Annotated in this window: 54 protein-coding genes (2 of these 54 running past the window's edge); 35 read left to right on the forward strand and 19 right to left on the reverse strand. The window is 66.3% G+C overall.

Going from position 1 to position 56132, the window contains the following annotated elements:
- Positions 1-204: the start of a TIR domain-containing protein gene (locus ACQR1H_RS21540; protein ID WP_434908161.1), read on the reverse strand. It extends 1083 nt beyond the left edge of the window; the window shows 204 of its 1287 coding nt (coding positions 1-204); it begins with the start codon at positions 202-204; its stop codon lies beyond the left edge, outside the window.
- A gap of 1125 nt (positions 205-1329) precedes the next feature.
- On the opposite strand from ACQR1H_RS21540, the gene aqpZ reads away from it, so the two are divergent.
- Entirely contained in the window at positions 1330-2082 is a 753-nt protein-coding gene (gene aqpZ, locus ACQR1H_RS21545; RefSeq protein ID WP_434838063.1) for an aquaporin Z, read from the forward strand.
- 24 nt (positions 2083-2106) lie between these two features.
- Here aqpZ and ACQR1H_RS21550 read toward each other — a convergent pair whose 3' ends face one another.
- Positions 2107-2517, reverse strand: coding sequence for a flagellar basal body rod protein FlgC (locus ACQR1H_RS21550; RefSeq protein ID WP_316181053.1), 411 nt, complete (start codon positions 2515-2517; stop codon positions 2107-2109).
- A gap of 116 nt (positions 2518-2633) precedes the next feature.
- Complete coding sequence (locus ACQR1H_RS21555) at positions 2634-2957, reverse strand: hypothetical protein (protein ID WP_316181055.1); 324 nt, start codon at positions 2955-2957, stop codon at positions 2634-2636.
- A 286-nt stretch (positions 2958-3243) separates the two neighbouring features.
- Between ACQR1H_RS21555 and ACQR1H_RS21560 the strand changes: the two genes are divergently transcribed.
- The 10 genes from ACQR1H_RS21560 to glgA all read left to right on the forward strand — a co-directional run bounded on the left by ACQR1H_RS21560 (position 3244) and on the right by glgA (position 15080).
- Positions 3244-4191, forward strand: a complete 948-nt coding sequence (locus ACQR1H_RS21560) for a sugar-binding transcriptional regulator (protein WP_434838061.1) — start codon at positions 3244-3246, stop codon at positions 4189-4191.
- 200 nt (positions 4192-4391) lie between these two features.
- Positions 4392-5681, forward strand: coding sequence for an ABC transporter substrate-binding protein (locus ACQR1H_RS21565; RefSeq protein WP_434895817.1), 1290 nt, complete (start codon positions 4392-4394; stop codon positions 5679-5681).
- A 352-nt stretch (positions 5682-6033) separates the two neighbouring features.
- On the forward strand, positions 6034-6906 hold the full coding sequence (locus ACQR1H_RS21570) for a carbohydrate ABC transporter permease (RefSeq protein WP_316218066.1): 873 nt from the start codon (positions 6034-6036) through the stop codon (positions 6904-6906).
- Positions 6907-6910: 4 nt separating this feature from the next.
- A complete protein-coding gene (locus ACQR1H_RS21575; RefSeq protein WP_315804651.1) occupies positions 6911-7741 on the forward strand; it encodes a carbohydrate ABC transporter permease in 831 nt (276 codons plus the stop codon).
- A 15-nt stretch (positions 7742-7756) separates the two neighbouring features.
- A complete protein-coding gene (locus tag ACQR1H_RS21580; protein ID WP_315804650.1) occupies positions 7757-8764 on the forward strand; it encodes an ABC transporter ATP-binding protein in 1008 nt (335 codons plus the stop codon).
- A gap of 47 nt (positions 8765-8811) precedes the next feature.
- A complete protein-coding gene (locus ACQR1H_RS21585) occupies positions 8812-9585 on the forward strand; it encodes an SDR family NAD(P)-dependent oxidoreductase (protein WP_434838060.1) in 774 nt (257 codons plus the stop codon).
- 28 nt (positions 9586-9613) lie between these two features.
- Entirely contained in the window at positions 9614-11257 is a 1644-nt protein-coding gene (locus tag ACQR1H_RS21590) for an FGGY-family carbohydrate kinase (protein WP_434908162.1), read from the forward strand.
- Between the two features lie 2 nt (positions 11258-11259).
- The gene (locus tag ACQR1H_RS21595) at positions 11260-12207 is read left to right on the forward strand and encodes a carbohydrate kinase family protein (protein WP_434908163.1); all 948 of its coding nucleotides are present in this window, start codon (positions 11260-11262) and stop codon (positions 12205-12207) included.
- Between the two features lie 144 nt (positions 12208-12351).
- Positions 12352-13617: a glucose-1-phosphate adenylyltransferase gene (gene glgC / locus ACQR1H_RS21600; protein WP_315804646.1), complete on the forward strand. Its 1266-nt coding sequence runs from the start codon at positions 12352-12354 to the stop codon at positions 13615-13617.
- Positions 13614-15080 carry a glycogen synthase GlgA gene (gene glgA / locus ACQR1H_RS21605; RefSeq protein WP_315804645.1) on the forward strand — a complete coding sequence of 489 codons (1467 nt, stop codon included), beginning with the start codon at positions 13614-13616 and terminating at the stop codon, positions 15078-15080. Before glgC ends, glgA begins: the two co-directional genes overlap by 4 nt.
- A 26-nt stretch (positions 15081-15106) precedes the next feature.
- On the opposite strand, the gene ACQR1H_RS21610 is transcribed toward glgA, so the two are convergent.
- On the reverse strand, positions 15107-16144 hold the full coding sequence (locus tag ACQR1H_RS21610; protein ID WP_434908164.1) for a zinc-dependent alcohol dehydrogenase family protein: 1038 nt from the start codon (positions 16142-16144) through the stop codon (positions 15107-15109).
- A gap of 256 nt (positions 16145-16400) precedes the next feature.
- Here ACQR1H_RS21610 and ACQR1H_RS21615 point away from each other — a divergent pair, with 256 nt between their 5' ends.
- Positions 16401-17873, forward strand: coding sequence for an N-acyl-D-amino-acid deacylase family protein (locus ACQR1H_RS21615; RefSeq protein ID WP_434908165.1), 1473 nt, complete (start codon positions 16401-16403; stop codon positions 17871-17873).
- A 1-nt stretch (position 17874) separates the two neighbouring features.
- On the opposite strand, the gene ACQR1H_RS21620 is transcribed toward ACQR1H_RS21615, so the two are convergent.
- Genes ACQR1H_RS21620 through ACQR1H_RS21630 form a run of 3 tightly spaced genes read right to left on the reverse strand, consistent with a single transcriptional unit; the run spans position 17875 to position 20552 of the window.
- A complete protein-coding gene (locus ACQR1H_RS21620; RefSeq protein WP_434908166.1) occupies positions 17875-18618 on the reverse strand; it encodes a CoA-transferase in 744 nt (247 codons plus the stop codon).
- Complete coding sequence (locus ACQR1H_RS21625; protein WP_434908167.1) at positions 18615-19433, reverse strand: CoA transferase subunit A; 819 nt, start codon at positions 19431-19433, stop codon at positions 18615-18617. The genes ACQR1H_RS21620 and ACQR1H_RS21625 overlap by 4 nt, the downstream gene beginning before the upstream one ends.
- A gap of 57 nt (positions 19434-19490) precedes the next feature.
- The gene (locus ACQR1H_RS21630; RefSeq protein ID WP_316181076.1) at positions 19491-20552 is read right to left on the reverse strand and encodes a LacI family DNA-binding transcriptional regulator; all 1062 of its coding nucleotides are present in this window, start codon (positions 20550-20552) and stop codon (positions 19491-19493) included.
- A 122-nt stretch (positions 20553-20674) separates the two neighbouring features.
- Between ACQR1H_RS21630 and ACQR1H_RS21635 the strand changes: the two genes are divergently transcribed.
- Together ACQR1H_RS21635 and ACQR1H_RS21640 are read left to right on the forward strand one after the other, a co-directional pair.
- The gene (locus ACQR1H_RS21635; protein ID WP_434908168.1) at positions 20675-21976 is read left to right on the forward strand and encodes a M24 family metallopeptidase; all 1302 of its coding nucleotides are present in this window, start codon (positions 20675-20677) and stop codon (positions 21974-21976) included.
- Positions 21977-22199: 223 nt separating this feature from the next.
- Positions 22200-23165 (forward strand): NAD(P)-dependent oxidoreductase, encoded by a 966-nt coding sequence (locus ACQR1H_RS21640; protein WP_434908169.1) that lies wholly within the window; start codon positions 22200-22202, stop codon positions 23163-23165.
- Here the strand turns inward: ACQR1H_RS21640 and ACQR1H_RS21645 are convergent.
- The 3 genes from ACQR1H_RS21645 to ACQR1H_RS21655 all read right to left on the reverse strand — a co-directional run bounded on the left by ACQR1H_RS21645 (position 23162) and on the right by ACQR1H_RS21655 (position 26151).
- The gene (locus ACQR1H_RS21645; protein ID WP_316237191.1) at positions 23162-24484 is read right to left on the reverse strand and encodes a tetratricopeptide repeat protein; all 1323 of its coding nucleotides are present in this window, start codon (positions 24482-24484) and stop codon (positions 23162-23164) included. The genes ACQR1H_RS21640 and ACQR1H_RS21645 overlap by 4 nt on opposite strands.
- A gap of 1 nt (position 24485) precedes the next feature.
- The gene (locus ACQR1H_RS21650) at positions 24486-25496 is read right to left on the reverse strand and encodes an aldo/keto reductase (protein ID WP_316181083.1); all 1011 of its coding nucleotides are present in this window, start codon (positions 25494-25496) and stop codon (positions 24486-24488) included.
- 232 nt (positions 25497-25728) lie between these two features.
- Positions 25729-26151 (reverse strand): PaaI family thioesterase, encoded by a 423-nt coding sequence (locus ACQR1H_RS21655; protein ID WP_315804635.1) that lies wholly within the window; start codon positions 26149-26151, stop codon positions 25729-25731.
- Between the two features lie 82 nt (positions 26152-26233).
- Here ACQR1H_RS21655 and ACQR1H_RS21660 point away from each other — a divergent pair, with 82 nt between their 5' ends.
- Together ACQR1H_RS21660 and ACQR1H_RS21665 are read left to right on the forward strand one after the other, a co-directional pair.
- Positions 26234-26860, forward strand: a complete 627-nt coding sequence (locus tag ACQR1H_RS21660) for an NUDIX hydrolase (protein ID WP_434887517.1) — start codon at positions 26234-26236, stop codon at positions 26858-26860.
- A 25-nt stretch (positions 26861-26885) separates the two neighbouring features.
- The gene (locus ACQR1H_RS21665) at positions 26886-28067 is read left to right on the forward strand and encodes a hypothetical protein (RefSeq protein ID WP_316218053.1); all 1182 of its coding nucleotides are present in this window, start codon (positions 26886-26888) and stop codon (positions 28065-28067) included.
- A gap of 18 nt (positions 28068-28085) precedes the next feature.
- Here ACQR1H_RS21665 and ACQR1H_RS21670 read toward each other — a convergent pair whose 3' ends face one another.
- A complete protein-coding gene (locus ACQR1H_RS21670; protein WP_315804632.1) occupies positions 28086-28388 on the reverse strand; it encodes a hypothetical protein in 303 nt (100 codons plus the stop codon).
- Between the two features lie 169 nt (positions 28389-28557).
- On the opposite strand from ACQR1H_RS21670, the gene ACQR1H_RS21675 reads away from it, so the two are divergent.
- From ACQR1H_RS21675 to ACQR1H_RS21695, 5 genes are all read left to right on the forward strand, one after another.
- Positions 28558-29034 (forward strand): hypothetical protein, encoded by a 477-nt coding sequence (locus ACQR1H_RS21675; RefSeq protein ID WP_315804631.1) that lies wholly within the window; start codon positions 28558-28560, stop codon positions 29032-29034.
- 209 nt (positions 29035-29243) lie between these two features.
- Positions 29244-30206 (forward strand): TAXI family TRAP transporter solute-binding subunit, encoded by a 963-nt coding sequence (locus ACQR1H_RS21680; RefSeq protein ID WP_315804630.1) that lies wholly within the window; start codon positions 29244-29246, stop codon positions 30204-30206.
- Positions 30207-30362: 156 nt separating this feature from the next.
- On the forward strand, positions 30363-32456 hold the full coding sequence (locus tag ACQR1H_RS21685; protein ID WP_434908227.1) for a TRAP transporter permease: 2094 nt from the start codon (positions 30363-30365) through the stop codon (positions 32454-32456).
- Positions 32453-32827 (forward strand): DUF1850 domain-containing protein, encoded by a 375-nt coding sequence (locus ACQR1H_RS21690; protein WP_315804629.1) that lies wholly within the window; start codon positions 32453-32455, stop codon positions 32825-32827. The genes ACQR1H_RS21685 and ACQR1H_RS21690 overlap by 4 nt, the downstream gene beginning before the upstream one ends.
- 23 nt (positions 32828-32850) lie before the next feature.
- Positions 32851-33651 carry an SDR family NAD(P)-dependent oxidoreductase gene (locus tag ACQR1H_RS21695; protein WP_315804628.1) on the forward strand — a complete coding sequence of 267 codons (801 nt, stop codon included), beginning with the start codon at positions 32851-32853 and terminating at the stop codon, positions 33649-33651.
- Positions 33652-33763: 112 nt separating this feature from the next.
- Here ACQR1H_RS21695 and ACQR1H_RS21700 read toward each other — a convergent pair whose 3' ends face one another.
- Positions 33764-34534 carry a hypothetical protein gene (locus ACQR1H_RS21700; protein WP_315804627.1) on the reverse strand — a complete coding sequence of 257 codons (771 nt, stop codon included), beginning with the start codon at positions 34532-34534 and terminating at the stop codon, positions 33764-33766.
- Positions 34535-34568: 34 nt separating this feature from the next.
- Between ACQR1H_RS21700 and ACQR1H_RS21705 the strand changes: the two genes are divergently transcribed.
- From ACQR1H_RS21705 to ACQR1H_RS21730, 6 genes are all read left to right on the forward strand, one after another.
- A complete protein-coding gene (locus ACQR1H_RS21705; protein ID WP_315804626.1) occupies positions 34569-34739 on the forward strand; it encodes a hypothetical protein in 171 nt (56 codons plus the stop codon).
- Positions 34740-34857: 118 nt separating this feature from the next.
- Positions 34858-35607, forward strand: a complete 750-nt coding sequence (locus ACQR1H_RS21710) for a tetratricopeptide repeat protein (protein ID WP_315804685.1) — start codon at positions 34858-34860, stop codon at positions 35605-35607.
- 98 nt (positions 35608-35705) lie between these two features.
- On the forward strand, positions 35706-37088 hold the full coding sequence (locus ACQR1H_RS21715; protein ID WP_434874314.1) for a tetratricopeptide repeat protein: 1383 nt from the start codon (positions 35706-35708) through the stop codon (positions 37086-37088).
- Positions 37089-37210: 122 nt separating this feature from the next.
- Positions 37211-39115, forward strand: a complete 1905-nt coding sequence (locus ACQR1H_RS21720) for a propionyl-CoA synthetase (RefSeq protein WP_316218049.1) — start codon at positions 37211-37213, stop codon at positions 39113-39115.
- Positions 39116-39465: 350 nt separating this feature from the next.
- Entirely contained in the window at positions 39466-39738 is a 273-nt protein-coding gene (locus ACQR1H_RS21725) for a hypothetical protein (RefSeq protein ID WP_315804623.1), read from the forward strand.
- 183 nt (positions 39739-39921) lie between these two features.
- Complete coding sequence (locus tag ACQR1H_RS21730) at positions 39922-40653, forward strand: OmpW/AlkL family protein (protein ID WP_315804622.1); 732 nt, start codon at positions 39922-39924, stop codon at positions 40651-40653.
- A gap of 299 nt (positions 40654-40952) precedes the next feature.
- On the opposite strand, the gene ACQR1H_RS21735 is transcribed toward ACQR1H_RS21730, so the two are convergent.
- Entirely contained in the window at positions 40953-41648 is a 696-nt protein-coding gene (locus ACQR1H_RS21735) for a DUF1013 domain-containing protein (protein ID WP_315804621.1), read from the reverse strand.
- Between the two features lie 268 nt (positions 41649-41916).
- Between ACQR1H_RS21735 and ispH the strand changes: the two genes are divergently transcribed.
- The 3 genes from ispH (at position 41917) to rnhA (ending at position 44468) form a co-directional block, all read left to right on the forward strand.
- Positions 41917-42885 (forward strand): 4-hydroxy-3-methylbut-2-enyl diphosphate reductase, encoded by a 969-nt coding sequence (gene ispH, locus ACQR1H_RS21740; protein WP_315804620.1) that lies wholly within the window; start codon positions 41917-41919, stop codon positions 42883-42885.
- A 147-nt stretch (positions 42886-43032) separates the two neighbouring features.
- Entirely contained in the window at positions 43033-44007 is a 975-nt protein-coding gene (locus ACQR1H_RS21745; protein WP_434908170.1) for a homoserine kinase, read from the forward strand.
- Positions 44004-44468: a ribonuclease HI gene (gene rnhA / locus ACQR1H_RS21750; protein WP_315736125.1), complete on the forward strand. Its 465-nt coding sequence runs from the start codon at positions 44004-44006 to the stop codon at positions 44466-44468. Before ACQR1H_RS21745 ends, rnhA begins: the two co-directional genes overlap by 4 nt.
- A gap of 13 nt (positions 44469-44481) precedes the next feature.
- On the opposite strand, the gene ACQR1H_RS21755 is transcribed toward rnhA, so the two are convergent.
- From ACQR1H_RS21755 to ACQR1H_RS21780, 6 genes are all read right to left on the reverse strand, one after another.
- A complete protein-coding gene (locus tag ACQR1H_RS21755) occupies positions 44482-45639 on the reverse strand; it encodes an NAD(P)/FAD-dependent oxidoreductase (protein WP_316237183.1) in 1158 nt (385 codons plus the stop codon).
- 267 nt (positions 45640-45906) lie between these two features.
- Positions 45907-46392 carry a peroxiredoxin gene (locus ACQR1H_RS21760; protein WP_315804617.1) on the reverse strand — a complete coding sequence of 162 codons (486 nt, stop codon included), beginning with the start codon at positions 46390-46392 and terminating at the stop codon, positions 45907-45909.
- Between the two features lie 139 nt (positions 46393-46531).
- Positions 46532-48223 carry a long-chain fatty acid--CoA ligase gene (locus ACQR1H_RS21765; RefSeq protein ID WP_434874317.1) on the reverse strand — a complete coding sequence of 564 codons (1692 nt, stop codon included), beginning with the start codon at positions 48221-48223 and terminating at the stop codon, positions 46532-46534.
- A 187-nt stretch (positions 48224-48410) separates the two neighbouring features.
- Entirely contained in the window at positions 48411-49829 is a 1419-nt protein-coding gene (locus ACQR1H_RS21770; RefSeq protein WP_316218044.1) for a serine hydrolase, read from the reverse strand.
- A gap of 173 nt (positions 49830-50002) precedes the next feature.
- Entirely contained in the window at positions 50003-51793 is a 1791-nt protein-coding gene (locus ACQR1H_RS21775; RefSeq protein ID WP_315804614.1) for a glucan ABC transporter ATP-binding protein/ permease, read from the reverse strand.
- 86 nt (positions 51794-51879) lie between these two features.
- Entirely contained in the window at positions 51880-52935 is a 1056-nt protein-coding gene (locus tag ACQR1H_RS21780) for an ABC transporter substrate-binding protein (protein WP_434887593.1), read from the reverse strand.
- A gap of 290 nt (positions 52936-53225) precedes the next feature.
- On the opposite strand from ACQR1H_RS21780, the gene ACQR1H_RS21785 reads away from it, so the two are divergent.
- The 5 genes from ACQR1H_RS21785 to ACQR1H_RS21805 form a co-directional block, all read left to right on the forward strand.
- Entirely contained in the window at positions 53226-53627 is a 402-nt protein-coding gene (locus ACQR1H_RS21785; protein ID WP_316181108.1) for a hypothetical protein, read from the forward strand.
- A 104-nt stretch (positions 53628-53731) separates the two neighbouring features.
- Positions 53732-54130 carry a phosphoribosyl-ATP diphosphatase gene (hisE, locus tag ACQR1H_RS21790; protein ID WP_316181109.1) on the forward strand — a complete coding sequence of 133 codons (399 nt, stop codon included), beginning with the start codon at positions 53732-53734 and terminating at the stop codon, positions 54128-54130.
- A 69-nt stretch (positions 54131-54199) separates the two neighbouring features.
- On the forward strand, positions 54200-54781 hold the full coding sequence (locus ACQR1H_RS21795; protein ID WP_316181277.1) for a YqaA family protein: 582 nt from the start codon (positions 54200-54202) through the stop codon (positions 54779-54781).
- The gene (locus ACQR1H_RS21800) at positions 54781-55419 is read left to right on the forward strand and encodes a hypothetical protein (RefSeq protein WP_316181111.1); all 639 of its coding nucleotides are present in this window, start codon (positions 54781-54783) and stop codon (positions 55417-55419) included. The genes ACQR1H_RS21795 and ACQR1H_RS21800 overlap by 1 nt, the downstream gene beginning before the upstream one ends.
- Before the next feature lie 141 nt (positions 55420-55560).
- On the forward strand, positions 55561-56132 hold the 5' portion of the coding sequence (locus ACQR1H_RS21805; RefSeq protein ID WP_434881753.1) for an NAD(P)H-dependent flavin oxidoreductase. 397 nt of this gene lie beyond the right edge of the window; only the first 572 of its 969 coding nucleotides appear in the window; its start codon is at positions 55561-55563; its stop codon lies off the right edge, out of view.

The following is a 56132-nucleotide window of genomic DNA, read 5'->3' on the forward strand; positions in this document are numbered from 1 at the left end:
GCCGGAGGCGATCGAGGCCTTGGACCAGATGACGACGACACAGCGCGCCTCGCTGAGTTCTCGGCCGATCGTTTCCCGCCATGTCTTGCCGATCGGAATAGTCCGATCCCAAAAGATCGACCAGCCGCGGCCTTCAAGTGCGCGCGCAAGCATTTCAGCCCACGCCCGGTCTTCGTTCGCATAGCTGACGAAAACATCGCTCATAGCGGCTTCCGGTAGATTGGCATCAGCGTCGAGGTCGAGATAAATGGCGCAAAGCAACAAGGCCGCTGATGACCAAGGCCTCGAATAGGAAAACCAAAAATTTCTGACGGATTGCAGAATGCCGCTTGAGTATGGTCCATACGGACGCTCTCTGCAGTTCCAAACGAACAATAGACTAGCCGCTCGGTACAACCATTGCGCTAGATCAACATCAGCTGGTTATACACCTTGAGATTGTTTGAGGGCAGATCCCGAGCTTTGGAGGTTTGGGATGCCGGCCGGTTGAGGAGCCGCGTCGGTCGTGCGGCGGCCAATGTTCGAAATCCTCCGGAGCACTGCAGAAGCGGGGATACGGTGACAGTCCAGCACTGTCACCGTAATTTTGGGCCTGCACTGCATTCCTCTCCCGGTGCTTGCGGCGTCAGGGATGAGTGCATCCGGCGAGATGTCGATGTGACCTCTCTCACAGCCCGCGACGGGATTGTGCGTCAATGTCGTCCCATGTGGTCCTGGCACGTCGACAAGGGAGGTGATGACATGCGCTGGAGTGACTCAGCCAAGGGATTTGCGGTCGTCGTGGCGGTGACCGTCGCCGGAATTCTGTCCACGACCTATGTCGACCACCGATTTGCCGCGCTTGAAGCATCGCCCGACGCGACAACGAGGCCGTCCCCGGCATCCGCCGCTTGCGTCGGCGACGATGGCCGCTGGCACAATTGGCCGTGGGCGAACGTGCCGATGCTCTCGCCGGCGTGCCGGCAAGATCGATAGCGTGTCGGGCGGATGAGGGGAGCGCCATCCGCCATGCGGGGATCATCGATGTCGGCTTTGGGCTGTCGGCCGCGAGCTCGATGAGCAGCCACTTGCCAATCAAGCTTGATCACGGGGGAAGTGCGCGTCCTCCGGAATTCGGGCCGGCGACTGTTGGCAAGTAAGACGGCGGATTACGCTGCGCTCATCCGCCCTACGAACTACGAATTACGCCGACGATTGCCGACTCGAAGTTTCAGGCATCCCACGGCGGCCGCGAATCCGGCTTTGACTCCAGGTTGCCGAAGTGATCATCTTCTCTGCTGACGGGAGAAGCAGGGCTCCAGCCAATCACACGCACCCAGGGAGGCGATGATGAACGGCAACAACAACAAGCTCGTGGCGGAGGCGATCGGGACGTTCTGGCTCACCTTCGGCGGTTGCGGCAGTGCGGTGATCGCGGCCGGGGTGCCTGATGTCGGGATCGGGATGCTCGGCGTGGCGCTGGCGTTCGGGCTCACCGTGGTGACGATGGCGTATGCGATCGGGCACATCTCGGGCTGTCATCTCAATCCGGCCGTGACGGTGGGGCTGGCGTGCGGCGGGCGGTTCCCGAGCAGCCTGATCGTGCCCTACGTCATCGCGCAGGTGGTCGGCGCGATCGTCGGTGCGGCCGTGCTGTATGCGATCGCCAGCGGCGCGCCGGACTTCAGCATGGCCGGCGGCTTTGCCGCCAACGGCTATGCGGAGCATTCGCCCGGCAGATATGGGCTCGGGGCCTGCCTGCTCAGCGAGTTCGTGCTGACGATGATGTTCCTGTTCGTGATCATGGGCGCGACCCATGGCAAGGCGCCGGCCGGATTTGCGCCGCTGGCGATCGGGCTGGCGCTGACGCTCATTCATCTCATCAGCATCCACGTCACCAACACCTCGGTGAACCCGGCGCGCAGCACCGGGCCGGCGCTGTTCGTCGGCGGCTGGGCGCTGGCGCAGCTCTGGCTGTTCTGGGTGGCGCCGCTGCTCGGCGGCGCGGCCGGCGGCTTCATCTATCGCTGGCTGAGCCCGGAGCCGGCCGGCGAGGTGACCGGCGAGCGCGCCGGGCAGGGCGTGGTCGCGAAGAGCGCCTAGCGAGATTTTCCCACGCGGTCGCGCTCACACCTTCATGTCGATCACGGTGCGGCTCATCTCGTCGCTCGCCTTCAGCACTTTCGCGTTCGCGGCAAAGCTGTATTTGGCGACGAGCTGGCTGATCATCTCCTGCGCGAGATCGACGTTGGGCGCGGCGACCAGGCCGTCCTTGTTGGCGAATGGCGCGGAGGGATCGTAGCTCGCGGACGTGCCCGAGCTCGACCGGGTGATGGTCGTCTGCGTGCCGCCGCCGGCGACGTCGCTCTGCACCAGCGCGAGCGGGTCGTAGGCCTTCGGCGCGCCGGCCGGCAGCGTGCCGTCGGCATTGGGCAGCGCGCCCGTGCTCCGGGCATTGGCGATGTTCGAGGCGGACACCTCGAGCCGGCGCGAGGCGGCCTGCATGCCGGAGACTGCGATGGTGGCGGTGGGGCTCATGGCGGCGCTTGCTGGTGACGTGATGCGTCAGCTAAGCCCGCGGCGCACCAAGCAAGCGTCAAGACCGCCGATGAGACTCGAGCGTCCGGCGTAAGGTCCTGTTCACCATCACGATCTCAACCCGGCCTGTTCGGATCATCGCGCAGCAGCGCCAAGGCGCTGGGCACGTCCTTGGCTGCGGAGACGAGCACATATTCGCCACGCGCCGCGCGGACGCCGCCGGTGACCACGACCGCCCGCTTCGGGCACAGGCCGAAGCAGCTCGTCATGACGATGCGCGCCGGCTTCTCGCCTGCGCCGTGACCAGAGCTGTCGTGGGATTTCAGCGCGTGCTTGATGGCCTTCCTGATTTCCTTGGGGTCATCGCTGCGCTTCAGGCATTTGCGGCAGACGAGCACCGGAGCGGCGCGGCGGGGGCGGACGAGAGCTGGGAGGGCCATGCCTCCGAGCTAAGCGGCCGGCCGAGGCGCCGCATCCCTCGCGGATGCGCAGCCGTCGTGCGCCGAGCGAGGTTCCGGGGCTTGGGTTGCAACCTTCCGAGCCTGGGCTATTGCCCATGATCAGGGCATATGATCTGGTCTGAATGACCCCGCCGCGTCCGGCTGGGGATGGTGGCGGGCTTCGGTTCCCGGCGCCGCGGCGGCCATGCCATAGTGCCGGCCGATCACCGTCGCGCCCCTGCTCGGCCGGGGGACGACGTGTCTGAGAAGGAGACCGCTCTGCGTCATGGCAGGCGACAGCGAAAAATCCCGGCTTGACGACGCCGCCCGCGCCGGCTGGCTGTATTTCATCGCCGGCCACACCCAGGACGAGATCGCCCGGATGCTGCAGGTGTCGCGCGCCTCGGCGCAGCGGCTGGTGTCGCTGTGCCTCGCCGAGCGGCTGATCACCTTCCGGCTCGAGCACCCGATCGCCTCCTGCATGGCGCTCGCGGCGCAGCTCAGGGAGCGGTTCGCGCTGGTGCATTGCGAGGTGGTGCCAACCGATCCGGCCGCGCCGACCACAGCGTCCGGGATCGCCGAGCGCTGCGCCAACCTGCTGGAGACGACCTTGCGCGCCGAGACGCCGGTCATCATCGCGCTCGGCACCGGGCGGGCGGTGCGCGCCGCGGTCGAGCGCGTCACGCCGATCGATCGGCCCGAGCATCAGATCGTCTCGCTGGTCGGCAACATCCTGGCGGACGGCTCGGCGAGCTTCTTCGACACCGTCGGCCGGCTCGCCGACCGCACCGGCGCGCGGCATTATCCGATGCCGCTGCCGTTCCTGATGGGCAGCGAGGACGAGCGCGACCGCATGGTCCGGCTGGATGCCATCGCCAAGGTCAAGGCGGTCGCCGACAAGGCCGATCTCAAGCTGGTCGGCATCGGCCAGATGGACCAGAAGGCGCAGATGCATGTCGACGGCTTCGTCACCCGCGACGAGCTCACCGAGATGATGCGGCTCGGCGCCATCGGCGAGATCACCGGCTGGGCCTATGACGCCGGCGGCAAGGTGATCGCTGGCGGCACCAACCGCCGGCTCACCAGCATTCCGCCCGAGGTGCCGGCCCGCGCCATGACCATCGCGGCGGCGCTGGGGCCGGCGAAGATCCCGGCGATCCGCGCCGCACTGACCGGTCGTCTCATCAATGGCCTGATCACCGACGAGGCCACGGCGCGCGCCGTCCTGGGGTGAATGCCCGCGGCGCAGCGCTTCCTTCTATCAACGTCCGATCTCTGTCGCGCCGCACAACCTGTGGGCGCCGGCGCATGCTTGACAAAGCCCGACCAGTGTTGTGAACATCAGCTCAGCCCGTGAGCATATATTCAAAAGACACGGGAAGGGAGGAGACCGTGAAGACCATCTTCACTCGGACGAGCACGCTTGCCGCCCTGATGGGCGCCGCCACGCTGCTGACAGTTACGCCCGCACTGGCGGAGACGACCCTGACCATCGCCACCGTCAACAATGGCGACATGATCCGGATGCAGGGCCTGACCGGCGAATTCACCAAGGCCAATCCCGACATCCAGGTGAAGTGGGTGACTCTGGAAGAGAACGTGCTGCGCCAGCGCGTCACCACCGACATCGCCACCAAGGGCGGCCAGTTCGACATCCTCACCATCGGCACCTACGAGGTGCCGATCTGGGCCAAGAAGAACTGGCTGGTGCCGCTCGACAAGCTCGGCGCCGATTACGATGCCAACGACATCCTGCCGAAGATCAAGGACGCGGTGTCCGTCGACGGTAAGCTCTACGCCGCGCCGTTCTATGGCGAGAGCTCGATGGTGATGTACCGCACCGACCTGTTCGACAAGGCCGGGCTGAAGATGCCGGAGAGCCCGACCTGGGACTTCGTCATCGACGCCGCCAAGAAGCTCACCGACAAGCAGGCCGGCGTGTTCGGCATCTGCCTGCGCGGCAAGGCCGGCTGGGGCGAGAACATGGCGTTCCTGACCGCGATGTCGAACTCGTTCGGCGCGCGCTGGTTCGACGAGAAGTGGCAGCCGCAGTTCAACACGCCGGAATGGAAGAAGACGCTGTCGACCTATGTCGAGCTGATGAAGGAAGCGGGCCCTCCCGGCGCCAGCTCGAACGGCTTCAACGAGAACCTCGCGCTGTTCAACTCCGGCAAATGCGCGATGTGGATCGACGCCACGGTGGCGGCCTCGTTCGTGACCAATCCGAAGGAATCCAAGGTCGCCGACAAGGTCGGCTTCGCGCTGGCGCCGAACACCGGCCTCGGCAAGAACGCCAACTGGCTGTGGGCCTGGAGCCTCGCGGTGCCCGCCGGCTCCAAGAAGGTCGAGGCGGCGGAGAAGTTCATCGCCTGGGCGACCAGCAAGGACTATCTCAAGCTCGTCGCCTCGAAGGACGGCTGGGCCAACGTGCCGCCGGGGACGCGCACCTCGCTCTACAAGAACGAGGAGTACCTGAAGGTCGCGCCGTTCGCCAAGCTGACCTTGGCTTCGATCGACGCCGCCGATCCGAACCATCCGACGGTGAAGCCGGTGCCTTATGTCGGCGTGCAATACGCCGCCATTCCTGAATTCCAGGGCATCGGCACCGCGGTCGGGCAGCAGTTTTCTGCCGCGCTCGCCGGATCGATGACAGTGGATGCGGCGCTCGCGGCGGCACAGTCCGCCACCGAACGTGAGATGAAACGCGCCGGCTACATCAAATAGGCGTGCCAAGTCTATCAGCTCGACAAGAAACTCCTCCCGAGCTGATCACTGGCGGCCATCCCTCCCCACAGGGATGGCCGCATTTTCTCTCCGATGCGGATGGGACCTGCGAGCATTCGTAGGGTGGGCAAAGCGAAGCGTGCCCACCGCGTCACGACAACGGTTAAGATGGTGGGCACGGCGCTTTCGCGCCTTTGCCCACCCTACGGGAAGCCCCGGACTCCGTCATTGCGAGGAGCGAAGCGACGAAGCAATCCAGAGTCACGCCCGCGACCCTGGATTGCTTCGCTTCGCTCGCAATGACGGCGGTTTTTACCGAGTAAGCAGTTCATCGAGCAGACGGACAGCAGCAATGGCCACCAGACAGACGCAACTGCTCGCCCGGGCGCTGATGTCGCCGGCGGTGATTCTGCTGTTCATCTGGATGATCGTGCCGCTGGCGCTGACGATCTACTTCTCGACCTTGCATTACAGCCTGCTCGATCCCGGCTCGGAAAGCTTCGTCGGCTTCGAGAACTTCACCTACTTCCTCACCGATCCGGCCTTCCTCGCCTCGCTGCAGAACACGCTGGTGCTGGTCGGCTCGGTGCTGCTGCTGACCATCGGCCTCGGCATTCCCCTTGCGATCCTGCTCGACCAGCCCGTCATCGGCCGCAACTTCATCCGCCTGATGGTGATCGCGCCGTTCTTCGTGATGCCGACAGTCAGCGCGCTGGTGTGGAAGAATCTCCTGATGCACCCGGTGTCCGGCCTGTTCGCCTGGATCGCGACCTCGCTCGGAATGACGCCGGTCGACTGGTTCACCGACGCGCCGCTGCTCGCGGTCATCTTCATCGTGGCCTGGCAGTGGCTGCCGTTCGCCACGCTCATCCTGCTGACCGCGCTGCAGTCGCTCGACGAGGAGCAGAAGGAGGCCGCCGAGATGGACGGCGCCAGCGCGCTGTCGCGCTTCATCTACCTGACTGTGCCGCATCTGGCGCGCCCGATCACCGTGGTGATCCTGATCGAGACCATCTTCCTGCTCACGGTGTTTGCCGAGATCTTCGTCACAACCGGCGGCGGGCCGGGGCTGCAGACCACCAACATCGCCTTCCTGGTCTATTCGCAGGCGCTGATCCAGTTCGACGTCGGCACCGCCTCGGCCGGCGGCCTCGTCGCGGTGGTCATCGCCAACATCGTCGCCTTCTTCCTGGTCCGCATCGTCGGCCGTAACCTCGAGGCGTAACACCATGGCGCGCAAGGTCACCGGACGTCATGTCGCGATCTCCACCGTCGCCGCCTGGCTTGCGGGCTTCGTGATCTTCTTCCCGATCCTGTGGATGGTGCTGGCGAGCTTCAAGACCGAGCTGGAGGCGTTCGCGACGCCGCCGTCGTTCCTGTTCTTCCACTGGACCACCGAGAACTACGTCACCGTGCAGGAGCGCAGCGACTATCTGCACCACGCGCTGAACTCGCTGATCGTCGCCGGCGGCTCGACGCTCATTGCGATGCTGATCGCCATTCCGGCGGCGTGGTCGATGGCGTTTGCGCCGACCAAGCGCACCAAGGACATCCTGCTCTGGATGCTCTCGACCAAGATGATGCCGCCGGTCGGCGTGCTCGTTCCGATCTATCTGATCTACAAGAACATGGGGCTGCTCGATACGCGGACTGGGCTGGTCTTCATCCTGTGCCTCGGCAATCTGCCGATCGTGATCTGGATGCTGTTCACCTACTTCAAGGAGATCCCCAAGGACATTCTCGAGGCAGCGCGAATGGACGGCGCCACGATCGGGCGCGAGCTGATCTACGTGCTGACGCCGATGGCGATCCCGGGCCTCGCCTCGACCCTGCTGCTCAACCTGATACTGGCCTGGAACGAGGCGTTCTGGACCTTGAACCTTTCGACCCTGGAGGCGGCGCCGCTGACGACCTTCATCGCCTCCTATTCGAGCCCCGAAGGCCTGTTCTGGGCGCGGCTGTCGGCGGCTTCGACGCTCGCGATCGCGCCGATCCTGATCATCGGCTGGTTCAGCCAGAAGCAGCTCGTGCGCGGGCTGACCTTCGGCGCAGTGAAGTAATAAAGGGGCTGAATCATGGGACGGATCACGCTTGAGGGTGTGCAGAAATCGTTCGGGCCGGTCCACATCATCAAGGGCGCCGACCTCGACATTCCCGACGGTGCCTTCGTGGTGTTCGTCGGCCCCTCCGGCTGCGGCAAGACCACGCTGCTGCGCCTGATCGCAGGGCTGGAAGATGTCTCCGGCGGCCGCATCCTGATCGACGGCAACAATGTCGTCGACGTGCCGCCGGCCAAGCGCGGCCTGTCGATGGTGTTCCAGTCCTATGCGCTGTATCCGCACATGAGCGTGCGCGGCAACATCGCCTTCGGCCTGAAGATGGCCGGGCTGCCAAAGGCCGAGATCAACAGCAAGGTCGAGGCCGCCGCGGCGACCTTGAACCTCACGCCCTATCTCGACCGCAAGCCGCGCGAGCTCTCCGGCGGCCAGCGCCAGCGCGTCGCGATCGGCCGCGCCATCGTGCGCGAGCCGAAAGCGTTCCTGTTCGACGAGCCGCTATCCAATCTCGATGCCGCGCTGCGCGTGCAGATGCGGCTCGAGGTGACGCGGCTGCAGAAGCAGCTCGGTACGACGGCGATCTACGTGACGCACGACCAGGTCGAGGCCATGACCATGGCCGACAAGATCGTGGTGCTGAACGCCGGCCGCATCGAGCAATATGGCTCGCCGATCGAGCTCTATCAGCGACCCGCCAATCTGTTCGTCGCCGGCTTCATCGGCTCGCCGAAGATGAACTTCATCACCGGCGCGGAAGCGGACAAACACCATGCGACCACGATCGGCGTGCGGCCCGAGCATGTCGCGGTCGTCGATGAGGGCGGCGGGGGCTGGCCCGGCAAGGTCGTGATCGCCGAGCATCTCGGCAGCGACACCTTTCTCTACGTCGACGCCGGCGCGCTGGGCACGCTGACAGTGCGCGTCGTCGGCGAGAAACGGCTCAGTGCCGGCGACGCTGTAACGCTGCGGCCCGAGCCCAGCCGCATCTACCGCTTCGACCAGAGCGGCAATTCGATCTTCGCATGAGAGGTGACGTCCCCTCCGGGCGTCAACGACAACAACGGACCACGACGATGTATCTCGAAAAATTCAAACTGAACGGCAAGACCGCGTTGGTCACCGGCGGCGGGCAGGGCATCGGCCTGGCCTGCGTCGAGGCGCTGGCGGAGGCGGGCGCGCATGTGGTGATCGCCGATCGGGATGCGAAGGCGGCCGCGGACGCACAGGCGGCGATGAAGGCCAAGGGCTTCACCACCGAGACCGCGCTGATGGACGTGACCAATTCGGCGCAGGTTGCGGCGGTCGCCGACGATCTGGTGGCGCGCTACGGCAAGGTGGACATTCTCGTCAACAATGCCGGCATCGCGCGCAGCGAGACACCGGCCGAGACCGTCACCGACGAGCACTGGCTCAACGTGCTCGATGTCAACCTCAACGGCACCTTCTGGTGCTGCCGCGCCTTCGGCCAGCACATGCTGGCAGCCAAGAGCGGCAGCATCGTCAATATCGGCTCGATGTCCGGCTTCATCGTCAACAAGCCGCAGGAGCAGTGCTTCTACAATGCGTCGAAGGCCGCGGTGCACCATCTGACCAAGTCGCTGGCGGCCGAGTGGGGCGCGCGCGGCATCCGCGTCAACGCGGTGGCGCCGACCTATATCGAGACGCCGCTCAACGCCTTCGTGAAGAGCAATCCGCGCATGTACGACGCCTGGATCGGCGGAACCCCAATGGGCCGCATGGGTCAGGTCGAGGAGATCGCCTCGGTGGTGCTGTTCCTGGCCTCCGAGGCGGCAAGTTTGATGACCGGCAGCGTCGTCGTTGTCGATGGCGGCTACACTTGCTGGTAAGCTCTCGTCAAATTGACGGGAGCGGAACATGCAGGCCTTTGTCGGTGTCGATGTCGGCACGACCAGCACGCGCGCCGGAGTTTTCGACAGTCACGGTCGGCTGCTTGCCGCGGCGCGGCATCAGATCCAGACCTGGCATGAGGCCGGCGATGTCGTCGAGCAATCGTCCGACGACATCTGGCGCGCGTGCTGCGCGTCGGTCAAAGCCGCGCTGGCGGAAGCGGGGATCGCGCCGGATCTGATCAGGGGGATCGGCTTCGATGCCACCTGCTCGCTGGTCGTGCTGGACCGCCAGGGCGCGCCGGTCACCGTCAGCAGCTCCGGCGACGCCCGCCGCAACGTCATCGTCTGGATGGATCATCGCGCGCTGACGGAGGCACGCGACATCAATGCGACCGGGGACGACGTACTGCGCTATGTCGGCGGCTCGATCTCGCCGGAGATGGAGATGCCCAAGCTCCTGTGGCTGAAGCGGCATCTCCGCAACAGCTTCGACGCCGCCGGCCACTTCTTCGATCTGGCCGACTTCCTGACCTGGCGCGCGTCAGGCTCGCTGGCGCGCTCGATGTGCACGGTCACCTGCAAATGGAATTATCTCGCCCACGAGACGCGCTGGAGCGCAGCCTATTTCCGGCGCATCGGGCTGGACGATTTCGTCGCAGACGATTACGCGCGGATCGGCACCGAGATCGTCGCACCGGGCACGCCGCTCGGCCACGGGCTGTCCCGCGTCGCAGCCGAAGAGCTCGGGCTGGCCCCGGGCACGCCGGTCGGCGCCGCGCTGATTGATGCCCATGCCGGCGGCATCGGCGCCATCGGTGGCCGAGCGGCTGACGGCGGTGAGGTGAATGTCTGCGACCGCCTCGCCTACATCATGGGGACCTCGGCCTGCATCATGGCGACGACGCAGGCGCCGTCCTTCGTGCCCGGCGTATGGGGACCTTATTATCAAGGCATGGTGCCTGGGTCCTGGCTCAACGAGGGTGGCCAGTCCGCCGCGGGCGCGGCGATCGACCATCTGCTGCGCTCGCACCCGGCCTCTGTCGAGGCGACCGCTGCGGCGCGCGCGGAAGGGCTCGACCTGATCAGCCTGCTCGAAAAACGGATCATGGCGCGGGTGCCGAATGCCGGCAGTGCGGCGCTGCTGGCGCGTGATCTCCACATTCTTCCGGAATTTCTCGGCAACCGCTCGCCCTATGCCGATCCGGATTCGCGCGCCGTCATCGCCGGCCTCGATCTCGATGCCGATATCGCGGCGCTGGAGCGGCTGTTCGTGGCGGGGTTGTGCGGGCTCGCCTATGGCCTGGCCGACGTGATCGATGCCTTCGCCGCCAATGGCGTCACCAGCCGCACGCTGGTGATGGCCGGCGGCGCCTCGCGCAGCCCACTGGTGCGCCAGATCATGGCCGATACGACCGGGTTGACGGTGGCGCTGCCGGGGACCCAGGAGCCGGTGCTGCTCGGGGCGGCCATGCTGGGCGCGGTCGCCAGCGGCGCCTTCCGCTCGATCGGCGACACGATGGCCTCGATGCCCACGCTGGGGCGTCTCAGCGACCCGACCGATCCGAACATCGCGGCCTTCCATCGCCGCAAGCGGCGCATCCACGGCATGCTGCGGACGCTTGATCGCGAGAGCCGTTCCGTGATGCATGGGGGCCACGGGGAGGCATGACCATGATCCTGAGCTGCGGTGATGCGCTGATCGATTTCGTCCCGGCCAGATTGCCCGACGGGCGCGATGCCTTGCGGCCCGTGGTCGGCGGCTCGTGCCTGAACGTCGCCGTCGGTGTGGCCCGGCTCGGTGCGCCCACGGGCTTCGTCGGTGGCATCTCGACCGACCTGTTCGGCAGCATGATCGCGGCGCATGCCCAAGGCTCGAACGTCGACCTCGGCTACGCCACGCGCAGCCCGGACCAGACCACGCTCGCTTTCGTTCGCCATGTCGGCAGCGAGGCGCAATACGCCTTCTACGACGCCGAGACCGCCGCGCGGAAATGGACGTTCAGACCCGGCAGCATCCCTTTTGCTGACATCGACGCCATCCATGTCGGCTCGACCACGCTGATCCACGATCTCGGTGCCGCGGAGACCCGTGCGCTGATCGCCGCCACGCAGGGCACGGTGACGATCTCCTTCGACCCGAACTGCCGGCCGAATCTCGTGACCGACAAGGCCGCCTATCGCGCCGGCATGGATGGATTTGCCGGGAGCGCCGACCTGATCAAGATGTCGGATGTGGATTTCGACTATCTGCATGGCCACGACGATTACGCCGCACGGGCCGACGCGCTGCTTTCGCGCGGCACCAGCCTGGTCGTCGTCACCCGCGGCCCCAACGGGGCGCTCGGCTGGCATGCGCAGGCCGGCGCGGTCGAGGTCTCGGTCCCCCAGGTCGAGGTGGTCGATACGATCGGCGCCGGCGATACGTTCCAGGCGGGGCTCCTGTTCGCGTTGCGCAAGCTCGGCCGCATCGGCCGGGAGGCCCTGAAGGCGTTGAGCCAGACTGAAATGCGCAAGGCGCTCGCCTTTGCCGGGGCGTGTGCGGCCGTCACCTGCACCCGCGAGGGCGCCGACCCGCCGCGCTGGGACGACATGGCTGCAACCTGGGATCGCCTGGGCTGAAGCACCCCATTGCACTCGTCATTCGGAACTGGTTGGCTGTTCCCCCGTCATATGTGAGGTCCGGACAGCGGAGCGCGATCGCGAAGCGTCCTTGTCGGGGCCGCCGAAATCATGACGCGACAACGAGTTGCAGGGAGGAGAACTATGGCAGTCGCCGCCAGGACCGAGCCGCTGTCCCGTCACGCGCTGGCCTTCGTGCTGGCAGGCGGCCGCGGCAGCCGCCTGCTCGAACTCACCGACCGGCGTGCCAAGCCGGCGGTCTATTTCGGCGGCAAGTCGCGCATCATCGATTTCGCGCTGTCGAACGCCGTCAATTCCGGCATCCGGCGCATCGCCGTGGCGACACAGTACAAGGCGCACAGTCTGATCCGGCATCTGCAGATGGGCTGGAACTTCTTCCGTCCCGAGCGCAACGAGAGCTTCGACATCCTTCCGGCGAGCCAGCGCGTCTCCGAGACCATGTGGTACGTCGGCACGGCCGACGCCGTGTACCAGAACATCGACATCCTCGAGACCTACAACACGAAATACATCGTCGTGCTGGCCGGCGACCACATCTACAAGATGGACTACGAGCTGATGCTGCAGCAGCATGTCGACCAGCGCGCCGACGTCACCGTGGGCTGCCTGGAGATGCCGCGTGAGGAATCCTCAGGCTTCGGCATCATGCACATCAACGATGACGACACGATCCGCGACTTCATCGAGAAGCCGGCCGATCCGCCGCCGATGCCGGGCAAGCCCGACAAGTCGCTCGCCAGCATGGGCATCTATGTGTTCGACGCCAAGTTCCTGTTCGAGGAGCTGAAGCGCGATGCTGCCGACCCGAACTCGAACCATGATTTCGGACGTGACGTCATTCCCCACATTGTCAGGAACGGCCGCGCCGTTGCCCATCAGTTCTCGCGCTCCTGCGTTCGTGCCGATCACGATCCGCGCAGCTACTGGCGTGACGTCGGAACCGTCGACGCCTATTGGGCCGCCAATCTCGACCTGACGGACGTCGTGCCGGAGCTCGATCTCTACGACCGCTCCTGGCCGATCTGGACCTATTCGGAGATCACGCCGCCGGCCAAATTCGTTCACGACACGGATGGCCGCCGCGGCGAGGCGACCTGCTCGCTGGTCTCAGGCGGCTGCATCGTCTCCGGCGCACAGGTGCAGCGCTCGCTGCTGTTCACCGGCGCGCACCTGCATTCCTACGCCAGAGTGCAGAACGCGGTGCTGCTGCCCTACGTCAACGTCGCCCGCCACGCCCGCCTGACCAACGTCGTGGTCGACCGCGGCGTGCAGATTCCGGAAGGGCTGGTTGTCGGCGAGGATCCGGAGTTCGACGCCAAGCGGTTCAGGACCACGGAGAACGGCGTGACCTTGATTACCCAGCCGATGATCGATGGGCTCAATTCATGACGCCGCTGCGCGTTCTGTCGGTTGCCTCCGAGGTCTATCCCATCGTCAAGACAGGCGGTCTCGCCGACGTCGTCGGCGCGCTGCCCTGGGCGCTGCTGGCCGAGGACGTCGAGGTCCGCACGCTGATTCCCGGCTATCCCGCCGTGATGAAGGCGCTGGAGCAGGCCAGCGAGATCAGCTCATTGCCGAACTTCTTCGGCGGCAACGCCCGGCTGCTCGGCGGCAGCCATGGTGCGCTCGATCTGTTCGTGCTCGATGCGCCGCATCTCTACGACCGCGAGGGCAACCCCTATCTGGGGCCCGACGGCAAGGATTGGCCGGACAATGCGTTCCGCTTTGCCGCGCTGGCCCGCGCGGCGTCCTATATCGGGCTCGGCGCGGTGCCGGCCTTCGTCCCCGACATCGTCCACGGTCACGACTGGCAGGCCGGGCTGGTGCCGGCCTATCTGCTCTACAGCCACCGGCCGCATCCGGGCACGGTCATGACGGTGCACAATCTGGCGTTCCAGGGCCGCTTCCCCCGTCATTTCCTGCCGCCGCTCGGACTGCCGCCGGAATCGTTCTCGATCTACGGCCTCGAATATTACGGCGACATCAGCTTCCTCAAGGCGGGGTTGCAGTTCGCCGACAAGATCACGACGGTGTCGCCGACCTATGCGCGGGAGATCCAGAGCGACGAGCACGGCATGGGCCTCGGCGGCCTGCTGCGGCAGCGATCGTCCGACCTCGTTGGCATCCTCAACGGGATCGACACGGCGGTGTGGGATCCCGGCAGCGATCCGGCGATCGCCTCTCATTTCGGCATCGACCGGATCGAGGCGCGGGCGCCCAACAAGGCTGCGCTGCAGACGCGCATGGGCCTGCAGGTGGCGCCGGAGACGTTCCTGCTCGGCGTCGTCAGCCGGTTGACCTCGCAGAAGGGGCTCGACCTGCTGCTGTCCTGCCTGCCGACCTTGACCAGTAGCGGCATCCAGCTGGCCCTGCTCGGCGACGGCGAGGCCGAGCTGCGCGACGCGTTCCGCGCCGCGGCCGCGAACGATCCCGGAAAGATCGGCGTCGTCATCGGCTACGACGAGGGCTTGGCGCATCTCATCCAGGCCGGCTGCGACGCGCTGGTCGTGCCGTCGCGGTTCGAGCCGTGCGGGCTGACACAGCTCTGCGCGTTGCGTTATGGCGCGCTGCCGATCGTCACTGCGGTGGGCGGTCTCGCCGACACCGTCATTGACGAGACGGAGGCCGGCGTCGCCGCGACCGGGTTCAAGTGCGCGTCCGTGACAGCGGAGGCGCTCGACCAGACCCTGCGCCGCGCCGCTGCGGCCTTCTACGCCGCGCGCAGCAACGCCTCGAATTGGACCCGCATGCAGCTCAACGCGATGCTGACCGACGTCTCCTGGCGCCACCGCGCCGGTCGTTATGCCGAACTCTACCGGCAGATCGTCGCGCAGCGGCGTCCGGCAGGCTGAGCGCCGCGGCGTGCGGGTCAGGACGCCTATGTCTCGATGAGAACCTTCAACGCATGGGTCTTGGCCGCGGCGCCGAACGTCTCGTAGGCATCAAGGATCTGATCAAGCCTGAAGCGGTGGGTGATCAGCCGCTTCGGCTCGAGCTTGCGCGACTGCACCGTCTTCAGCAGCATCGGCGTCGTCACCGTATCGACCAGCCGTGTCGTGATCGCGATGTTGCGGTCCCACAGCTTCTCCAGATGCAGGTCGGCCTTGACCCCGTGCACGCCGACATTGGCGATCACGCCGCCGGGGGCGATGATGTCCTCGCAGGTCACGAAGGTGGCGGGCACCCCGACCGCCTCGATCGCGGTATCGACGCCGCGGCCATCGGTCAGCGCCATGACCTTCTCGACGGCCTTGCCGTCGGCGTTGTTGACGACGCTGGTGGCGCCGAAGCGGGTGGCGACCTCGAGCCTGTTGTCGTCGAGGTCGATCATGATGATCTCGGCCGGCGAATAGAATTGTGCCGTCAGCAGCGCCGCCAATCCGATCGGACCGGCGCCGACGATCGCGACCGTCGAGCCCGGCTCGACCTTGCCGTTGAGCACGCCGCATTCGAAACCGGTCGGGAGGATGTCGCTCAACATCACCAGCGCGTCCTCCTCGGTGCCCGCGGGCACGTGGTAGAGGCTGGTGTCGGCGTGAGGCGTCCGCACATACTCCGCCTGGGTGCCGTCGATCTTGTTGCCGAGGATCCAGCCGCCGTGGCGGCAGTGCGAATACATGCCGCCCCGGCAATAGTCGCACGTTCCACAGGCCGAAATGCAGGAAACGATGACGTGGTCGCCCGGCTTGAACGCGCGCACGGCGCTGCCGACCGCATCGACCACACCGACACCCTCGTGACCGAGAATGCGGCCCGGCGTACATGTCGGCACGTCACCCTTGAGAATATGAAGGTCGGTCCCGCAGATCGTCGTCTTCAGGATTTTGACCACCGCGTCGCCCGGCTCGATGACGGTCGGCTTCGGGCGCTCGTCCAGGGATTTCTTGCCGGGACCATGATAGACCAGGGCTTTCATGACTTACCTCCGCAGGTTTCTGCCCGGAGGATGGATGGCGCAAGAGAGGTCGCGCGCCGTTGAGGCGTATCAATCCTGACCAGAGTCCCTATCACTATCGTGTGTCCCGGGTGGCCAGGGCGAAATGCGGACGGCGGACGCGCGTCGCGCATCCAATGCAGTCCAGCCCGGCTCAGATCACATACGCATCGCTCTGGACGCATCGGCGCGGCTCGCGGATAGTCTCCCGGCTTCCTACCATTCCGCGTGAGATTTCATGACCGACAGCCAGCCTTCGTCCGTGTCCTTCGACCTGATCATCCGCGGCGGCACCGTCATCGACGGCACGCGTGCGCCACGCTTCGAGGCTGATGTCGGCATCAAGGATGGCCGCATCGTCGCCATCGGCGGGTTTGACGGCCGGAAGGCCACGCGCGTGATCGACGCCACCGGCCTCATCGTTGCGCCGGGCTTCATCGACTCCCACACCCATGACGACAGCGCCGTGCTGGTCGATCCCGACATGACCTGCAAGGTCTCGCAGGGCGTGACCTCCGTCGTGACCGGCAATTGCGGCGTCAGCATCGCGCCGCTGAAGCCAGGCTCGCCGCGGCCGATGCCGCTCGGCTTGCTATCGCCAAGCGAGGGACAGGTGGTCGAGTATGCCGCGTTCGCCGACTACGTCGCCGCGTTGCGCGCGGCGCCGGCTGCGGTCAACGTCGCGCCGATGGTCGGCCACACCGCGCTGCGCGCCTCGGTCGTGAGCGATCTCGGCCGGGCCGCGACGGACGTGGAGATCGCCGAGATGCGCGCGCATGTGCAGGAGGCGCTCGATGCCGGCGCCATCGGGGTTTCGACAGGGACGTTCTATCCGCCGGCGGAGGCGGCGCCGACCGAGGAGATCATCGAGGTCTGCCGTCCGCTCACCGGCAGCGGCGGCGTGTATGCGACGCATATGCGCAACGAGGCGAACGAGGTCATCCAATCGCTGGAGGAAAGCTTCGCCATCGGCAAGGCACTCGACGTCCAGGTCGTGATCTCGCATCACAAGGTGGTGGGCCCTGCCAATTTCGGCCGCACCAGGGAGACGCTGCCGCTGATCACCAAGGCGATGAGCTGCCAGTGCGTCGCGCTCGACTGCTATCCCTACAACGCCTCCTCGACCATGCTGCACACCGACCCGGCCAAGCTGCAGGTCAAGGTCGTCGTCGCGGCCTCCGGACCCCATCCGGAAGTGGCGGGGCGCGATCTCGCCGACATCGCCGCCGATTGGGGCGTCGACCGGCTCGAAGCCGCGAAGCGGCTGCAGCCGGCGTCGGCGATCTACTTCGCGATGGACGAGGCCGACGTGCAGACCATCCTCGCCTTCGAGCCGACCATGATCGGCTCCGACGGCCTGCCGTTCGGCGAGCGTCCGCATCCGCGGCTCTGGGGCACATTCCCGCGTGTGCTCGGCTACTACTGCCGCGAGCTCGAGCTGTTCCCGCTGGAAACCGCGGTGTGGAAGATGAGCGGGCTGACGGCGCAGAATTTCGGCATCAAGGGACGGGGCACGCTCGCGGTCGGCAACTATGCCGACATCACGCTGTTCGATGCGGCCAGCGTGCGCGACGGCGCGACCTATGATGCCCCCTGCGTGCCGGCCGCCGGCATCGAGGCCGTCATCGTCAATGGCGCGCTGACCTGGTGGCAGGGCGCGCATCAGAAGGCGCATGCGGGGCAGGTGATCACCCGCGGTACGCTGCAGTGAGCTACGCGGCCATCGCGCGCGCGAATTCCGGGTAGCATTCCGCGAGCTCGTCGCGGATCCGGCCGCGGATCAGCTCGACCGTGGCGCGATCAGGGCCGGCCGTCGGCGGTACCATTTCCGGGGAAGCGTAGTCGAACCCGGTTCGGTCGCGGACGTCCTCGGCCGTGTAGCCGGGATGCACCGAGCGCAGCCGGAAGCCACCGCGCTCGCGCTCGAAATCGAACAGCGCCAGATTGGTCAGCAGCGCGTGCGGGCCGCCGCGCCGCTTCACCTCCGGCGTGGTGGCGGCGGCGCTGATGAAATCCACCTTCGGCACCAGCACGCGCGGCGAATGCTCCTCGCGAAACAGGATCACCCGCGGGATGAGATGATAGAGATAGGCCGAGCCGAACGAGCCCGGCCAGCGCACGTCCATCCGCGGATAGTCGCCGGTGCCGACCAGGTTGATATTCCCGGCACCGTCGATCTGGCCGCCGCCGAGAAAGAACGCGTCGACGCGGCCCTGCGCGGCGCAGTCGAACAGCTCGACGCCGCCATTGGTGAAGAAATTGTGCCGGCTGGAGCCGAGGATCGAGATGCGGACCGGCGGCTTGCCCCTTTGCGCGTTGCGTGCGCGCAGCAGCATCGCGCCGGCCGCCGGGACCGGCGACGAGGCGCCGACGGCGACGTGGCGGACGCCGTCGAGCAGGTCGGCGATGACGGTGATCAGCAGTTCCTTGCGCGCGCGCTCGTCGTGCATGGTCATGCCACCTCCTTGCTGCGGCTCAGGAAGGCGGAAAGATAGGCGCGGAAGCCGTCCTCCGTGCGCGCCATCGCGGCGTAGCGCGCGAGCTCGGCGCCGTCGGTCTCGTATTCGTCCCACAGCGGCAGTGGCCAGGCGCCGTTTTCGGCGACCGCGATGGCATCGACATAGAGCGCCGGCAGCACGCCGGCGGCCGAGTCTTCGGTCGCCATCAGATCGCGATCGACGATGCGCTCGACGGTGACCAGCGTGCGCTTCGCCGCATAGGCCATGGTCGCCAGCTCACGGTAGCGGCCGATGCGGACGTTGCCGAAGCGGTCCGCCTCGGGCGCGTGGAACAGTGCCACGTCGGGCGTGATCGCCGGCACCACGACGACCTTGCCGGGCTCGCCGACGGGACTGTCGATCACTTTCCAATCGGGGCGGACCCGCAATAGGTCGCTGCCGATGATGCCGGCGATCGGCATGAACGGCACGCCCTTCTGCCCGGCCAGCAGGCCGGCATGGATCGCAGGGCAGGTGGCATCGCGCAAGGTGATGCTGCCGTCGCGCACGGCCGCGACAAAGCGCGGTGCGCCGCCGGCCTCGCCGAGCGAGACGGCGCTGGTTTCCACCACCGTCGCCACGCCGGCGCCGATCAGCAGATCGGCCTGCAGGCCTGATATCGGTACGCAGACGAGATGCAGCCCGGTGAGGCCGGCCTCGATCATGGCCGCTGTTGCCGCCATCGAGACGCCGGCACGGTCGACCGGGATCGCGATCGATTGCCCCGGTGCGATTGATGCGACGAGCGCCTCCAGGCCGACCATCTCCGTCATCGGCTTATCCTCCCGTTGTTGCTTGGCCGCCGAGTGTAGCGATGGGCCGCGGGTCTGTCAGTGCGCGTATGCGATCGTCGAGCCGCGGATGATGAGCTCCGGCGCCAGTACGATGTGGTCGGTCACGGCCTCGCGCCCGGCAAGGCGGTCGAGCAGCAGCCGCGCCGCGGCTTCGCCCATGTCGCGCTGGGCGATCCGCACCGTGGTCAGCGGCGGCGCGACCATGTCGACGAACGGCATGTCGTTGTGGCCGACCACGGAGACATCGCCGGGGCAGGCGAGGCCGCGCGCGGCGAGCGCGTCATAGACGCCGAGCGCCAGCAGGTCATTGGCGGCGACGATGGCGGTTGGGCGCGTCCGCCGCGCGAGCAGGCGCAGCGCAGCCTCGCGACCCGCCGCCCGCGTATAGGCTTCGACGGCTTCGACCGGCGCATGGCGGGCGGACAGTCCCGCAGCCGCGATGCTGGCCTCGAAGCCGGCGCGGCGGCGCGCGCCGGTCGAGATGTGCTGCGGGCCCGCGACGTGACCGATGCGGCGGTGGCCGAGCGCGACGAGATGCTGGACGGCGAGACGCATGCCGGCGGCATCGTCGCTGGCGGCCGACGGCAGCAGTCCGGCGGCATCGACGCGATTGACCAGCACAACAGGGAGCGCCGCGTCCAGGCAGTGCTTCACGACATCGTCGCGCAGGCTCACCGTCGCCAGCACCAGACCGTCGACGCCGCGGGCAATCAGCCGGTCGACCAGATCCTGCTCCGAGCCCTTGCTGCCGACGTCGACGACGATCGTCGCATAACCCTCGGCGTTGAGATGGTCGGCGATGCCGGACAGCACGGGCGGGAAGCCGGGATCGGCGATATCGGGCGCGAGCACACCGATCAGGCCGCTGCGCCCGGTGCGCAGGCCCTTGGCGGCCATGTTCAGCCGATAGCCGAGCGCGTTGGCGGCGGCCTGGATCCGCTCCACGACATCGCCCGCCACCAGATGCTTCATGGCCGGGCTGAGCGCGCGCGACACCGTGGAGGGATGCACGTCGCAGCGCGCCGCGACATCCTTGATCGTCGGACGTGAGGACGCCGCTGCGCGCGGGCTCCTTGTCGATGGCGACGTCCTTTTCATCTCCGCTCCCTGATGCCGCAGCGCAACGACGTTTTGATCGCGCGGTACCTTGACACATTTTGCGTGCATGCAATAAACCCGGCTCTGCAATCGATTGCAATAGCACAATGGGAAACGCCCACATGACAGCCAGCGCGTTGAAGCCGCATCTGGTCAGCCCGGAGCATCTCGATCCGCATTGGCGCTGGGGGCGGGCGATTCCATCGCATGGCCATGTCTCGGTGGATTTCGAGCGCCGCGTCGATTTCGACAGGTTGCGGCGCTACCGGCTGGCGCGGGCGCGCGCAGCGCTGAAGGCGTCGGGCTATGGTGCGCTGCTGCTGTTCGACGTCAACAACATTCGCTACGTGTCCGGCACCAAGATCGGCGAATGGGAGCGCGACAAGCTGTGCCGTTTCGCGCTGCTGGCCGGCGACGGCGAGCCGATCGTGTGGGATTTCGGTTCGGCAGCCGTCCACCATCGTCTGTTCTGCGACTGGCTGGCGCCTGAGAACTGCCGGGCCGGCATGCTCGGCATGCGCGGCACCGTGCCGCCGGCGGTCGGACTGATGAAGGCGCATGCCGAAGAGGTGATGAGCCTATTGCGGTCGGCCGGCGTTGCCGACATGCCGGTCGGCGTCGACCTCGCCGAGACCGCGATGTTCTTCGAGTTGCAGAAGGCCGGCATGAAGGTGGTCGACGGCCAGCAGGTCATGCTGGACGCGCGCGAGATCAAGAACATCGACGAGATCATGCTGTTGAATCAGGCCGCGGCCATGGTCGACGGTGTCTATCATTCGATCTACGAGCACCTGAAGCCGGGCGTGCGCGAGAACGACATCGTCGCGCTCGCCAACAAGATGCTCTACGAGATGGGCTCCGACGACGTCGAGGCGATCAATGCCATCTCCGGCGAGCGCTGCAATCCGCATCCGCATAATTTCACCGACCGCATCCTGCGTCCGGGCGACCAGGCGTTCTTCGACATCCTGCAGTCCTATCAGGGCTACCGGACCTGCTACTACCGCACCTTCAATGTCGGCCGCGCCACGCCGGCGCAGCACGATGCCTACAAGCAGTGCCGCGAATGGCTCGACGATGCGATCGCGCTGATCAAGCCGGGCGTCTCGACCGACACTGTCGCCAAGGTCTGGCCTAAGGCCGAGGAGTTCGGCTTTCCCTCGGAGATGGCGGCCTTCGGCCTGCAGTTCGGCCATGGACTTGGACTTGCGCTGCATGAGCGTCCGATCATCTCCCGGCTGGTCTCGCTGGACAATCCGATGGAGATCAAGACCGGCATGGTGTTCGCGCTCGAGACCTACTGTCCGGCGACCGACGGCTTCTCGGCCGCGCGGATCGAGGAGGAGGTGGTGGTCACCGACAAGGGCTGTCAGGTGATCACGCTGTTCCCGGCCGAGGAATTGCCGATCGCCAACCGCTACTGAGCGGATGGCAATGCGCTCAATAGAGCGATCTTTGTGGTTTCGTCATTGCGAGCGAAGCGACGTGTCCGCCGTAGCTCGAAGAACGAAGGCGGAAGCAATCCAGGGCGGCAGTGGTGACTCTGGATTGCTTCGTCGCGGAGCCTGTCATCGGGCCGCCCTTCGGGCGGACCCGTTGGCTCCTCGCAATAACGGAGACTGTGATCAGTAGGACGAGGAGACGATGATGACCGCGATGCATTCGCTCGGCTGGATCGGCATGGGGCGCATGGGCTATCCGATGGCTGAGCGCCTGCTCAAGGCCGGCCACAAGGTGTCGATCTACAATCGCACCCGCGCCAAGGCCGAGCCGCTGGCGGCGAAAGGGGGCGTCATCGTCGATCATCCCCGCGATCTCGCCGCGTGCGACATCGTGTTCACGATGGTGTCGACGGGCAAGGATCTCGAGCAGGTCTATTTCGGCGACCACGGCCTGGTGGCCGCCAGTTCCGGATCGCGTCCCCAGATCCTGGTGGACTGCTCCTCGATCGGCATCGAGCAATCGGAGGCGATCGCCGCCAAGCTGAATCAGCTCGGTTGTGGGTTCGTGCGGGCGCCGGTGTCCGGCAACGGCAAATGCGTCAAGGCCGGCAAGCTGTCGTCGGTCGTCTCCGGCCCCAAGGCCGCGTTCGAGGTCATCGAGCCCTATCTGGCGAAGATCGCCGTCTCCGGCGTGTCCTATGTCGGCGAGGGCGAGCTCGCACGCATCTGCAAGATCGCGCACAACGTGTTCCTCGGCGTCGTGATCCAGAACCTCGCCGAGATCACCATCCTGGCGCAGAAGGCCGGCGTGCCGCGCCATGCCTTTCTCAACTTCATGAATGCCAGCGTCATGGGCTCGACCTTCACGAAGTACAAGAGCAACGCGCTGGTCAATCTCGACTGGACCACGACCTTCACGCCGCCGCTGCTGCGCAAGGATCTCGATCTCGGCCTGTCGGCGGCGCGCCAACTCGACGTCGCCATGCCGGTGACGGCGGCGACCCGCGAGGCGCTGCAGGCCCATGTCGGCGCCGCCTCGCTGCAATCGGACCCGGCCGCTTATCTGGAGAAGGATTTTGCGGCGCTGCTGGAGACGGTGGCGCTCGCCGCCGGTCTCAAGCTGCAGCCGGAAAACGTGCCGATGCCGACCGGGCTGGAAACCGAGGGCTAAGCAGGCGCAGGGGTCGTGAGGGCCCGCCAGCGCGTGTCGCGCGCCGACGGCCGGCGGTGCAGGCGGGTGTCGAGCACCTCGCGGGCCTGGGTCAGCGCGCCGCTGCGGATCAGGGACAGGATGTAGGTGTCCTCGATCACCTCGCGCTGGGCGTGGCTGCCGCCGATGCGGGCGAGGTCGCCGATGACAGGGGTGAGCTCACGCGCGCAGGCGCGCCAATTCTCTTCGGCGAAGGCGCGCAGCGCCCGCAGCATGTGCGGCACGATGCGGCCCGCCGGCAGCGTGCCTTCGGTCTGCCGCCGCTCGATCGCGGCGAGACGGCCCTTGAGCGCCGCGGTATCATCGGTGGCCGCAGCGATCATCACCAGGTGCATCTCGATGAAGGCGAGCGTCGAGCCCGTGAAACGGGGGCTGGCATAGGCCGCCACCTCGGCCCAAGCGCCACCCGGCACGGTGTAGTTCTCCGCCAGCAGTCGCCACAGCAGCGAGGCGCAGTCCGACAGCGTGTTGAGCGGCGGCGCGGTGTCCATCGTCGGTACCAGCACGTCGGTGTAGACTTTGAGTGCCCCGGCGGCATCGCCGCGGTCCAGGGCGCCGAGCGCCTGGTGCCAGCAGATATGACCGTGCAGCATCCCGGTGCGATCGTAGTCGCCGATCCACCCCTCGACGAGCGCATCGGCCTCGTCCAGCGCACCAGCCTCGAACATCGCATGAAGCAGCGCATGCACGGCATAAGCGTTGTGCCGGCGCAACGCGAAGCTGCGCTCGGTGACGGCGCGTCCCTGCGCGATATCACCGGCCTCGGTGAGCGCCCAGCCGTGGTTCGATAGGAACCACCAGTCCTCGCCATAGGCGGCGGCAAACCGGTCGCACAGCTCGCGTCGGGCGGCGTCGTGATCTCTGCGACCGGAAAAGGCCAGCAGGCCGAAGGCGCCGAGCGGCAGCGCCATGATCATGGCGTCACGCGGCCAGCTTTCCAGATGGGCCAAGGTCGCGTCGAGCGCGTCGGTGCCGCGGCCCTCGATGGCGAGCACCAGGGTCGCGACATGGCTCTGCTCGCGCGGCGTGCCGCGCCTGGCGACGAGGTCGCGGGCGCGCTTGATGGTCTGCAGCGCCGCCTCGCGCTGCATATAGATGGCATGAATGCGCGCGCGGGCGGCGTGCGCCAGCGCGAAATCCGGATCGAGCATGATCGCCCGCTCGAACGCATCTGCCGCGCTGGGCCAGAAGGCGAGCAGCAGGTCGACGCCCTCGCGATAGGCCGCGGCCGCATCAGTGGAGGCGGTCGACAGGGGCAGGCCGTAGCGATCCTCCTCCATCTCAGCCCACCCGCGGCCTGCGGCCCTCGATCGGATAGGCCGGATCGTTGTAGCCGGGCGTCGAAGCGTGACCGGTCACGACCAGCCGGTCGATCAGCGCCTCGTCGTCGGCGGCGAAGGGATAGTCGAGCGCGCGGATGTAGTCGTCCCATTGCGCCTCGGTGCGCGGACCCGCGATCACCGAGCTGATGAAGGCGGAGTTGAGCACCCAGGACACGGCGAACTGCCCCGGCGTGAAGCCCTTCGTCTCGGCGTGGCGCTTGATCTCCTGCGCCAGCTTCAGCGATTCGGGCCGCCACTCGGTCTGCATCATCCTGGTGTCGTTGCGGCCGGCGCGGGTCTCCTTGTCCGGCGGCGCATCGGGGCTGTACTTGCCGGTGAGCACGCCGCGCGCCAGCGGGCTGTAAGGCACGACGCCGAGGCCGTAATAGCCGCAGGCCGGCAAGTGCTCGACCTCGGGCATCCGGTTCATCGCGTTGTAGTAGGGCTGGCTGACGACAGGACGGTCAATGCCCATGCCGTCGCAGAGATTGCAGATCTCGGCGAGCCGCCAGGCGCGGTAGTTGGAGACGCCGAAATACCGGATCTTGCCGGCGCGCATGAGGTCGCCAACGGCGCGCACGGTCTCCTCCAGCGGCGTCGCGTGGTCCTCCTTGTGCAAATAGTAGATGTCGATATGCCCGGTGCCGAGCCGCCGCAGGCTTTCGTCCGCGGCCTGCATTACCCAGCGCCGCGACAGGCCGGCGCGGTTCGGATCGTCGCCCATCGGGTTGGCGAGCTTGGTGGCGACGATCCAGCGGTCGCGCTCGCGCGCGATGGTGCGGCCGACCACCTCCTCCGACGCGCCCTTGTTGTAGGCATCCGCAGTGTCGATGAAGTTGACGCCGGCGTCACGCGCCTTGGCGATGATGCGGGCCGATGTCGGCTCGTCGGTGGGACCTCCGAACATCATCGTGCCCAGGCAGATCGGCGACACTTTCAGGCCGGAACGGCCGAGCTGGCGATATTGCATTCTTGCCTCATTTCCAAACCATCACCGCCCGCGGACGGAGTGGATACGATAGCTCTCTCTGCGCGTCATTGCGAGCCACCGGGTCCGCGCGGATGCGCGGCCCGATGACAGGCTCCGCGAAGCAATCCAGAGCCGGGGCGGGACTCTGGATTGCTTCCGCCTTCGCCCGATCGGCTTCGGCGGACGCGTCGTCGCTGCGCTCCTCGCAATGACGGCGGAGAGAGTAGGGCTCTCACTCGCTTTTCAGGATCTTGAACACGCCCGACGCCATCGCGATCACGCGATGCCCGGCCGTCACCTCGGTGGTGATGAACACCAGGCTGCGGGTGATCCGCACCACATGCGGCCGCGACACCAGGGTCTCGCCGATCTTGCCGGACTCGACGAAATGCGTGTCGAACTGGATCGTCGCCATGTGCTCCTTGCCCGCGGCATGGCGGGCCATCATGCCGCAACTGCGGTCCGCCAGCGTCATGATCACGCCGCCCTGGACCAGGCCGCGGCGGTTGTGATGCTTGTCCTCGGTGACGATGGCGTATTCATGGGCGCCGTCGACGACGCGCTGCCACAGCGGGCCGATCAGGTGCAGGAAGCCCGAGGTGTCGACGATCTCCCAGCCGTCGGACGTCATCCTGGCCGCGGCTGATTTCGTCATCGCTGAAGACCTTTCCTGTTGTGGCCCCGAAGCCGGCCTGCAGGTCGTTTCATCTGTCGCCGGCCTGGTGTAGTCAAGCTGCATGCCGATGCCGTTCGACGATGCCACCAGGCGGAAAATCGAGAGCTGCTGCGCGGGTTTCGTGCGGCTGGAGGCGGCTGCGGCGACCTCGCTGAAGCGCGCGGCGGTGGTGATCGCGCTGGCGCCCCACCACGAGACCGGCAACACGGCGCTGCTGCTCACGCTGCGTGCTGCGGGGCTGCGCAGCCATGGCGGGCAATGGGCTCTGCCGGGTGGCCGCTGCGATGCCGGCGAAACGCCGGTCGAGGCGGCGTTGCGTGAGCTCGCAGAAGAGCTCGGGCTGATGCTGGCGCCGGACGCGGTGCTGGGCCTCCTCGACGACTATCCGACACGGTCCGGCTATCTGATTACCCCTGTCATCGTATGGGCGGCCAATGGCCGCACGCTGCGGCCCAATCCAGACGAGGTCGCCTCGGTGCACCGGATCGGCCTCGACGCGATCACGGCGGATGACGCGTTCGATTTCACCGCGATCCCCGAGAGCACGCGGCGCGTCATCCGGTTTCACGCCCGCGAGGGCCTCATTCACGCACCCACCGCGGCGCTGATCTATCAGTTCCGGGAGGTGCTGTCCGGCCGCGACACCCGGGTGCATGAGCTGGAACAGCCGGTGTTTGCCTGGAAGTAGCCGCCGTTTCGGCTACAAGGGCGGCATGCTTCATCAGCCGATTCGCACGCTTGTCCTGATTGTCGCCTGCGCCGGGTCCGGCGCGCCGCCTCTGCTGGCCGCGGAACCCGGCGCACCGGTCGCCCCGCGCGAAGCTTTGGCGCAGATGGCATCGCCCGCCGCGATTGCGGAGTATCGGCGCAAACTCGCCGAATATCAGCAGGCGCGCGCGGAGTTCGACCAGGAGGCGGGCGCCTATTGGAAGGCGATCGCCGACAAGCGCCGGGCGCGCAATGCCAAGCGCCGCGATCGTCAGCCGATCGGGCTCGACGACTATGTGCTGGAGCAGCCGCCGGTCTACACCGGGCCGAAGCGGCCGGTGAATCCCGAGCCGGAACCCGAGGGCGAGCCGCGCGAGCGCAAATACATCCCTGTGGTCGCCGACCTCGTGAAGGCGGCACAGGAGCATTTCCAATGGTCGCCGCAGCGCCCCGCCAGCGACATCGATTTCAAGCGCGCCTATGCGCGCTTCGCCGCGGCGTCGGGACTGACTCGCGAGCAGGCGGTGCGCGTCTATGCCTTCGAGACCGGCGGCAACGGCAAGCACGACTCGCAATCGGGCTTCAAGGGCAACCGCGCGATCTCGACGGCGATCGGCTACAATCAGCTCTTGACCACCAACAGCGTCGAGCTGCTCGCCGAGCAGGGTCCGCTGTTCATCCGCCTGCTCGGTGAACGCGTGGCGCGGACGTCCGGGCCGGCACGCGGCGCGATGGAGCACAAGCTCGCGGTCCTGAAGAAGATGGTCGCAATCGCGCGCTCCGTACCGGACGACTGGTCGGCGCATGAGAAGATCGGCAACACGCCGCAGGGCTGGGCCATGCACGCGATGGTGCTCGACATCGACGTCGGGCCGATGCTGCAGACGCACAAGCTCCTGACGTCGGTGCTGTTCGCACGCGCCAAGGGCTACACGAGGCCGCTTTCGGCCGCCGAGCTCGAAATGATGAATCTCACCGGCGACGGCACGGGCTTCGACATGGTGACGATGCCGCTCGAGATGCGCGATCAGGTTCCGACCGCCAACTTCTTCCAGCGCGGCGGCTATGAGCGCAATCCGGTCGCCGTTCGCCACAACACCGTGGCGAAGCTGCTTGCGGTGACGGATTCCAGGATGGACTCGCTCAGCAGCCTGCCCGGCGCCAAGGAGCTGGCGGCCGCGTTCTGAGGCTGCGCGCGCTCGCCTCTACTCATCCGCGCCGAACGAGAAGCTGCCGTCGCCGTCGAGATAGGGGGCGGTCCGCATGTAGAGCTGACCGTTCTGGCCGACGAAGAACAGCGTGCCCTTCGGCACCTTCTTGGCACCCTTGAGCAGCATGTCGGCGTTCTTGGTGCCCATCTTGTAGGCGAGCGTCTTGCCGTCCTTGCCATAGGCGTAACCCATGTCGGGCTTCAGCTCCCACGGCTCCGGCGGTGCGGCGCAGCTCACGCTGGTCAGTGCGCCGAGCGCCCCCAGGGCGATCAGGGCTTTCAGAAACGGGCTCTTCATGTCCTCCTCCAATCGATGTCGTCTCGAACAAATCGCGAACGCGTTGGCATCATCGTGGCCCCGTCGCAGCGCGGTGATCGTTGGCGGATTTTCCATTCGCCGATCTCGCGATTATCCTGCAGCGTGGTTTAGAAACATAGGCCAAGAAAACACTTTGGGGATGATTCGGATGAGCCTCGTCACGAAGATCGGTTGGGTTGCGGCGTTGTCGCTGGTGACGTTGGCATCCGCCCGGGCCGACGACTTCAAGCTGTCCAACAACCAGCGCATCGCCTGCAGCCGCGGTCTCTCCGCCGGCAAGCTCAATACGGCCGTTTGCAAGTCCTACGCCTACCTCTTCAACGTGAAGACCTCGGAATATTTCCGCTGCCAGGTCTCACTGTCGCTGACCCGGGACAACAAGGAGGTCATCAACGTCCAGACCGACGGCGGCTGCACCAGGAAGCCGCGCGTGTTCGACACCGATTCCAAATACGAGTTCGATGCCACCGAGACCGAGCCGGCGAACACCAACTCCTTCTTCGGCAATGGCGGCTATTCGATCTGGGTGGCGGATACGACCCAGCAGAAAGTGCGCGGCTGCATGACGATCTCGTCCGGGCTCGGCTCGGACATCTCCAAGTGCGTCGACATGACGTTCCAATGAGCGGCGGCCTTGCGAGGGAGGCAGCCCGCCGCTCTGGGCTGCACCTGCGGTTCAAGCTGGTGTTACTGTCAATGTAAGATTGAACGCGGGGGCGCATCGGTCCCGGCCTCGCGCCGTGGGAGCGGGAGAGGCTGGTGCGCCAGTCTTTCGGATGGGTTGACCCCGCGCCCGCAGCCGTCCAATTTGCGGCAAAATCAATGGGAGGATCCATGCGTTTCTCGAAAATCTCTGGCACTGCAACCGGTTTCATTCTGGCGGCCGCCTGCATGCTCGCGGCGCCGGCGGCGCAGGCACAGAGCTTCATCAACGTGCTCACCGGCGGCACGTCGGGCGTCTACTATCCGCTCGGCGTCGCCATCGGGAAGATCTACGGCGACAAGATCCCCAATGTGAAAACCCAGGTGCAGGCGACCAAGGCCTCGGTCGAGAACCTGATCCTGCTGCAGCAGGGACGCGGCGAGCTCGCCTTCGCGCTCGGCGACTCCCTGAAGGCCGCCTGGAACGGCGAGGAGGAGGCCGGTTTCAAGACCAAGCTGGACAAGCTGCGCACCATCGGCGCGATCTATCCGAACTACATCCAGATCGTCGCGACGGCCGAATCCGGCATCAAGACGCTGGCGGACCTCAAGGGCAAGAGCCTGTCGGTCGGCGCGCCGAAGTCCGGCACCGAGCTCAACTCGCGCGCGATCCTCGCCGCTGCCGGCATGAGCTACAAGGATCTCGGCAAGGTGGAGTATCTGCCCTTCGCTGAATCCGTCGACCTGATGAAGAACCGGCAGCTCGGCGCCACCTTGCAGTCGGCTGGCCTCGGCGTCGCATCGTTGAAGGATCTGTCGACCTCGTCGCCGATCACCGTGGTGTCGGTGCCGAAGGAGGTCGTCGACAAGATCGGGCCCCCGTTCGTCGCGGCGACCATCCCGGCCAACACCTATACCGGCCAGGACAAGGACGTGCCGACCGCGGCCGTGATCAACTATCTCGTCACCAGCTCGGCGGTATCAGACGATCTCGCCTATCAGATGACCAAGCTGATCTTCGAGTCGCTGCCGGAGCTCGCCAATGCGCACGCCGCCGGCAAGGAGATCAAGCTGGAGACGGCGGCGCAGGACAGCCCGGTGCCGCTGCACCCGGGCGCGATCCGCTACTACAAGGAAAAGGGCATCCTGAAATAAGGACGCTGCTCGCCCGGCGTGCCTTGCAGGCCGGGTCATTCGCAACCGGCTGCGCGGGAAACCTTCCGCGCAGTCTTGTCGTTCAGGTGATTGCGGCCATGGTCAGCAGCGCCTGATGGGCGCGTTGGGGGGATCATGACGATCGAAGCCGTGAACATGGAAACGCCGGTCAAGGTCGAGTTCGACAATTTCGAGCACGGCTTTCCGGAGGGCTTCGGTCCCGGCCGCTGGGGCTATCTGGCCTACGGCATCGGTCTCGCGTTCGCCCTATTCCAGCTTTATGTCGCCGCCTTCAACTATCTGCCGAGCCAGGTCGTGCGCGGCGTCCATGTCGGCTTCCTGCTGCTGCTCACCTTCGGCCTGATCGGCAACTTCACCGCCAGGACCGATGCGGGACGGATCGCGGGCTGGACCGTCGGCGCCATCGGTTTCCTCTGCGGCCTCTATCAGTGGATCTTCTACGCCGACCTGATCGCGCGCGATGGCGATCCGACCCGCGTCGATCTCGTGGTCGGAACCCTGCTGGCGGTCCTGATCTTCGAGGGCACGCGCCGGCTGATGGGACTCGCGCTGCCGCTGATGTGCGGCGCCTGCCTGTTGTACTGGTTCTTCGGCCAGTATCTGCCGGCGCCGCTCAACCATCGCGGTTATGATTTCGATCAGATCGTCACGCATCTGTCGTTTGGCACCGAGGGCTTCTACGGCGTGCCGATCTACGTCTCGGCGACCTACATCTTCCTGTTCATCCTGTTCGGCTCGTTCCTCGAGCATGCCGGCATGATCCAGCTGTTCACCGACGTCTCGCTCGGCCTGTTCGGTCGCACCCGCGGCGGTCCGGCCAAGGTCGCGGTATTCGCCTCGGGCATGATGGGCACGATCTCGGGCTCGGGCGTCGCCAATGTCGTCACCGTCGGCCAGTTCACGATTCCGCTGATGATCCGGTTCGGCTACCGCCGCGCCTTTGCGGCCGGCGTCGAAGCCACCGCGTCGATGGGCGGCCAGATCATGCCGCCCGTGATGGGCGCGGTCGCCTTCATCATGGCCGAGACGCTGGGCGTCGATTACTCGGTGGTGGTCAAGGCCGCCGTGATCCCGGCGATCCTGTATTTCGCCTCGGCGTTCTGGATGGTGCACCTGGAGGCCGGCAAGCACGGCCTGACCGGCATGAAGACGTCGGAGATCCCGAGCGCCTGGAAGGCGCTGGTGGCGCGCTGGTATCTCGTGCTGCCGCTCGCCGCGCTGGTCTACATGCTGTTCGAGGGCTTCACGCCGCTGTATGCGGGCTCGATGGGACTCGCGCTGACGGTGGCGCTGATCCTGGGCACCTCGATCACCATGGGCTTCTCCAACCAGGTGCTGCGCTACGTATTCTGGATCGGGCTCGCGCTCGTCGTCGGCGCGCTGTCGCGCAATGGCCTGCAGATCATTCCCGTCGCCTCCGTCGTCGTCGCGCTCATCGTCATCACCGGCTTCGTGCGCGGCGGCATGGGCACCTTGCACGCCTGCCGCGATTCTCTGGCGGAAAGTGCGAAGTCGGCGCTGACCGTCGGCATGGCCTGCGCCATCGTCGGCGTCATCATCGGCATGATGACCCAGACCGGCGTCGGCTCGATCTTCGGCAGCTGGGTGATCGGCCTCGGCAAGACCAGCCTGTTCGCGGCGCTGATCATGACCATGCTGCTGTCGATCCTGCTCGGCACCGGCATCCCGACCATCCCGACCTACATCATCACCGCGGCGCTCGCAGCCCCCGCGCTCGCCAAGCTGGGCGTGCCGCTGATCGCGAGTCACATGTTCGCGTTCTACTACGGCATCATGGCCGACCTTTCACCACCGGTCGCGCTGGCCGCGCTGGCGGCCGCCCCGATCGCCAAGGAGAATCCCGACAAGATCGGGTGGGAGGCGATGCGGATCGCGCTCGCCGGCTATGTCATTCCGTTTCTGTTCGTCTACTCGCCCGCGCTGATGCTGCAGCCAGGTGACCCGATGGAGGCGCAACTCGGCTTCATCGGCGCGGTGGCGTATGCTTCCGTCAAGGCGCTGATCTCGATCGGCCTGTTCGGCATGGTGGCGATCGGCTTCCTGTACGTGCGCATGACCCTGGTCGAGCGCCTGCTGGCGTTTGTCGCGTCCGTCTGCCTGCTCGGCGAATTTCCCTACAGCGACATGCTGGGATTTGCACTGGCGGTGGTGATCGTGGCGTGGCAGTGGCGGCAGCGGCCGCCGGCTGCCGTGGCGGCCTCCGCTTGAGCCTCTGCCTCGCGTCATCGGGGGTGGTGAAGGCGCTGGCCCTCGCCGGCTTCACCTTGGCCTGGACCCACTCGGTCGAGAAGACCGCGTGGCAGGAGGACTGGCGCGTCACACCTGACGGTCTCGAACTGGTGCAGGCCCGCGTCAAGGGCTCCGGCGCCGGCATGGAGCCGCCGCCGGAGGCACGGCTGGTCGATGGCTGGTTCCAATGGCAGGCCCAGCGGGGTCCGCTGTCGCGGATCGTGCTCGCCAATTCCGGCGCGGCCGGCGAGTGGCGCATCTGCGCGGACGGGCAATGCCGGACGCTGTCGGACATCTTCGGCCATGACATCGGCGCCGCGACGATCACGATGAGCGCCTGTACCGAATAACGAACAAACGACGGGAGAACGCGATGGATCGTCTCAGGGGCAAGGTGGCGCTGGTGGTCGGTGCGGGCTCGATCGGGCCGGGCTGGGGCAACGGCAAGGCCACGGCCGTGACCTTTGCGCGGCAGGGCGCCAAGGTGTTCTGCGTCGACCGCAACAAGGACGCCGCCGCGGAGACGGCCTCGATCATTTCAGGCGAAGGCGGGCAGGCCGAGGCGTTCACCGCCGATGTCTCGAAGGCCGTCGAGGTCGAGGCGATGGTGAAGGCTTGCGTTGCCGCCTATGGCCGCATCGACGTGCTCGACAACAATGTCGGCATTGCCGAGATGGGCAGCGTGGTCGATGTCGATGAAGCGGAATGGGACCGCGTGTTCGCGGTCAACCTGAAGAGCGCCTATCTCGCCATGAAGCACGTCATTCCGGTGATGATCGGGCAGGGCGGCGGCTCCATCATCAACATCTCCTCAGTGGCCTCGATCCGCCAGGTCGGCATTTCCTATGTCAGCTATGGCGCCAGCAAGGCGGCGATGAACCAGATGACACGCACGACCGCGGTCGAGTTCGCGCCGAAGCACGTCCGCGTCAATGCGATCCTGCCCGGGCTGATGAAGACGCCGATGGTCGAGCACTCCGCGGGGCTGGCCGCGAGCTACGCCAAGGGCGATGTCGAGGAGATGTGGAAGAAGCGGGATGCGCAGGTGCCGATGGGGCATATGGGCGACGCCTTCGACGTCGCCAATGCCGCCTTGTTCCTCGCCTCCGACGAGTCGCGCTATGTCACCGGCACCATGCTTGTGGTCGATGGCGGGCTGACCTGCAGGAGCTAATTCTCTCTGCGTCATTGCGAGCGAAGCGAAGCAATCCAGGGCCGAGCAAGGACTCTGGATTGCTTCGTCGCCTGCGGCTCCTCGCAATGACGAGGAGCGATACACTGCGCGATTATTGCGCCATTGCCAGCATGCTGCCGCCGATCGCGTGCCACGCCGACGTCACGCTGATCGGCCAGTTCAGCAGCTTCACGGCGATCAGCGCGAGTCCGCCATAGATGTAGACCGGGTGGACGCGTCCGAACGTGCGGCGGTCGTGGATGATCGCGACGACGAGCAGCAGGTAGGCGACGAAGGCCGGCGGGATCGTCACGAACACCGGCGGCGGGCCGAGCGGACCGGGGGGCGCCAGGAATGTCAGGAACCAGCGCGCCACGGCGGCGTCCAGCAGCGAGATGCCGGCGAGCAGCATCAGCCGCTTGTGGGTTTCCGGCCGGCGCAGATGGACAACCGCGAGCGTAAAGACCACGGCAAAGAAGGCGATGCCGCTGAGCGGCACGATGGCAAAGGCGATGCCCTCGTTGGCCTGCCCCATCGCCGCGGAACGCTTCATCGCCTCGATAGCAACGAGGAAGCCAAAGATCGTCATCGCCGTGGCGAGCGATACGCCGAAGATGCCGAGCGAGCGGTGCCACGCCGTGCGTCCGGATGCGGCAAGCCAGCTCTGCAGCGCGAAATACAAGGTCCAGGTGAAGAACAGGAAGCCATGGAAATGAATCACGGGCGCGCCGGAGAATGAGCCGCGGGCCAGTGGCAGCCAGTAGGTCGGCGCGAAGCCGATGATCGCAATGGCCATGCAGGCCAGAGCCATGTTGAAATAGAAATAGCGCGCAGGGGACGCAACGACGCCGCGTGCGCGCGAATTGTCGGTCAGAATAGTCATGCGGTTGTGTCTGCGGGAACCGCAACAGGTTCAAATGACGATCGAGGACGTCGCCGGGGCGCGCATCCACAACATCTTGAAGGGAATGCGCGGCACGATCACGCGCATTTCAGCCGGGGGCCGCGATCAGCTCGCGAGCCCCATTCGCAAGGGTTGCCTTCTGCAGGAAAGGACTGTCGCACCGCTGCTGCCGCTGTATAGTTGAAGTCGCCGCAGAGGCGGTTACGCCCCGCGCGCCGTGCCGGATCGCCCACCACCTGAGAGAGCCATCTGCCTTGACCTCATCCGCCTCCTCATGGGTTGCAGCCGGTCGCCGGGATGGGCTGCTGCGCCTTGCCGCGCTGGTCACGCTCGGATGGCTGGCTTCGACCCAGGCCCATGCGGTCGGCGCGGCCGAGCCTGGCAAGGAGCCGGCGGTGGATGCCGGTGCCTGCATGGCGGCCTCGGAGGCGCGCGATGGCGACAAGGTGCTCACCGAATGCGGCGCCGTGATCGACAATCCCAAGGCCGCCCGGGCCGATCGCATCAACGCACTGATCGCGCGCGCCTCGATCTTCATCACCAGGGGTGAGATCGATCGCGCCATCGCCGATTACGGCGTCACCTTGCAGCTCAACCCGACGCTCGCCAGCATCTTCAATGCACGCGGCGAACTGCATCGCAAGAAGGGCGACCGTCCGAAGGCGCTGGCCGATTTCGCCGCGGCGCTGCGGCTCAATCCGGATCACGCCAGCGCCCGCAGCAACTATCACGCGCTCGCAGTGGAGCTCGAGCGCATGGGCGCGCAGATGGCCGTCGCGGGCCGGCCGAGCTTCAATTGCGCCGCGGCGCGGCGCGCCGTGGAAAAGGCGATCTGCGCCGATCCGGAGCTCGCCAATCTCGATCGCGAGATCGATGGCGCGCAGGCCCGCGTCGTTCGCGAGGCGGCCGGCCCCGCCGCGGCACGCGCCCTGCAGCGCGAACAGGACGCGTTCATCGCGCGGCGCAACGCCGGCTTTGGCAGACCCGGCTACGATCTCAAGAAGGCGATGCAGGACCGCCTGCGGCGGCTGAACGGCGTCGACGGCTATTGATCATCGGCGTGGCCGCTTGAACCGGGTTCCGGCCGGAGACGACAACGGGGGAGATCAGCGTCTCAACCCGCAACAGTCGAAATTCCGAGCCCACGCCGATGCACGCTTTCATCCATTCGATTTCATCCCGCTCATCCTACCTCGCGCTGCGTCTTGCGGCCGGCCTCGTCCTTGGCCTCGGGGCCCAGCCTGCATTCGCTGCGGACCCCGAATGCGCTTTGGGCGGCAAGGCGCCACCGTCCGAACTCATTGCCGCCTGCTCGACCGCAATCGAGCAGGCATCGAGTTCGCCCAAGGATCAATCCATCGCCCTGGTCGCCCGCGCCGACGCCCGTGCCCGCACCTCGGGCGGCATGACCCAGGCCCTGAAGGACCTCGACCGTGCCATCGCGCTCGACGGCAAGAATGCGCGCGCCTACCGGCTGCGTGGCGACCTGATGCGCGAGGCCGGTGGCGATGCCGGCAAGGCGGCGGCCGATCTGAGCATGGCGATCTCGCTCGATCCGAATGACGCCGAGGCCTATGAGTTGCGTGGCGTTGTCTATACCGAGCAGCGCCGTCTTGATCGCGCTCTGGCCGACTATGACCAGGCGATCCGCCTGAAGCGCGACTTCGCGCAGGCCTATGCCGACCGCGGCGTCGCCTTCTACCTGCGCGGCGACAATGAGAAGGCGGTGCGCGACTATGACGAGGCGATCCGGCTCGACCCCGAACGTCCCCGCACTTTCACCAACCGTGCCGCCGCCTACAAGAAGCTCGGCCAGATGGACAAGGCGCTGGCCGATGACGACGAGGCGATCCGGCGCGATCCGAAGGTGTCGGAATATTACGACAATCGCGGCCTCACCTACGCCGCCATGAAGGAGTACGACAAGGCGATCGCCGATTATGACCAGGCGATCCGGATGGAGCAGCGGGCGAATTTCCTCACCAATCGCGGCGATTCCCATCAGTTCAAGAACGAGCTCGGCGCGGCCCTCGGCGACTACGACGCTGCGCTGCGGATCGATCCGAATTTCGCGCTCGCCTACAACAACCGTGCGGTGCTGTACAAGAAGATGGGCGAACGCGCCAAGGCGCTGGCGGATTACGAGGCGGCGCTGCGGCTGGATCCCGGCAACGACAATGCCATCGCCGGCCGGCGCGTCATGCTGGCCGAGATCAAGACGTTCGGCGCCGAGCCGCCGCGCCCGTTGAATGCGCCTTCGGAGCGCAGCGGGCCGTCGTTCGAATGCACCACCGCCGTGCGCGAGGTCGAGAAGGTCATCTGTGCCGACCCGCAGCTGTCGGTGCTGGACCTCGGCATCGCCGAGAGCTACGCTCGCCGGCTGAAATCGTCCCGTGGTCGCCTTGCGGCCGAACTGCGCAGCGCACAGCGTGACTTCATCGCCGAACGGAATGCCCGGTTCGGCAAGCCCGGCTACGACCTTCGTCTAGCCCTGCAGCGACGTTTGGACATGCTGCGCGACGCAGGGCATTGATCCGCCCGGGAAAGTGACCGGACTCCAGGTTGCGCCTGATCTGGATCAATTCATGACGGCTTGAACTGTCGCTTTGTCCCGTGACAATACTCGGGAATAAACACAGATCTTGGGGAAACGTCATGAGCGCTGCGAGCCGCTATCACGAGGTCCATGCACGGTCGCTGCAGGACCCGGAAGGGTTCTGGGCCGAGGCCGCCCGCGCGATCGACTGGATCGAGCCGGCCAAGACCATCTTCGATCCCGCGATGGGCGCCTATGGCCGCTGGTTTGCCGGGGCCGTCGTCAACACCTGCTACAATGCGCTCGACCGTCACGTCGCCGCCGGCCGCGGCGATCAGCTGGCGCTGATCCACGATTCGCCGCTCACCGGCTCGGTCACGAAGCTCACTTATGCCGAGATGCTGAAGGAGGTGCAGACGCTCGCCGCGATCATGCAGGATTTCGGCGTGGCCAAGGGCGACCGCGTCATCCTCTATATGCCGATGGTGCCGGAGGCCATGGTGGCGATGCTCGCCTGCGCGCGCATCGGCGCGGTGCATTCGGTGGTGTTCGGCGGCTTCGCCGCCAAGGAGCTCGCCACCCGCATCGACGACGCCACGCCGAAGCTCGTGCTGTCGGCGAGCTGCGGCATCGAGCCCGGCCGCATCGTGCAGTACAAGCCGCTGCTCGACCAGGCGATCGAGCTCGCCGACAACAGGCCCAAGGCCTGCATCGTCCTGCAGCGTCCCGAGCATGTCTGCGAGCTCAAGCCCGGCCGCGACTACGACTGGGCGGCGCTGCGCAAATCCGCGCTCGCCAATGGCAAGCTGGCACCATGCGTGCCGGTGCTGGCGACCGATCCGCTCTACATCCTCTACACGTCCGGCACGACCGGCAAGCCGAAGGGCGTGGTGCGGGACAATGGCGGGCACCTCGTCGCGCTGAAATGGTCGATGGAGAATCTCTACGGCATCAAGCCGGGTGAGGTCTGGTGGTGCGCCTCCGACATCGGCTGGGTGGTCGGCCACAGCTACATCATCTACGGCCCGCTGATCCATGGCGCGACCTCGGTGATGTATGAGGGCAAGCCGGTCGGAACGCCCGATGCCGGCGCGTTCTGGCGCGTCATCAGCGATCACAAGGCGGTCGCTCTGTTCACCGCGCCCACGGCATTCCGCGCCATCCGCAAGGAGGATCCGGAAGGCACTTTCCTGCGCAAATATGATCTATCGCATTTCCGCACCCTGTTCCTGGCCGGCGAGCGCGCCGATCCGCCGACGGTGGAATGGGCCGAGCAGCAATTGAAGGTGCCGGTGATCGACCACTGGTGGCAGACCGAGACCGGCTGGTGCATCGCCGGCAATCCGGTGGGCATCGGGCTATTGCCGGTCAAGCACGGCTCGCCGACGGTTCCTATGCCGGGCTACCAGGTCGACATCGTCGACGAAGCCGCCAAGCCCGTGCCCGCCAACACGATGGGCTCGATCGTGATCAAGCTGCCGATGCCGCCGGGCTGCCTGCCGACCTTGTGGCAGCAGGAGGAGCGCTTCAAGGAATCCTATCTCAGCGAATTCCCCGGCTACTACAAGACCTCCGATGCCGGCTACAAGGACGAGGACGGCTATATCTTCGTGATGGGCCGCACCGACGACATCATCAATGTCGCCGGCCACAGGCTGTCGACCGGCGGCATGGAAGAGATATTGGCGTCGCATCCCGACGTCGCGGAATGCGCCGTGCTCGGCATCAAGGATGCGATCAAGGGCGAGGTGCCCTGCGGCTTCATCGTGCTCAAGGCCGGCGTCTCGCGCAGCCCGTCGCAGATCGAAAAGGAGATCGTGGCGCTGGTGCGCGACAAGCTCGGACCGGTCGCCGCGTTCAAGCTCGCCATCACCGTCGGCCGGCTGCCGAAGACGCGCTCCGGCAAGATCCTGCGCGGCACGATCAAGAAGATCGCCGACGGCGAGCAATGGAGCATGCCGGCCACGATCGAGGATCCCAAGGTGCTCGAGGAAATCGGCGAGGCACTGAAGAGCCGGGTGTAGCGTCACGCTGCTCAGGTCACCGGGCGGCGCGGGTCACTCTCAAGCCTCTCCATGAACACGCAAACAGCGTGTTCATGGTCCCGTATGCAGCGGCCGCTCCGTCGCTTGCCCCTCATGGTGAGGAGCGCCGACAGGCGCGTCTCGAACCATGAGGCTGCAGTGGGGGCCTCGCCTTCGAGACGCCCGCCTCTGGCGGGCTCCTCAGGGTGACGAGCACAAGTTGCACTCGAACACGGCTCTGCCCTGGAGCATCATGAGGCGTCGACATCCGCGCCCTCGGGCTTGACCCGGGCGCCCATTGTCGTCAAGCAACGGGCCGGACCGCCCGATTGACGAGAATGGAACGTTCGATGCGACAGACCTCCGCCCGCCTGGCCCTGGTGCTGATGGCCGTGCTTTCGCTCTCGGCCTGCGCCTCGCGCAACCAGGGTCCTGCGGTGGCGCTCGGCAATGACGATGATGATGCGGTCTGTCAGGCCGGCGGCAAGGTCGCGCCGGGCTCCGCCGAATATGTCGCCTGCCGCAAGGATCGCGACGTGCAGCGGCAGCGCGCCGAGGCGCGTGCCGACCGCCGGCAGCGCGATCTCGGCGAATACATGATGAACCATCCCGACCGGCCCTGAGCGCCAGTGCAAGCGCCTCTCATGGCCCGTGACTTCGATGCAACAGTTGCGTGACATCGGCGCTGCAACAATGCCGATTGATTGAGATCAAATCCAAGCCCATGGCGTCCCTGCCACACCTGTGACCGCAAGGCGCGGCCGTGCCCGCGCAAACGTTGCTCAAGGGTGGTTATGGGGACCTCGATGAACAGAATCTTGAAACTCTCGTCATCGCTGCTGGTGCTGGCGGCGATCTGCGGAGCCATGGGCTCGGCGCAAGCAGCCGACCTGCAGGCGGCGCCGGTCTATACCAAGGCGCCGGTGGTCGAGGCGTGGAATCCGTGGATGCTCCGTGTCCGCGCGCTGGGTGTGCTGCCGGATGCTGGCGGCTCCACCGTGAACGTGACCGGCGTGCCGGCCCTGTCGTCGCCGAACTCCGGCCTGTCGATCTCCAACTCGGTCGTGCCCGAGCTCGACATCAGCTACTTCTTCACCAGGAACATCGCGGCCGAGCTGATTCTCGGCGTCACCCGGCATTCCATCGGCGGCACCGGCTCGCTCGACGGCCTCAACATGGGCAAGGCCTGGCTGCTGCCGCCGACGCTGACCCTGCAATATCACTTCACCGATTTCGGCGCGTTCAAGCCGTATGTCGGCGCGGGCGTGAACTACACGGTCTTCTTCAACCAGAGCGCCGCGAACCAGGTCTGGAACGGCCTTGCCGTCACCAACCTGCACATCTCCAACCAGTGGGGCGCCGCGGTCCAGTTCGGCTTCGATTACATGCTCGACAGGCACTGGGGCCTGAACGTCGACGTCAAGAAGCTGTGGCTGCAGCCGAACTACTCGGCGACCGTCAACGGCGCAATTCCGGTCACCGGCCGCGCCAACATCGATCCGTGGCTGGTCGGCGTCGGCGTCACCTACAAGTTCTGATTTGTCGCGTTCCTCCCAAGACTGCATGGCGCCGGCATCCCCGGCGCCATTTTTTTGGGGGAGAATTGCTGCTGGCTAGTTTTGAGTTTGGCTGGAGCTCGCGCCTCCCCCACCGCTGTCGTCCCGGCCTTGAGCCGGGACCCATACGCCGCGGCGGGAATGAAGGACGAGGCGCTGAGCCACGACCGGCTTGGGCCGTTCCGCAAGCCTGTGGTTATGGGTCCCCGCGTTCGCGGGGACGACACCGATGATTGTGGCAGGCGCTGTTGATGGCCGATAGAGATGGACGCCCGCGCGTCCTACTCTTCGTCCTCGTCCTGCTTCTTGCCGCCGATGGTCTTGAGCTTGGCGAACACGGCGTCGACGTTGAGATCGTCCTCGTCGCGGCCCGCCGGCTCGTACTCATCCTTGCGGGTGGTCTCGGAGGCCGGCAGCAGGGTGGCGCCGCTGTAATTGGCGTCGAGCGGCTTTTCCTTGGCGGCGCGCTGGACCTCGAAGTCGAGCTCGATCTGCGAGCACAGGCCGAGCGTCACCGGATCCATCGGCGTCAGCGTCTGCGCGTTCCAATGGGTGCGGTCGCGCACGCTGGCGATCGTGGTCTTGGTGGTGCCGACCAGGCGCATGATCTGGGCGTCCTTGAGCTCGGGATGGTTCCGCACCAGCCAGAGGATGGCGCTCGGGCGCTCGTGGCGGCGCGACACCGGGGTGTAGCGGGGGCCCTTGCGCTTGGGCTGCGGCGGCAGCACCACCTTGCTCTCCTGCAACCGCAGGCGGTAGTTCGGGTCGCGCTCGGCCTTCTCGATCTCCTCGCGGGTGAGCTGCCCGGTCGAGATCGGATCCATGCCCTTGATGCCCTGGGCGGCGTCCCCGTCGGCGATGGCGCGCACCTCGAGCGGGTGCATCTTGGTAAAATCGGCGACCTGGTCGAAGGTCAACGCAGTATTGTCGACCAGCCACACGGCAGTTGCCTTCGGCATCAGCGGGGCGTTGCTCATGGCAAATCTCCTTTGTGCTCCGCCCCGGCCCTGGGAGGCGAAACCTGTGGTCATCGGCGATGACGGGAATTGGCCCTATATAAGCCGTCCCGGGGGCGGGGCGCAATGGCCTGGAGAAAACGGCCTTGACAGCGCTCGAAAGCAGTCCCAAGTCCTACCCAAACGAGTGTCAGACCCAAGCTCTTCGCGTATCGACCGCCCCCGCTTGCCGGCCCGGGGGTCCGTGGTCGCCGAAACCAGCCCGCACAGATCAGCTCAGACCAGCCCCATGGCAGCCAAACCAGACCTCAAAATCGTGCTTTGCTCGCCGCGCGGCTTCTGCGCCGGCGTGGTGCGCGCCATCGACACCGTGGAACGGGCGCTCGCCATCTATGGCGCCCCGGTCTATGTCCGCCACGAGATCGTACACAACAAATACGTCGTCGACAGCCTGAAGACCAAGGGCGCCATCTTCGTCGAGGAGCTGGCGGAGATTCCCGACAGTACCAACGCACCGGTGGTCTTTTCGGCGCATGGCGTGCCGAAGTCGGTTCCCGCCGAGGCCCAGGCGCGGAACTTCTTCTCCCTGGACGCGACCTGCCCGCTGGTGACCAAGGTCCACCGTGAGGCCGCGATCCATTTCAAGCGCGGCCGCGAGATCCTGCTGATCGGCCACTCGCACCATCCGGAGGTGGTCGGCACGGTCGGCCAGCTTCCGGCCGGCGCCGTGACGCTGATCGAGACCGCCGAGGACGCGGCGACCTTCACCCCGAAGGACCCGGACAACCTCGCCTTTGTCACCCAGACCACGCTGTCGATCGACGACACCAAGGACATCGTCGCGATCCTCAAGGGCCGGTTCCCGAACATCTCGGGCCCGCACAAGGAGGACATCTGCTACGCCACCACCAACCGCCAGCTGGCGGTCAAGAAGGTGGCCCCGGTGGTCGACGCGCTGATCGTGGTCGGTGCGCCGAACTCGTCGAACTCGCAGCGCCTGCGCGAGGTCGCCGAGCGCGAGGGCTGCCCGATTGCGGTGCTGGCGCAGCGTGCCTCGGACATCGACTGGGCGCGCTTCGAGGGCATCAAGAGCCTGGGCATCACCGCCGGTGCCTCGGCGCCGGAGGTGATCGTCGAGGAGATCATGGGTGCCTTTGCCGAGCGCTACGTGCTGCATGTCGAGACGGTGTCGGCGGCCGAGGAGAACGAGTTCTTCCCGCTGCCGCGCTCGCTGCGTCCGGAAGCGGCCGCCGAGTAAGCCGGCCGCTTGTTTTCCGCCCTCGGCGGCCTCTCGGCCTTGAACCCGGCGCCCGCATGCGCGATGAAGGGCGCAACGGGCCTGTCCGGTGATGAAGTTCGCATCGGAGAGGCGGGGGCAGGCGAACTTCGACAACTGGGATAGCGCATGGCGGTCTATACCGACGTCGCCGCCGACGAGCTTGCGGACTTCCTCAAGACCTACGACATCGGCGAATTGCTGTCCTACAAGGGCATCGCCGAAGGGGTCGAAAACTCCAACTTCCTGCTCCACACCACCAAGGGCTCCTACATCCTCACGCTGTACGAGAAGCGCGTGGCGGTGGACGACCTGCCGTATTTTCTGGGACTGATGGCGCATCTGGCCGAGCGCGGCGTGAGCTGTCCGCAGCCGGCGCGCAATCGGGACGGCGCGGTGTATTCGAGCCTGTCCGGCCGGCCCGCGGCGATCATCAACTTCCTGGAAGGCATGTGGCCGCGCAAGCCGAACGTCACCCACTGCGCCGGGGTCGGTGCGGCGCTGGCGCAGATGCACCTCGCCGGGCGCGACTTTCCGCTGGTGCGCAAGAACCCGCTCTCGGTGTCCGGCTGGCGCTCGCTGTTCGCCCAGGCGGGCGACCGCGCCGACACGGTGCAGGCCGGCCTCTCCGCGCTGCTGTCGACCGAGCTCGATCATCTCTCGCGCGCATGGCCGACGGATCTGCCGGAGGGCGTCATCCATGCCGACCTGTTTCCGGACAACGTGTTCTTCCTCGGTGACAAGCTCTCGGGGCTGATCGACTTCCCGTTCTCCTGCAACGATATTCTGGCGTATGACGTCGCGATCTGTCTCAACGCCTGGTGCTTCGAGGCCGATCATTCGCTCAACGTCACCAAGGCGCGCGCCTTCTTCAACGCCTATGGCCGCGTCCGGCCGCTGTCCGAGGCCGAGCTGGAGGCGCTGCCGCTGCTGGCGCGCGGCGCCGCCATCCGCTTCCTGCTGACGCGGCTGGTGGACTGGCTCAACGTGCCCGCGGGCGCGCTGGTCAAGCCGAAGGATCCGCTCGAATATGTCCGCAAGCTGCGCTTCCACCAGAATGTCGCCAGCGTACGCGACTACGGCATCGGCGGAGCCACGGCATGAGCGAGCATCCGGTCGTCAGCATCTACACCGACGGCGCCTGCTCGGGAAATCCGGGGCCGGGCGGCTGGGGCGCGATCCTGCGCTTCGGCGACAAGGAAAAAGAGCTGAAGGGCGGCGAGCCGCACACCACCAACAACCGCATGGAGCTGATGGCCGCGATCTCGGCGCTGGAGGCGCTGAAGAAATCGTGCCAGGTCGAGCTCTACACCGACAGCCAATATGTCCGGCAGGGCATCACCGGCTGGATCCACGGCTGGAAGCGCAACGGCTGGAAGACCGCCGACAAGAAGCCGGTCAAGAACGCCGAGCTGTGGCAGCGGCTCGACGCCGCGCTGAAGCCGCACAAGGTCAACTGGCACTGGGTCAAGGGCCATGCGGGGCACGCCGAGAACGAGCGCGCCGATCAATTGGCGCGCGACGGCGTGGCGATGGCCAGGATGCAGAAGAACGTGCGCGGCTGACGTCGCGGCACCACTACGGACGCCCGGGCGAACTCCGCTCGATGGCAAAATCGTCCAGGAGCGGTGAGCTGCGGCCCTCGATCAAGGCAGCGATCAGCTCGGAGGCGAGATAGCTGAAGGTGATCCCGTTGCCGCCATATCCGTAGGCCGCATAGATGTTGGGAGCGCGCGGAACGCGGCCGATCAGAGGCAGCCCGTCATCGGTCGTATCAAACGTTCCGGACCACTGATAATCGAAATCGACGATCGCGCGCGGCCACAGCGCCGAGAGCTCTGCGGCGAGCCGCCGCGACTTGTCCGGAATGGCGCGGTCGCGAGCTTCGGGCTCGATGAGGTCCTCATCGTCCTCTCCCCCGAAAATGATGCGCCCGTCAGCCGTGGTCCGGCCATAGTGATAGTCTTCGCTGCTCTCCCAGATCAGTACGTCGTCTCGCCAGAGATTTTGTGGCTGGGGCCTGGTCGCGACGGCCCAGCTCGACGCGACACGATGGATCGTCGGCTGGATGATCGCGGGCATTGCATATCCTGTCGCCAGGACGATGTGACGGGCTTCGATCTCATGTCCACTGTCGAGGCCGACCGTGGCACTCGCCTTGCCGCTGTCAAAGGCCACCGCATCACCATGGACCAGGCGCGCGCCCTGCGACAGCGCGAGGGACAGCAGACCACTTGCGAGCTTGACCGGATCGGCTTCGGCCGCGCCGGGAGACAGGATCGCCCCGGCGCGGGCAAACCCGAAATGCTCGAGCAGGGTTCGGTGATCGAGGAATGCGCCGGGAAGCCCGGCCCGAACGCGTTGCTCCAGCTCTTCCCGCAGCGAGCGGGAATCGTCTTCTCGCGCAAGGTAGAGCGATTGTCTCGGCCGCAGTTCGCCAGGCAGGTTGCGCTCGCCGACCAGGCGCATCAATTCGTTCACCGCCCGCAGACTCGCCTGATAGCACCGCGCAGCGCGTTCGAAGCCGATCATCACCGAGAGCTCACTCAGCGACCGGTCGATCTCCCACAACAGCATGGCCGTGCTCGCAGCCGTACTGCCGCGGCAGGGCTTCTCGCGATCCATCACGACGACGTCGCGGCCTTGACGGGTCAGCCGTTCGGCCATCATCGCGCCGGTAATCCCGGCGCCAATGATCAGGATGTCGCAACGGAAGTTTGAAACGACGGCGGCCATCGGAAACGAAGGTGCAGCCGCCCATGGCGGTCGCGCGCTGCGGACATCTTCCTGCGCCAGTTGCTCGGTCTGCTCGCTGAAGATGCTGGCCTCCCCTTGTTCCATGAACCGGGGCCTACAACGCGTCCGAGCGGCTTTTGTTCATCTAGGATTGTCGCTGCGACGGCTGCTGCGCTCTTCTGGTGGTAGAACGCAGGCTCGGTCGAAGCAGAAGAAAAAAGCCCGCGGGGGCACCGCGGGCCTTCGGATCAGGTCAGGAAAGCAGGATCACAGCTGCCCGAGCAGCGTGTCGCCGCCGGAGACCTCGACCTTGCCCGGGGCGGCTTCGAGGTTCAGCTTGGTGACCGTGCCGTCCTCGACCAGCATCGAGTAGCGCTTCGAGCGGATGCCGAGGCCGGCGCCGGAGGCGTCGAGCTCCATGCCGATCGCCTTGGTGAACTCGGCATTGCCGTCGGCCAGGAACACGGCCTCGTCGCGCTGGTCGGTGTCGCGCTTCCAGGCGTTCATGACGAAGGCGTCGTTGACCGAGACGATCGCGATGGTGTCGACGCCCTTGTCCTTCATCGCATAGGCGTTGAGGAAGATGCTGGGCAGATGCATCTTGTGGCAGGTGCCGGTGTAGGCGCCGGGCACCGCGAACAGCGCGACCTTCTTGCCCTTGAAGATGTCGTCGGTGGTTTTGACCTGCGGGCCTTCGCCGGTCATGACGCGGAATTGGGCCTGCGGCAGCTTATCGCCAACCTTTATGGTCATTCGAGTTACTCCTTCCCCTGGATGTGTCTTGGATCTGTCTGGCGCGGTGCGCGCTACACTATTCGGCAGGCCGGAAACGGCAACGGCCCGCCGCGATCACGACTCCGTCATCGCACAACGCTGCCGCCCCGCCAACGGGTCAGGCCGCCGCTGCCGGCTTCTTCTTCTCGTCGCGCAGCTCCCGGCGCAGGATCTTGCCGACATTGGTCTTCGGCAGCTCGGTCCTGAACTCGATCTGCTTCGGCACCTTGTAGTTCGTGAGCTGCTCGTGGCAGTGCTTGATGATGTCCTCGGAGGTGAGGTTGGGGTCCTTCTTCACCACGAACGCCTTGACGACCTCGCCGGTCTTCTCGTCCGGCAACCCGATCACGGCGGTCTCCAGCACGCCCGGATGGGTCGCGATGACCTCCTCGACCTCGTTCGGATAGACATTGAAGCCGGAGACCAGGATCATGTCCTTCTTGCGGTCCACGATCTTGACCGAGCCGTCCGCGGCCATGACGCCGACGTCTCCGGTGCGGAAGAAGCCGTCCGCCGTCATCACCTTGGCGGTCTCGTCGGGACGATTCCAGTAGCCGGCCATCACCTGCGGGCCCTTGGCGCAGATCTCGCCGGCCTGGCCGAGCGGCACTTCGTTGCCGTCATCGTCGCGGATCGACAGCCAGGTCGACGGCAACGGCAGGCCGATGGTGCCGGTGAACTCGGTCGAGGTCGGCACGTTGCAGGTCAGCACCGGCGCGGTCTCCGACAGGCCGTAGCCCTCGGCGATGCTGCAGCCCGTCACCTGCTTCCACTGCTCGGCGACCGGGCGCTGCACGGCCATGCCGCCGCCGTTGGAGACCTTGAGCTTGGAGAAGTCGATCTTCTTGAAGTCAGGATGATGCAGCAGGCCGTTGTAGAGCGTGTTGACGGCCGGGAAGGTGTTGACCTGATACTTCATCAGCTCCTTGATGAAGCCGGGAATGTCGCGGGGATTGGGAATCAGCAGATTGGCGCCGCCGGCGCGCACTGCGAGCAGGAAGCAGCAGGTCAGCGCGAAGATGTGGTAGAGCGGCAGCGCGCAGACGATCAGCAGCTGATCGACATGCGGCGGCCGGTCCATGACCGGCTGCAGCCAGGCATCGTTCTGCAGCACGTTGGCGACGACGTTGCGGTGGAGCAAGGTGGCGCCCTTGGAGACGCCGGTGGTGCCGCCGGTATATTGCAGGAAGGCGACGTCGTCGGGGCCGATGGTGGGCTTCTGGAAGCGCTTGCCTCGGCCGGCGGCGAGCGCATCGTTGAACGGCACGGCGCCCGGCAGCGAGAACGCCGGCACCATCTTCTTCAGGCGGCGGACGACGAGGTTGACGATCACGCCCTTGAAGCCGAGCAGGTCGCCCATGCTGGCGACGACGATGTGTTTGACCTGGGTGTGTCCCACCACCTGCTGCACGGTGTGGGCGAAATTCTCCAGCACGATGATCGCCTCGGCGCCGGAATCCTTGAGCTGGTGCTCGAGCTCGCGCGGCGTGTAGAGCGGGTTGACGTTGACGACGGCGTAGCCCGCGCGCAGCACCGCGGAGATCGCGATCGGATATTGCAGCACGTTCGGCATCATCAGTGCGACGCGCGCACCCTTCGCCAGACCCAGGCCCTGCAGATAGGCGCCCATCGCGACCGACATCTCGTCGAGCTCGCGATAGCTGATCGCCTTGTCCATGCAGATGAAGGCGCGGCGATCGGCGAATTTCTTGAAGCTCTCTTCCAGCAGGTCGACGAGCGACGGGTATTTGCCCGGATCGATATCGGCGGGAACGCCGGCCGGATAGTGCTTGAGCCAGATGCGCTCCATGACCCTTCCTCTCTGATCGTCTCTTGTTCGTATATCGGCAGCCGCCTCTCTGGGGCCGGCGGCGCCAATATCGAATTTCCGGCCGTTCAAGGCAAGCGGCCGGCGCGTCGATGAAAGGGGAGGTACAGGCAGTCCGGGCCGAGGGCCCGCGCCAGTTGCTGGCTGCGTCCGTATGCGCCGCGCGGGATCAGCCGTCCTTCGGCGCGGGCTTGCCGTCCGTCTTCGGCTTTGCGGCGGCCTTGGGCTTGGTGGGCTTGGGCGCGTCGGAGCCGGCTTTTTCCGCCGGTTTTCCGCCGGCTTCGTGCTTGGCGGCGACGTGGCGTGCCGCGCCCGGCTTGGCGTTCGACGGCTTGGCATCCGACGGCTTGGCCGCGGCCTTCGCATCCGCATCGGTCTTGGCGGCGGTCCGGGTCGCCGGCTTGGCATCCTTGCGGGCGGCGGCATGCGCCTTCTTGCCGCGGTGCCTGGCCGGGGTCTGCGCGTCGGCATCGGCGGCGACAGCTGCGATCAGTGCCGCGCCGGTGCGCGTCGGGCCGGTGTAGACCACGACCGGCTCGGACGGAGCGGGGGCCGCCGCCAGCAGTTCGGACGGCTTCATGGACGGCGCCTGCAGGCCGGCGAGCAGGGTGCCGCCGGTCGCTTCGCCGTCCGCACCGGCAACGGTGTCCTCGTCCTCGTCGCTGGCCGGCCGGTGGCGGCGGCCGTTGCACATGTCGTCGCGCAGGTTGGGCGGCGTCGCGTCGACCGGGGCCAACTGATCGACCGTGCCGAGCGGCGACTTCAGCCAGCTCAGCTGGTTGCCGTTGAAGCCGCGGTCGAGCATCTGGATCGCGCGCACGGCGCGCATCTGTCCCGAGGAGGCGCCGAGCACCACCGCGATCAGGCGCTTGCCGTTGCGGGTCGCCGACGCCACCAGATTGTAGCCCGAGGCGCAGATGAAACCGGTCTTGAAACCGTCGGCGCCGGGATAGCGCCCGATCAGCTTGTTGAAGTTCTGCACCACGCGGCGGCCGTAGCGGATCGACGGGATGTGGACGAAGTATTCGTACTCGGGAAGATCGCGGATGATGGCGCGCGCCAGGATCGCGAGATCACGCGCCGAGGTGATCTGGCCGTCGGCAGGCAGTCCGTTCGGATTGACGTAGCTGGTCTGCGTCATGCCGAGCTTGCGGGCGGTGTCGTTCATCATCGCCGAGAAGCCGTCGATGGAGCCGCCGACGCCCTCGGCGAGCACCACCGCCATGTCATTGGCGGACTTTACCAGCATCATCTTGAGCGCGTTGTCGACGGTGAGCTGCGTGCCAGGCCGGTAGCCCATCTTCGACGGCGACTGCGAAGCCGCGGTCGGCGAGACCGTGAACAGCGTGTCGAGCGTGATCCTGCCCTCCTTGACCGCCTTCAAGGTGACATAGGCGGTCATCAGCTTGGTGACTGATGCTGGGTACCAGGGATAGGTCGCGTTCTGCGCTTCCAGCACCTTGCCGGTGTCGGCTTCGACGAGCAGCAGCGCCTCGGCATGGGCCCAGCGCGGCGCGAGCACGAGAGCGGCAGCGAGAACGATGATCTTGATCGGGGAATAGCGGAACAACAGGCGAAGCGTCTGCACTGGTCAGATCCGGTCCTTTGAGACCCGCCTCGCGCGGCGAGGTGGGCAAACGGGCTTTCGGGTTTCAAGCGTGTCCGGTGCCGCTTCGGTTGCGGCAGGTCGCGAACCTATACCGGCTCGACGCTGGCGAACAGAGCCCAGCCATTCAATTCCACGATGAAAGCGTCCCGCGATCAGGCCTTGACGGTGGTGCCGTCGCTGTCCGGCGCGACAAGCGACGCGCGTGCGTTCTCCTGCACCATGAACTGGGCCTTCGCGAGTTCCGCGAAATGGCCGCCCTTGGCAACGAGTTCATCGAACGTTCCGCTTTCGATCACGCGCCCGTTCTCGAACACCAGGATTCTCGTTGCATTGCGAATCGTCGAGAGCCGGTGTGCGATCACGAAGGTCGTGCGTCCCTTCATCACCTCGTCGAGCGCCGCGTTGAGCTTGGCCTCGGTGACGGCATCGAGCGCGGAGGTCGCCTCGTCGAGAATCAGGATCGGAGGATCCTTCAGGAGGGCACGCGCGATCGAGAGCCGCTGGCGCTCGCCACCGGACAGCATGCGGCCGCGCTCGCCGGCGTTGGTATCGAAGCCCTGGTCGGCACGATCGATGAAGTCGAGCGCCTGGGCGCGCGCGGCGGCGGTGCGCAGCTCCTCGTCGGTCGCGTCCGGCTTGCCGACCAAAAGGTTCTCGCGGATCGAGCGATTGAACAGCAGCGCCTCCTGGAACACGACGCCGATGTTCCTGCGCAGTGCCGCGAGCTTCAATCCGCGGACGTCCATGCCGTCGATCCTGATGAAGCCGGATTGCGGATCGAAGGCGCGATGCAAGAGTGCAATCGCGGTCGACTTGCCGGCGCCGGTCGGTCCGACCAGCGCGATGGTCTGGCCGGGCAGCGCGGTGAAGGTGAGGTCCTCCACCGCCGGACGCTTGCCGTCATAGGAGAACGAGACGTCGTTGAATTCGACCAGGCCCGAGAGCCGGCCGACCTCGATCGCGTCGGGGCGGTCGCGCACGGCCGGCACCGCATCGAGCACGGTGAAGAACTCGGCCAGCCGCGGCGCCTCCATGAACACGTTGTTGATGAAGGACACGACCTGCTCGAGCTTCTGGATCAGCATGGTCGCGAACGACACGAACATCACGATCTCGCCCACGGACGTCAGCCCGGCCTGATGCAGGGCGATGCCCAGCGTGAAGATCGCGAGCACGGTGATGGTGGTCGAGGCACGCGTGATGACCGTCACCAGCGCCCACCAGCCGAGCACCGGCATCTGCACCGACAGCAATTGTCCGGCCACGGTGCGCAGGCCCTGCACCTCGGCATCGATGCGCACGAAGCTCTGCACCAGCGCGACGTTGCCGAGCGCGTCGGAGGCACGCGCCGACAGGTCGCTGTAATGCTCCTCGACCTCGCTCTGCATGCCGTAGGTCTTGCGCACGACCAGGGTCGTCAGCACGGTGAACACCACGCACAGCACGAACAAGAGGATCGCGAGCCGCCAGTTCAGATAGAGCGACAGCGGCAGCAGCACCAGCACCGACATGATCGCGGCGAAGTGCTCGCGGAAGAACGACAGCCACAGCTTCCACAGCGCGTCGGTGCCGTTGATCATCACCTTCATCAGCCGGCCGGAATGGGTGCCGGAATGGAACGTCAGCGGTAGCTGCAAGATGTGCTCGAAATAGCTCGTCAGCACCGCATGGCGCTGCCGGTGCGCCAGCCGGTCGGCCTGCAGCGCGACCCAGGCGCTGGCCAGTATCGTGAACAGCCCGAATCCGGCCCAGGCCGCGAGCAGCGGCCAGGCGGTGCTGGTCGAGGCGTTGCCCGAGAGCGAGTCGACAATGCGTCCGAACAGCACCGGCTCGGCGAACTGCGCCACCGCCAGCGCCAGGTTGGCGATCGCGAGAAACCAGCCGAGCCGCGCCTCCTTTCCGAGCAGATGGAGCACGCGGGCATAGATGCGGAGCAGGGACATGGGCGGGGCGCTTCGTGTCGGCAGTTGGAATCAGCGCTGGGCGCGCGGCGCCATGTTAGCAAGGGAACGGCCGCCGCGGCGAGCGCTCAGTTGACCAGCCGGCTGTCGGCGGGCGGCAGGAAGCTGTCGTCGAAGATGTCGGCGGGTTGCGGACGCTTGTGGTGGAATTTGCCGTCCTCGGCGAGTTGGTCGAGGGCCCGCTCGAACCGGGCGGGATCGATGCCGCCGATGCCATCGCGTCGGACGTCCGGCGTCAGCACGTTGTCGACGAGCACGCTCTGCAGCCGCTGCAGCTCGAGCTCGCGGGAGCCGTCATTCATCCGGCCCACCACGTCGGCGATCGCGCCGGCAGGGTCCTTGATGGCAAGCTGGAGGCCCGACGTCAGCGCGCGCAGGAAGCCCTTCACGGCAGCCGGCTGCTTGGCCGCAAAGCCGGGATTGACGATCACCGCATGGCCATAGGCCTCGCAGCCATAATCAGCGAAGCGCAGCACCGCGAGATCGGCGGCGGGCACGCCGCGGTCGCGCAGATTGATCGCCGAGAGATACGAGAAGCCGCTGACGGCATCGACCTGGCCGGCCGACAGGATCGGCTCGCGCACGGCCGCGCCGACGCGCGACAGCTTGATGGTCTCGGGCCTGAGATGGTTGTGCCTCACGACCGCCGGCCACAGCCGGATCGAGAGGTCGCCCTCGGCGACGCCGAGCGTTTTGCCTTCGATGTCGCCGAGCCCGTTGATGCCGCGACTCCTGCGCGCGATGATCGCGTAAGGCGCCCTGTTGAACAGCACGAACACGGCCTTGACCGGCTGGCTGTTCGACGCGTCGCGATAGCGGATCAGCTCGTTGATGTCGGCGAGCGCCATGTCGGCCTCGCCGGAAGCGACCCGCGCGATCGCATCGGGAGAGCCCTTGGCCGTGGTGATGGTGACCGTCACGCTTTCGGTGGCAAACAGCCCGCGGCTGGCGGCGAGGACCAGGGGCGCCATGCTGCCATCGAGCGGCCGATCCAGCGCGAACATGACGGCGACCGGACGTTTCGGCTCCTCCGCCGCAGCTTCCTGTCGCGACAGGCATGAGGGCACGACGACGACGGCGAGGAACGCCAAAGCAAGCAGGGTGAGGGATCGTCGCATGCGCATCATGTCACGCCGGTATTCGCAGGCCGTACCGGTCTTGTCACGCCGGTATTCTAATCAGTTCGCCGGCCGTCGCGGGATCGAGCCGCGGGATCGTCATGTCAATTTCGTGACAACGTCGCTTTCTCGCTGCCCGCTCGGGGCCGGCGGTGCCTGATCATGTCGGATCGAATGTGAATGGTCCATGAGCAAGGCCTGCGGCGATTTGCGGCTTCGACTCCGGGTTTCGCGAGGGGAACTGTGGGCGCAGTTCGCGAGTTGATACGCGAGATTGGATCGTACGGAGAAAACATATGATCGCACAGCGCGGAAGTTTTTCCCGCTTTGGCCGTGCTACCGTCCTGGCGACGGTGGCCGCGGTGACTTTGACGGCCGTGCAGCCGACACTCGCCTTTGCCGGCTCCGCGCCGGCCGAGAAGGGCGTCGTCGCCAAGACGGCCAATGATGGCGGCCTGACCGATGTCAGCGCGCGCCGGCGCCACTATCGCGGCAATGGCGGTGCGGCGGCTGCGGCTGCCTTTGCCGGCATCGTCGGCACCGGCCTCGCCATCGCGGCGGCGCAGAACCGCCGTTCCTACTACGAGGACAATTATTACTATGGCCGGCCGGCCTATTACGGCTACGGGCCGCGCTATCAGTATTACGGCGGCGGCCCCTATTACGGTGGCGGCTATCATCATCACCCGCATTGGTGATGTGAGATCGGATGAGACGATCCGCCGGCCCCGTGCCGGCGGATTTTTTCTTGCCTGCTGCGAACGTTAATATGCGGGCCATCGATTTTAACTAGTGTGGCGAGATGACTGATTCGATCGATCGGCTCTATCGCGCTGTCCTGGCGGCCAGGGATCTCGACCCCGCGCGATCGCGCACGGCCAAGCTGATGCAGCAGGGCACGGCCAAGATGGCCAAGAAGCTCGCCGAAGAGGCGATCGAGGTCGCGATCGATGCCGTCGGCGGCGACGCCCAGGCCGTGGTGCGCGAAAGCGCCGACCTGATCTACAATCTGGCCGTGCTGTGGGCCGAGCTCGATGTCCAGCCCGAGGACGTCTGGCGCGAGATGGAACGGCGCGAGCTGATGCTCGGCATCGCCGAGAAGCTGCCGAAATCGCCCGCGAAGGTCGCCAAGGCCGCGCCCGGACGGGTGGCGGGGCGACCGATCGTCGCGGCCGACCGGACGATCCGCAAGCGGCACTAGTGTGGCGGTCCGATTCGGACCGGCATATGGGCCATGGACAAATCCTGCCCGGTTTGCTTCATCGCCACCATGCTCAGACGGATCTACGACTGGTGTATCGACGCCGCCCACAAGCCGCATGCCATGTGGATCATGGCCGCGGTCGCCTTCGCTGAAAGCTCGTTCTTTCCGGTGCCGCCGGATGTGATGCTGATCCCGATGTCGCTGGCGAAGCCGCAGCGGGCCTGGCTGTTCGCCGGCGTCTGCACCGCGGCCTCGGTGGCGGGCGGCCTGGTCGGTTATGCCATCGGCGCGCTGCTCTACGACTCCCTCGGCCATTGGCTGATCCAGCTCTACGGCCTCGGCGACAAGGTCGAGGCGTTCCGGGCGTCCTATGCCGAGTGGGGCGCCGTCATCATCCTGCTCAAGGGATTGACGCCGATCCCCTACAAGCTGGTCACGATCACGTCGGGCTTCGCCGGCTATAATCTGTTTCTGTTCATCGTCTGCTCGATCATCGCGCGCGGCGGCCGCTTCTTCATCGCCGCGATATTGCTCAACCGCTATGGCGAATGGATCAGGGTGCGCATCGAGAGGCATCTCGGCCTGTGGGTGGCGATCGGCGCGGCCGTGCTGGTGGCCGGCTTCGTCATCGCCGTGAAGCTGATCTGATGCGGCCGCTGCGCCCGGGGCGGGGGGCGGGGGCGGCGCTGCTCGTCGTCGTCTCGGTGCTCTCTGCCGCCGCGGCATGGGCGCAAACGACGCCTTCCTTGGGGCTGCGAGAAGCGCCGCAACAGCCACCGCAGCAGGCGCCTGCCGTCCAGCCTGCGCCGCCCTCCAATCCGGGTCTGGTGGAGGAGCTTGGCAAGCTGTTCGAGAAGATGTCGATCATTCCGCTGAAACCTTCGGGTGATGCCCGCGCCGAGCCGCCGGCGGCCGGCAGCGATCCCACCGGCGCTGCCGCGGATCAGCCCGCCGCGACACCGGTGCAGCCCACTGGCCCGGTCGCGCCGAAGGGCGGCGCCGACACCAAAGACGTGCTGAAGGAGACCGGCGAGACCTTGTCGCGCCTCGCCAAGCCCTCGAGCATGATCACCGGGCGCTCGGTCTGCCCGATTGCCACCAACGGCACACCGGATTGCAAGCTCGGCGCCGACCGGCTGTGCCAGGGCAAGGGCTACAAGGACGGCAAGAGCCTCAACACCGACTCGGCGGAGACCTGCTCGGCCAGGGTGCTGATCCCGGGCCGGCAGCGCAAGCCGGGCGACTGCCGCACAGATACCTTCGTCACCTCGGCGCTCTGCCAATGACGCCTGCATGCCAGCGCCTCAACGCAAGACCGTGATCGGGCTTTTCCGGTCCCTCTGCGGGCGAATTGCCATCACGGCTTGATGTCGGGCATGCTCGCGATCACGAGCGTCTCCGCATTTCACAACGAGGAATTCCCATCCATGTCCATGCCCGCCTTGTTCAAGGGCCGCCTGTCGATCCCGGTGATCGGCTCGCCGCTGTTCATCATCTCCGTGCCCGACCTGGTGATCGCGCAGTGCAAGGCCGGCGTGGTCGGTTCGTTTCCGGCGCTGAACGCGCGCCCGGCGGCGCTGCTCGACGAATGGCTGGCGCGTATCACCGAGGAGCTTGCGGCCTACGATCGTGCACATCCCGAGCGTCCGTCGGCGCCGTTCGCGGTCAACCAGATCGTGCACCGCTCGAACAACCGGCTCGAGCAGGATCTCGCGCTGTGCGAGAAGTACAAGGTGCCGATGATGATCACCTCGCTCGGCGCGCGCGAGGAGCTGAACCAGGCGGCGCATGGCTGGGGCGGCATCGTCTTCCACGACGTCATCAATCAGTTCTTCGCCCACAAGGCGATCGAGAAGGGCGCCGACGGCCTGATCCTGGTCGCGGCCGGTGCCGGTGGCCATGCCGGCACGATCTCGCCGTTCGCCTTCGTGGCGGAGACCCGGAGCTGGTTCGACGGCCCCATCGCGCTGTCCGGCGCGATCGCGAACGGCCGCGCCAT

Source organism: Bradyrhizobium sp. HKCCYLRH2015 (assembly GCF_051168215.1).
GTDB lineage: Bacteria > Pseudomonadota > Alphaproteobacteria > Rhizobiales > Xanthobacteraceae > Bradyrhizobium.

Coding starts and splice junctions, on each gene's coding strand:
- ACQR1H_RS21680 (WP_315804630.1), top strand. CDS start 29,244: ATGCGTTTCTCGAAAATCTCTGGCACTGCAACCGGTTTCATTCTGGCG.
- ACQR1H_RS21550 (WP_316181053.1), bottom strand. CDS start 2,517: ATGAGCCCCACCGCCACCATCGCAGTCTCCGGCATGCAGGCCGCCTCG.
- ACQR1H_RS21760 (WP_315804617.1), bottom strand. CDS start 46,392: ATGACCATAAAGGTTGGCGATAAGCTGCCGCAGGCCCAATTCCGCGTC.
- ACQR1H_RS21730 (WP_315804622.1), top strand. CDS start 39,922: ATGAACAGAATCTTGAAACTCTCGTCATCGCTGCTGGTGCTGGCGGCG.
- ACQR1H_RS21555 (WP_316181055.1), bottom strand. CDS start 2,957: ATGGCCCTCCCAGCTCTCGTCCGCCCCCGCCGCGCCGCTCCGGTGCTC.
- ACQR1H_RS21570 (WP_316218066.1), top strand. CDS start 6,034: ATGGCCACCAGACAGACGCAACTGCTCGCCCGGGCGCTGATGTCGCCG.
- ACQR1H_RS21725 (WP_315804623.1), top strand. CDS start 39,466: ATGCGACAGACCTCCGCCCGCCTGGCCCTGGTGCTGATGGCCGTGCTT.
- ACQR1H_RS21575 (WP_315804651.1), top strand. CDS start 6,911: ATGGCGCGCAAGGTCACCGGACGTCATGTCGCGATCTCCACCGTCGCC.
- ACQR1H_RS21735 (WP_315804621.1), bottom strand. CDS start 41,648: ATGAGCAACGCCCCGCTGATGCCGAAGGCAACTGCCGTGTGGCTGGTC.
- ACQR1H_RS21595 (WP_434908163.1), top strand. CDS start 11,260: ATGATCCTGAGCTGCGGTGATGCGCTGATCGATTTCGTCCCGGCCAGA.
- ACQR1H_RS21620 (WP_434908166.1), bottom strand. CDS start 18,618: ATGACCATGCACGACGAGCGCGCGCGCAAGGAACTGCTGATCACCGTC.
- ACQR1H_RS21585 (WP_434838060.1), top strand. CDS start 8,812: ATGTATCTCGAAAAATTCAAACTGAACGGCAAGACCGCGTTGGTCACC.
- ACQR1H_RS21560 (WP_434838061.1), top strand. CDS start 3,244: ATGGCAGGCGACAGCGAAAAATCCCGGCTTGACGACGCCGCCCGCGCC.
- ACQR1H_RS21645 (WP_316237191.1), bottom strand. CDS start 24,484: ATGGAGGAGGATCGCTACGGCCTGCCCCTGTCGACCGCCTCCACTGAT.
- ACQR1H_RS21670 (WP_315804632.1), bottom strand. CDS start 28,388: ATGAAGAGCCCGTTTCTGAAAGCCCTGATCGCCCTGGGGGCGCTCGGC.
- ispH (WP_315804620.1), top strand. CDS start 41,917: ATGGCAGCCAAACCAGACCTCAAAATCGTGCTTTGCTCGCCGCGCGGC.
- ACQR1H_RS21625 (WP_434908167.1), bottom strand. CDS start 19,433: ATGACGGAGATGGTCGGCCTGGAGGCGCTCGTCGCATCAATCGCACCG.
- ACQR1H_RS21660 (WP_434887517.1), top strand. CDS start 26,234: ATGCCGATGCCGTTCGACGATGCCACCAGGCGGAAAATCGAGAGCTGC.
- ACQR1H_RS21705 (WP_315804626.1), top strand. CDS start 34,569: ATGACGATCGAGGACGTCGCCGGGGCGCGCATCCACAACATCTTGAAG.
- ACQR1H_RS21665 (WP_316218053.1), top strand. CDS start 26,886: ATGCTTCATCAGCCGATTCGCACGCTTGTCCTGATTGTCGCCTGCGCC.
- ACQR1H_RS21775 (WP_315804614.1), bottom strand. CDS start 51,793: ATGTCCCTGCTCCGCATCTATGCCCGCGTGCTCCATCTGCTCGGAAAG.
- rnhA (WP_315736125.1), top strand. CDS start 44,004: ATGAGCGAGCATCCGGTCGTCAGCATCTACACCGACGGCGCCTGCTCG.
- ACQR1H_RS21785 (WP_316181108.1), top strand. CDS start 53,226: ATGATCGCACAGCGCGGAAGTTTTTCCCGCTTTGGCCGTGCTACCGTC.
- glgA (WP_315804645.1), top strand. CDS start 13,614: ATGACGCCGCTGCGCGTTCTGTCGGTTGCCTCCGAGGTCTATCCCATC.
- ACQR1H_RS21590 (WP_434908162.1), top strand. CDS start 9,614: ATGCAGGCCTTTGTCGGTGTCGATGTCGGCACGACCAGCACGCGCGCC.
- ACQR1H_RS21675 (WP_315804631.1), top strand. CDS start 28,558: ATGAGCCTCGTCACGAAGATCGGTTGGGTTGCGGCGTTGTCGCTGGTG.
- ACQR1H_RS21635 (WP_434908168.1), top strand. CDS start 20,675: ATGACAGCCAGCGCGTTGAAGCCGCATCTGGTCAGCCCGGAGCATCTC.
- ACQR1H_RS21615 (WP_434908165.1), top strand. CDS start 16,401: ATGACCGACAGCCAGCCTTCGTCCGTGTCCTTCGACCTGATCATCCGC.
- ACQR1H_RS21655 (WP_315804635.1), bottom strand. CDS start 26,151: ATGACGAAATCAGCCGCGGCCAGGATGACGTCCGACGGCTGGGAGATC.
- ACQR1H_RS21695 (WP_315804628.1), top strand. CDS start 32,851: ATGGATCGTCTCAGGGGCAAGGTGGCGCTGGTGGTCGGTGCGGGCTCG.
- ACQR1H_RS21795 (WP_316181277.1), top strand. CDS start 54,200: ATGCTCAGACGGATCTACGACTGGTGTATCGACGCCGCCCACAAGCCG.
- ACQR1H_RS21755 (WP_316237183.1), bottom strand. CDS start 45,639: ATGGCCGCCGTCGTTTCAAACTTCCGTTGCGACATCCTGATCATTGGC.
- ACQR1H_RS21720 (WP_316218049.1), top strand. CDS start 37,211: ATGAGCGCTGCGAGCCGCTATCACGAGGTCCATGCACGGTCGCTGCAG.
- ACQR1H_RS21685 (WP_434908227.1), top strand. CDS start 30,363: ATGGAAACGCCGGTCAAGGTCGAGTTCGACAATTTCGAGCACGGCTTT.
- ACQR1H_RS21580 (WP_315804650.1), top strand. CDS start 7,757: ATGGGACGGATCACGCTTGAGGGTGTGCAGAAATCGTTCGGGCCGGTC.
- aqpZ (WP_434838063.1), top strand. CDS start 1,330: ATGAACGGCAACAACAACAAGCTCGTGGCGGAGGCGATCGGGACGTTC.
- ACQR1H_RS21630 (WP_316181076.1), bottom strand. CDS start 20,552: ATGAAAAGGACGTCGCCATCGACAAGGAGCCCGCGCGCAGCGGCGTCC.
- ACQR1H_RS21640 (WP_434908169.1), top strand. CDS start 22,200: ATGACCGCGATGCATTCGCTCGGCTGGATCGGCATGGGGCGCATGGGC.
- ACQR1H_RS21765 (WP_434874317.1), bottom strand. CDS start 48,223: ATGGAGCGCATCTGGCTCAAGCACTATCCGGCCGGCGTTCCCGCCGAT.
- ACQR1H_RS21800 (WP_316181111.1), top strand. CDS start 54,781: ATGCGGCCGCTGCGCCCGGGGCGGGGGGCGGGGGCGGCGCTGCTCGTC.
- ACQR1H_RS21780 (WP_434887593.1), bottom strand. CDS start 52,935: ATGCGCATGCGACGATCCCTCACCCTGCTTGCTTTGGCGTTCCTCGCC.
- ACQR1H_RS21715 (WP_434874314.1), top strand. CDS start 35,706: ATGCACGCTTTCATCCATTCGATTTCATCCCGCTCATCCTACCTCGCG.
- ACQR1H_RS21700 (WP_315804627.1), bottom strand. CDS start 34,534: ATGACTATTCTGACCGACAATTCGCGCGCACGCGGCGTCGTTGCGTCC.
- ACQR1H_RS21745 (WP_434908170.1), top strand. CDS start 43,033: ATGGCGGTCTATACCGACGTCGCCGCCGACGAGCTTGCGGACTTCCTC.
- ACQR1H_RS21565 (WP_434895817.1), top strand. CDS start 4,392: ATGGGCGCCGCCACGCTGCTGACAGTTACGCCCGCACTGGCGGAGACG.
- ACQR1H_RS21610 (WP_434908164.1), bottom strand. CDS start 16,144: ATGAAAGCCCTGGTCTATCATGGTCCCGGCAAGAAATCCCTGGACGAG.
- glgC (WP_315804646.1), top strand. CDS start 12,352: ATGGCAGTCGCCGCCAGGACCGAGCCGCTGTCCCGTCACGCGCTGGCC.
- hisE (WP_316181109.1), top strand. CDS start 53,732: ATGACTGATTCGATCGATCGGCTCTATCGCGCTGTCCTGGCGGCCAGG.
- ACQR1H_RS21650 (WP_316181083.1), bottom strand. CDS start 25,496: ATGCAATATCGCCAGCTCGGCCGTTCCGGCCTGAAAGTGTCGCCGATC.